We start from the raw sequence: 52017 nt of genomic DNA, 5'->3' as shown, positions 1-52017 counted from the left end.
ACAAAAGAAAAACAGAAACGACGAAAACGACCATAGGAACGAAAATGAGTTCATTACCCAGGATGAACCCCTGGCTACCGAGCCATCATCGGACACAGCTGAAACAGCAACAGCCGAAGAACAGCTAACTGCCGAATTAAAAGAGGCAAACGATAAATACATCCGGCTATATGCCGAATTTGATAATTATAAGCGCCGCGTTGCCAAGGAACGCCTCGAACTGATGCAGACCGCCGGCAAGGATATCATGGCCAGCTTGCTGCCGTTAATAGACGACTTTGATCGGGCATTGAAAGCAATGGAAACCGCCACTGAAGTGGATACGATCAAAGAAGGGATCAGCCTGGTGAGCCATAAACTGAAGAACACGCTGGCGCAGAAAGGCCTGAAAGCGATGGAGTCCATCGGAAAACCTTTTGATCCGGAATTGCAGGAAGCCATTACGAGCGTTCCAGTGCCGGACGAGGACCAGAAAGGCAAAGTCATTGATGAAATTGAAAAAGGGTATTACCTACATGATAAAGTGTTGCGTCATGCCAAAGTGGTGGTAGGAAACTAATAAACAAGCAAGCATGGCAAAACGAGACTATTACGATGTATTGGGTGTTTCGCGCAACGCTGACCAAGCCGAAATAAAGTCAGCTTACCGGAAACTGGCCATCAAGTACCACCCGGACAAAAACCCCAATAACCACGAAGCCGAGGATAAATTCAAAGAGGCTGCCGAGGCCTACGAAGTACTCAGCAATCCTGAAAAAAGGCAGCGATACAATCAATTCGGTCACGCCGGTGCTTCCGGCGGCTACGGGGGTGGCAGCATGAACATGGAAGATATTTTCAGTCAGTTTGGCGATATCTTCGGTGGTGGTGGCAGTCCGTTTGAAAGTTTCTTCGGCGGCGGGGGCAGCTCGCGGGGCGGGCGTCGCATCGTCAAGGGGTCAAACCTGCGCATCAAGGTAAAACTTACCCTGCAGGAAATAGCCAATGGGGCCGAGAAGAAAATCAAGGTCAATAAACAGGTGGTCTGTACAACCTGCGATGGCAGTGGTGCCAAGGACAAATCGTCATTCCATACCTGCCGGACGTGCGGAGGCACGGGGGCAGTAAGACGGGTGACCAGCACAATCCTGGGACAGATGCAAACCACCAGCACCTGCCCGACCTGTAACGGTGAAGGGGTTGAAATCACTGCCAAATGTACAACCTGTCATGGAGATGGTTTGGTCCGGGGCGAAGAAACCATTACCATCAATATTCCTGCCGGGGTTAGCGAGGGCATGCAATTGTCTATGGGCGGCAAGGGAAATGCAGCTCCGCGCGGAGGTGTTCCGGGTGACCTGATCATCCTGATTGAGGAAATCCCCCATGAAACATTAAAACGGGACGGCATTAATGTGATTTATGACCTGTATGTCAATTTTGTGGATGCTACATTGGGAACCAGTGTGGAAGTTCCCACGATCGACGGCAAAGCCAAGATCAAGATTGATCCAGGTACACAGGGGGGTAAAATCCTACGCCTGAAGGGCAAGGGGGTACCTGAAGTAAATTCGTATCATAAAGGTGACCAGCTGGTCTATGTTAACGTATGGACGCCTAAAACCGTCTCTTCAGACGAGAAGCAATTGCTTGAAAACCTCAGGAACTCACCCAACTTTAAGCCCCAGCCGGGTAAAAGCGAAAAAACCTTTTTCGAACGGATAAAAGAATACTTCGAATAATGATCGGGTGCCACATCCGGTATCCGCATACAGAAAGCCAGGTCTTTACGCCTGGCTTTTTTCGTTGTCATGACATTTTTGACATTAATTGTCAAAAAGTCAATACCCTTTAATCTAACCATTACACAATTTGTCAGGTTTATTGCCCTCACATCAAATTAAATCAGCAAACGCTAAATTATTTGTAATCAGCGTATTTTGACAGGCATTACGCAACAAATCCATAAAGCGACAAACCCATGACAAACTAAATGGCACCACGTACGGGTTTGGCATTTGTATTGTTCAGCTGATATCAACAGTCAAAAAGTAAAAATAAAAATGACTGGATGTTTTAACTAAATTTAATACACACATGAAAAAACTATTTTTAACCTTTTCAGCAGCTATCGTTGTAGCTTTTGCAGCACAGGCACAAACCGAAAAAGGAAAAGTGATCCTGGGCGGAAGTGTTTCTTATGACTACTCTAAAGTGAAAGACGCAGACACGGAATCACAAGCATTCGGCATCCAGCCTACTGTTGGATTCTTCGTAAGCGACAACTTCGCTATCGGTACCGGAATCGGATACGGATACGAAGAAAACACCGCTACCGCTGGTGCGACTTTTGAGGCCAACAAATTAAGCACGTTCAATGTGGCACCCTTCGCACGTTTGTACAAAGGTGACGGCGATTTCAAGTTCTTCGGACAGCTTTCTGTACCAATGGCTTGGGGAACTGCCAAATCAGAGGATACCGATCTGGGCACCACAGCACGTTATGGTGTTGAACTGGCTCCTGGTTTCGCTTATTTCCCAACCAGCAAAATCGGCATCGAACTGTCCGTAAGAGGCCTGTACTACCAGAATTCCTCAATTAAACCAGAGGGATCTGATGACAAGGTTTCCAGCAACTCTTTCGGTCTTAACGCCAACTCATTGGCTCCAAGACTCGGTGTACAATTCTACTTTTAATTATAGCCATTAGGCTGCACACACCAAGCGGGTGTCCCGATATACCGGGGCACCCGTCTTTTTTTATCTTACCCCCCTAAGGCACACCATTGTGCTTCGGCCGGCACCGCGGTCCAGCGGACTCCTTAAATCCCGGACACCCGGTCAACCCCATAGCAAACATCCACAACAAATACGCCTTTACATTCACCGGGGTCGCCCCCGCTTCTTCTGCACGAGGCCTCACAGGGACTAAGCCTCTTAGCGCAACAATTTCCAACGACAACAATATCCAGGTAAATTGAACCGGAATGCCGGCTTCGAATTTGCATCAGCGTACCGCGCCCGAATTGCGCTTATGCAGCGCCGTTAGACATGGAGCAAGCACCTTATCACCCGAAATAAAATCGACAGAAATCAGGAATATGGATAAAAAGAAAGGTTTCCAAACGGGGAGAATGGAAACCTTTACTAACCAATTATAAACCTAAATTATGATACCGCAAAGGTAAGGTTTATTTTCAGTTTATCAAATATTTTTTCATTAATTTTAACCCACAAGCAACACGCACAAAATCAGACATTTATAAACAAATACAACCTAAATTGCCAAGCTATTACCGATCCACCTCACCCAGTACAATGTCAATTGAACCCAGTATCGCAATCAAATCCGCAATCAGCACACCCTTTGCCAGTTCGGGTAGCACCGACAGGTTATTGAAACTCGGTCCACGGGCTTTCACCCGCTTGGGAATATCTGTTTTCTCCTGCGTAACAAAATAAAAACCGAGTTCCCCTTTCGGGTTTTCGGCACGCACATAATAGTCCTGCGGTTTCAGGTTAACTTTCTTGGGCACCAACGCCCGGGGGTCAAACTCCGGAGTCCGTTTCAGCGGACCCGAAAGCCGCTCAAGGCATTGCTCAATGATCTTCACGGACTCGCGGATTTCGTCCACGCGTACCTTGTAACGATCCCAGCAATCCCCGGTAGTCCCCGCCTCTCCTTTCCCGACGGGTATTTCAAATTCAATTTCGGGATATACCGAATATCCATCAACCCGCCGCAGGTCCCATTTGATCCCCGAAGCGCGCAGCATCGGACCGGAACAGCCATAATTAATTGCAACATCGGATGGCAATACGCCAATGTTGGCTGTCCGTGAAATAAAGATCTGGTTTGTCGTGAGCAACTCGTCCAGCTCAATAAGCTTAGGTTTAAAATAAGCAATAAATTCGGCACACCGCTCCTCAAACCCAACAGGCAGGTCGTAAAATAAACCGCCCACCCAGATGTAATTGTAAAGCATCCGTGATCCGGATGCCCATTCCAGCATATTCATGATGTGCTCCCGGTCGCGGAAACACCACATAAATGGCGTGAACGCGCCGATGTCAATACCATATGTTCCGATAGCAATCAGGTGGGAAGCAATCCGGTTAAGCTCACAGACCAGCACACGAATGTATTCTATCCGCTTTGGAATCTGCCCGTCAATCCCAAGCATCCGTTCTACCCCCATTACAAACGCATGGCTGTTGTTCATGGAAGCCAGGTAGTCCATGCGATCGGTAAAGGGAATCGTTTTGCCATAATTCATCGATTCCGCATGCTTTTCAAAACAACGGTGCAGGTACCCCAGATGCGGGATTACTTCTTTCACGATCTCACCGTCGGTGATCAGCTGCAGGCGCAGGACCCCGTGTGTCGAAGGGTGCTGGGGGCCCATGTTAATCACCATCTCCTCACTGCCGATAGCGGCAAGGCGCGCCTCATAAGCCCGCAGTGCCTCCTGATAGGGTTTTTCTGCGCTGGTTTCAATTGTATTTTCTGCCATTGCTGTATTTATTTAATGGCAATGCCATGATAGGTTTCGGCTTCTTGGTAGTCTTTCCGTAAGGGGTAGCCTTCCCAATCGTCGGGCAGTAGAATGCGTCGCAGATCGGGGTGGTTTTCAAAGAAAATACCCATCAGGTCGAATGCCTCCCGTTCATGCCAATCGGCAGTCCGCCACACCGAACTGACGCTCGGCAGTGCTGGCAGGCGATCCGGATGCCGGTCGTTGGCGATGCGTACCTTAAGTGTAAGCTGTTGTTTGTATGGAATTGATGCCAGGTGATACACCACTGTGAACGTACCGGCAGTTATCCCATCGTCCACGGCACTGATACACGAAAGGAAGTCGAAATACGTCGCCTCATGATCACGTAAGAACCGACAGACCTCCGGTAGCTGCTCCGGCGCAATATAAAATGCCGGTTGCAGGCCTTCCTGCGCTTCCGCCACGATAGCGGATTCACCAAACCGGCTGATCAGCAATGTACGTATCTTTTCGAAAGACTCCATGTTGCTCAGGGAGCCAGCCTCGCTATTCTCCATACCTCATTTTCTTTTTTAAAAACCAACCGGTCGTGCAGCCGGTTATTCCGGCCCTGCCAGAATTCAATTTGTTCCGGAAGCAGCAGGTAACCTCCCCAATGTTCGGGCCGCGGTATGTCGTCCGTATCCCGGTAATTTTCCTCCAGTACATGCAGTTGATCATCCAGTTCCTCCCGATTTGCAATTTCCCGGCTTTGCGGCGAAACCAGGGCTCCCAACCTGCTGCCTTTGGGTCTCGACCGGAAATAAGCATCAGCAGCCTCAGCAGGTAATTTTTCCACTTTTCCTTCCACCCGCACCTGCCGCTGTAATTCCGGCCAGAAAAACAGCAATGCCGCATAAGGCGTTGCAGCCAGTTCCGTACCTTTTCGACTTGTATAATTCGTGTAAAAACCGAGCCCATGCCGGTCGACGTGCTTTAGCAGCACAATCCGTGAAGAAGGTTTGCCGGAAGCCGAAACAGTGGATAAGGTCATGGCATTAGGTTCCATAACTCCTTTATCAACGGCTTCGTTAAACCACTGCTGGAACTGGACCAGGGGGTCTTCGGCCAGGTCATCTTCGTTCAGCTGCCCCATTTCGTATGCCATCCGCATCCCTGCGATATCTTTTTGTTCCAAGTTCATCGCCTATCTGATTAGGACACAAACATACAAAAAAGCAGCCGCAATCGACGTGTTTCCCGGGCAGAAGACGCGGAAGTTAACCGGAATTTGTCGGATCGCCGGGAATTATTTCTTGTAATATGCCATTGCTTCAGGGATCAGCTTCCGGATGTCGTTGATCCGTCTCGCATCACTGGGGTGGGTGCTGAGAAACTCGGGAGGTGCTCCCCCACCCTGCGACTGCTTAGCCTGTGCCATCCGTTCCCAGAATCCGATTGCTTCATTCGGATCATATCCTGCAATGGCCATGAACACCAGGCCCAGCCGATCGGCTTCGCTTTCCTGATTGCGTGAATAACTCAGCAGTGCGAGCTGTCCGCCCAATCCATAAGCGGTATTGATAATAGCGCGTGTGGTGTTCGACTTGTCTGATGTGGCAATCCCTACTGCCGCTCCTCCGGCCTGCGCCACGATGGACTGCGACATCCGTTCTGCCGAATGCTTGGCAATGGCGTGTGCAATCTCATGTCCCATTACAGTAGCCAGCCCGGCATCGTTCTTCGTTACCGGTAAGATACCGGAATAAACGGCCACCTTGCCTCCCGGCATGCACCAAGCATTGATCTGGTCTTCCTGAACCAGTGTAAACTCCCAATTGAAATCATATTGGTCGGCATAGCCGCTTTCCGTGAGAAATTTATTCACTGCCGCGGAAATATTCCTGCCGACGCGTTGCACGGATTGCGCAGCAGTACTGCTTTTAACTACTTTGGTGGACGGATCCGCCAGAAATTCTTTATACACCAGCGCCGCTTGCTGCTGGATCTCGCCATCGTCGACCAGGCTCAGCTGCCGACGTCCCGTAAGCGGAACCGTTGCACAGCCGATCGCCAGAGCGATAATCAATAAAACGGCTGTTGTTTTAGTAAATAACTTCATGGTATTCAATTTATTACTTGCTTAAGTATAATCAACAAATCAGGTAATGGTTTTGTTCTGTTAACCAAAGCAATTTATATGCCGGTTTCATCCGGATAACTTCGCTTTTTTCGGAATACGACCTTCGACTCTTTCCCCTTGAGCAGCCGCTCGATATTTTTCTGGTGTGTGATTAAGATGAGGGTACAGATACAGATACCATAAAGCAGCACAGACTTAACCGAAGTATGGAATAGAAACACGATACTGAATGGAAATGCAAAACCCGCACAAATGGAACTCAGAGACACATAGCGGGTCAACAGCAATACAATTAAAAAGACTGATACACAAACAAGTGCTGCTTCGAAGTGCACGGCCAGTACCATACCGAACAGCGTGGCTACGCCCTTGCCTCCGCGAAAACCGGCGAACACAGGAAACAAGTGTCCCACGACGGCGATGACACCCAGGGCCAGCTGATAATTCACAAATTGCGCGGCGGTAAGCGGACCGGTAACCGATGGCCCGATGAAATAGGCAAGGTTGGTAGCCGTCCACCCTTTCAGAATATCGATAATCATGACCGCAACCCCCGCCCGGGTACCCAATACACGAAAGGTATTGGTTGCGCCCGCATTACCGCTTCCATATTCACGGACATCCACCTTATAAAAAGCCTGCCCCAGCCAAACCGCTGTCGGAATGGATCCAAATAAGTAAGCCAATATGACTGCGCCGATTAGGTAAATCGATATCATGAATTGCAAATTAATCAAAAAGAAGCAAAAAACAAGGTCTTGGTCTATCAGTCAATAATTTTCGCCTTTAAGCTCATATCCAAGCTTTTCACCGAGTGCGTAAGGGCGCCGATGGACAGGTAATCCACGCCTGCTTCTGCGTATTGGCGGACCTGTGCTGTGGTAATCCCTCCTGAAGCTTCCGTAATGTACCGGCCGTTTACCCGGGTCACGGCTTCCCTGACCAGTTCGGGCGTGAAATTGTCAAACATAATCCGTTCCACGTGACCGGTGTCCAGCACTTCCTGCAGTTCATTCAGGTTGCGGACCTCTATCTCAATTTCGATATTCCGTCCCTGGGTTTCACGGTAATGGTTTGCCTTTTCAATGGCCTGCCGGATACCACCCGCGTAGTCCACATGATTATCCTTGATCAGGATCATGTCATAGAGACCGAACCGATGGTTCGTCCCGCCACCTAACAAAACAGCTTTTTTCTCCAGAAAACGAAGCAAAGGTGTAGTTTTTCGAGTATCCAGCACTTTTGTACGGGTACCCGACAGGATTTCCATGATCCGATGGGTTGCGGTAGCAATTCCGCTCATCCGTTGCATTATATTAAGCAATAAACGCTCCGCCAGCAGCAGGCTATGGATCCGGCCGTGCGCCAGCAGTACAATATCACCGGTCTTTACGGCTTCACCATCCGATTTCAGCAGCCGTACCGCCACGTCGCGATCAACTACTTCAAATACAGTCTGTGCCTCCTCCAGACCGGCCAGTATACCTGCCTCTTTGATTATCAGCTGCGCTTCTCCCTGCTTTTCGGAGGGTATGGTAGCAAGCGACGTGTGATCACCATCTCCCATGTCTTCCCTCAGCGCCTCGGCAATAAAATTGATTAATCTAATTTTTTCTTCCTGAATCATTCGTCAATTGATAAAAAAGCAATGCCATCCCAAATCTATGGCAAAGCAGCAAGGGTTGACCGAGCGGACAATCCTGCAAATCACCGCTAAGATGGATATTTAAAATAAAATAAGAAAAAAAAATAAATTTTGGATTCAGGGTCAATAAATCGATTCGACGCGGAATTCGGTAATCCTGAAGCTGTTATCGCTATTGGTTAATTTATAGGACACCCGGAACGTATCAGAGGCGGTTTCCAGGTTTAAGACCACATACCGGAAGTTTGGATTCGAATCCAGCCGATGGGCAATGGATACACCGGTGGGTAAATTTCTATTGAAGAATTCACGGAGGATAATTTCAGCCTGTACACGGGAATAAACCCCGTCGTCATTGAGCAGCGTCATGCTCACGGTCGACGAGAAAAACTTGGAAAGTTCCTTGGTATCGGCTTCCTTGATGCAAGATGTAATATCGTCGATTACGTCGACGGCTGCGACGCTGGTAATCATCATCAAACACATCATACCCGCAATGCCCAACCGCCTAATCAGTCTAAAACCTTTCTCTTTCACAGTCGTTGTAATTGTTTATTCAAATGTAGGTGCACTTAATGAAACCATAATCGGTCGCGCCGATGTAGCCTATTTTGTACGCAGTAGTACGGCAATTGCCGGTCTATCCGCTTTAATTTGGGTATAGCGAAAAACATGCCATATTTACGGATGTGTGGTACGCGAAACCGCAGGACGTTCAGACGCATCGCCGGATCACACATTAATCGATGAAATACCCCATTAAACCTACCGAAAAAGCGTATATTTGTACCAAGGAACGATAAAATTGTTACACGTATGCTGTATTGGCGCCGATAAACGTGAACAAGTAATCAATAATTATTCGAATGAAAAAAGTAGCACTCATAATCCTGGATGGTTTAGGTTACGGTAAACAGGACCGCTCAAATGCCGTACTGGCGGCCAACACCCCCTACCTGGATCAATTGCTTGCGAATTCACCTAACAGCCGGCTGGCCGCGTCGGGTGAAGCCGTAGGTCTTCCGGAAGGCCAAATGGGAAATTCCGAGGTTGGGCATATGAACCTCGGCGCGGGGCGCGTCGTCTACCAGGAACTGGGCCGTATCCACAAAGCGGTGAATGACGGTGAGTTTCAAAAAAATGAAACGCTGCAACGGGCGTTCCGATATGCGAAGTCCAATCACGCGCGGGTCCATTTCATTGGCCTGTTATCGGACGGTGGCGTGCACGCGCACACCAAGCACCTGCGCGGATTATGCGATGCAGCAAAGCAGGCGGGATTACCTGCTGACCGTGTTTTTGTACACGCATTCCTGGATGGGCGGGATACCGATCCAAATTCCGGCATCGAATATGTACGCGCGCTGGAACAGTACCTACCCTCCAGCACGGGACAACTGGCATCGGCCATCGGGCGGTATTACGCCATGGATCGTGATAATCGATGGGAACGGGTAAAGCAGGCCTATGACCTGCTGGTTCACGGGACGGGCAGCCCTACCCGGGACATCAGTGCTGCCATCCAGCAGTCATACGATGCGGGCGTAACCGACGAATTTGTTAAACCCATTGTCAAAACCGACGCGCAGGGAACGCCGCTGGCCACCATTCAGGAAGGGGATGTTGTCATCTGCTTTAACTTCCGGACGGATCGCGGACGGGAAATCACGATCGCGCTCACGCAAAAGGCATTCCCCGAATACCAGATGGAGCCGCTGAAACTGCATTACGTTACACTGACTGCGTATGACGATACGTTTAAACACGTAGATGTGGTATTCCATAAAGATAACCTCACCAATACCCTGGGCGAAGTACTCGAAACCCATGACAAAACGCAGACCCGAATTGCGGAAACGGAAAAATACCCCCACGTGACTTTCTTTTTTTCCGGAGGTCGGGAAAAGGAATTTGACGGCGAATCCCGCCTCCTTATCCCTTCGCCGAAAGTAGCCACGTACGACCTGCAACCGGAAATGAGTGCGCAGGGTGTGGCCGACGCGATTTGTAACGAGATCAACACACGGGAACCTGATTTTATCTGCCTGAACTTTGCCAATCCGGATATGGTGGGCCATACAGGTGTATTCGATGCCGTGGTCAAGGCGGTGGAAACAGTCGACCGCTGTACACAGCAGGTGGTTGAGTGCGGACTCCGTGCCGGATATACGTTTATTATTATTGCGGATCATGGCAATGCGGAATTTATGGTCAATGACGATGGTTCGGTCAATACTGCACACACCACAAACCTGGTTCCGTGTATTCTGGTAAACAGTGATTTTAAAACGATTGCCGACGGCAAATTAGGTGACGTTGCTCCCACGATCTTAACGATTATGGGCGTTCCTATCCCCGCGGAAATGACGGGAAATAGCTTAGTTTAATGAATCGGGCAAAAAAAATAACAGCCATACCCGCGTATGGCATGGGAATACTGCTGTTTGCGGTAACGTCGTGTTCTTCACCTGGCAGCCAACCGGCGGCCACTGCACCGGTTACTGCTTATTTCAGCCTGGAGCAATACTTCAAAGCAGAGGCCGAACGTCTGCAACAGGCTTCACCGGAAATCAAAAAAACGGTAGTGAAAAGCGGCACGGAAGAGACACGCAACGTGCGGATCGACGGGTGGGAAAATGAATTGCGTCTGTTTTCCGAATCAGACATCAACAAACCTGCATGGCAGCAAAGTTACCGGGTCGACAGTGCGGGCAGCACCGTTACTTACCACAGCCTTGATCCCGGATTACGCACACAGGAGATCATCGTGGAGAAACAACCGGACGGACAGGTTAGGCACATCCGGATCCGTAACCACGTGGAAAACATGTTATACCGGTCCGAAGAGCAACTGGATTATTATCCCGACTCGCTTTACCGGATCGACAAAAATCAGCACGTAGCCATAATCGGCGACAATACCTACCGCATTACCGGCACATTTCCAACGCGCAAATAAAAAAGAGGTTGCAGATAAGCCGGGATTCTCTATCCCTGTGTGCCGTTAAAACGCCACACCGCTTAGCGGCAACCTCTACCAGCAATAAAATCAGCGCTGAACCCGGTCCTATTTCAGGTTATCCCGGTATACCTTCGCTTTCTTTATTTCTGTCTGAATATCTTTTTTACCTGGCGTCAGTGCCAGTACCTGCTCAAAATCAACGATTGATTTATCATATGCGTCAACGGCCACGGCCTTGTCGTAATTTGCCGTTCCCGTAGTGCCGCGTAATATCCCCAGATCGCGGTAGGCAATCGCGCGGTTCTGATACAGTTTTACGTCTTCAGCGTTCAGCTCAATCGCCTTGGTATAATCGGCTATTGCCGCATTCAGCATTTTTTCCCGGTTGCTGCTGCTTACCCGTGTTTCCGTCTGAACAGCCAAAATATTATTCGCCTTTCCACGGTAATAGTAAGCCGCTACGTTATCGGGGGTTAATTCAATGACTTTACTGAATGAATCCTTCGCCTTATTATAATCGCCGCTGTGATATTGCGAGTAGCCCAGCATGTACCATACGTTTTCATCGTCCCCTTCCTGTGGCAGTGCTTTCTGGAGGTAGCCAGCAGCTGATTTAAAATCGCCATCCAGCAGCGCTTTCTGCCCTAACCGGACATTGGGATTGCTCGGTGCGGTTTCCGTTGTCTGTCCATGCGCCATCACAACTCCCAGGCATAACAGTCCGGCTATCAGGCCCCGGTTCATTTTTTTACACGTTGATTTCAATTTGTCTCGTTTCATATTTTTCAATTACAATAAAACCCTTGCGCTGCTGCATTGACACAGCAACTGCCAGTATTCGTAGCAATATCCATGCTACAAAATCCAGCAGTGTTACAAACATACTTAAAAACATAATCACAAACAATGCCGTCATTCACTGAAAATAATTTGGCATACACTTCCTAGCCGGCCACCTGTCCTGTTGTACTGACTTTTTTTCAGCTTTTCAATACGCTGGCGGCAAAATGAATGGCGGAATTGTTAAAATATGAAAAAAACCACGGGTTGGCATAAGGCTTGCAGACACATCAATTAACATTAGTCAGGCAACTAAACAAACAGTGGCTGCCAATATGGCGCCGTTACAAGCTAAAGAACAACATAGATGAGTAATAAATACGATTCATTCTTTGACCAAGGAATCCCCATCATAAACGAAGACACCGAATTTTTCCCATTGCTGAGCCAGCAGGATGAAGACGAGATGACCAATGCCGAACTGCCGGAAACGCTGGCTATTCTTCCGCTGCGCAATACCGTGCTGTTCCCCGGTGTGGTTATCCCGATTACCGTGGGTCGCGACAAATCCATCAAACTGGTAAAAGACGCGTATAAGGGCGACCGGGTCATCGGTGTAGTGTCTCAGCAGGACATGTCTATTGAAGACCCCACATTTGAGCAGCTTAACAAAGTGGGTACCGTGGCGATGATCATTAAGATTCTGCAAATGCCCGATGGCAACACCACGGTTATTATACAGGGTAAGCAGCGCTTCCAGCTTAACGAACTCGTGCAGAGCGAGCCTTATTTTAAAGCATCCATTGAACGGTTTCAGGAGAAAAAACATAAAACCAACCGCGAATTCAATGCGCTGATTTCCTCCATTAAGGAAATGGCACTGCAGATTATACAACTATCACCGCATATACCGAGCGAGGCGGGCATTGCCATCAAAAACATTGAGAGTCCGGGGTTCTTAATCAACTTCATCTCGTCGAACCTCAATGCTGATCTGCCGTTCAAACAGCAGTTGCTTGAAATCGCCAACCTGGAAAAACGCGCATCCCGCGTATTGGAGCAGCTTAATCTTGAGCTTCAGATGCTGGAGCTTAAAACACAGATACAAAACAAGGTAAAAGGTGATCTTGATAAACAGCAACGGGATTACTTCCTTAACCAGCAGCTGAAAACCATTCAGGAAGAGCTGGGTGGGATAACGCCGGATCTCGAGATCGAGGACCTTCGGAAACAGGCAAAGGATAAAAAATGGTCCAAGGAAGTGGACCAGCATTTCCACAAAGAATTAGACAAGCTGGCCCGCATCAATCCGGCCGCTGCGGACTATTCTGTACAGTTAAACTACCTGGAATTGCTGCTTGAGTTGCCATGGAATCATTTCACCAAAGACAATTTCGATCTCCAGCGGGCAAAGAAAATACTGGATAGGGATCACTATGGACTTGATAAAGTAAAGAGCCGGATCATCGAATACCTTGCTGTACTCAAACTCAGGAACAACATGAAGGCACCTATACTGTGCCTGGTAGGTCCTCCGGGTGTGGGTAAAACGTCATTGGGTAAATCGATAGCCAAGGCGCTTGGTCGTAAATATACCCGGATGGCGCTCGGCGGCATCCGCGACGAAGCCGAAATCAGGGGACACCGGAAAACCTATATCGGCGCCATGCCGGGGCGCATTATTCAATCGCTGAAAAAGGCCGGAGCAGCTAACCCCGTATTTGTGCTCGATGAAATCGACAAGGTGGGGAGCGACTTCCGGGGCGACCCCTCTTCTGCCCTGCTGGAAGTGCTCGATCCGGAGCAGAATAACGCCTTTTATGACCATTATGTGGAACTGGATTACGATCTGTCCAACGTGATGTTCATCGCAACAGCCAACTCGCTGAGCAGCATACAGCCGGCCCTGCTCGACCGTATGGAAATCATAGAAGTAAACGGGTATACCATCGAAGAAAAAATAGAAATTGCCAAGCGGCATCTCATTCCCAAACAACGTGAATTGCATGGTATCGGGGCTAAGGACCTCGCCATGCGGGGTAAGGTGATCGAGAAAATCATCGACGAATATACCCGTGAGTCGGGGGTGCGTGGATTGGAGAAAAAAATCGGGTCGATAGTGCGGGGTGTGGCAACCGGCATCGTTATGGAGCAGCCCGTTAAATCACCTATTACCGAAAAAGAGGTCGAAAATATCCTGGGTGCGCCGATTTTTGACAAGGAATTTTATGAGCACAGTGAAACGGCCGGCGTAGTCACCGGCCTGGCATGGACACAGGTGGGAGGTGATATCCTTTATATTGAATCGAGCCTAAGCCGCGGTAAAGGTAAACTGACGCTAACTGGTAATCTCGGCGATGTGATGAAGGAATCGGCCAATATTGCACTGGCTTACCTAAAGTCGCATGCCGACGAATTCGGAATCGACTACCAAGTATTCGATCACTGGGATATACACATCCATGTGCCTGCAGGCGCCACACCGAAGGACGGTCCGTCAGCCGGAATTACGATGCTTACCGCACTGGCTTCCAGTTTTACCCAACGTAAGGTCAAGGACAAACTGGCCATGACCGGGGAAATTACCCTACGCGGCAAGGTGCTTCCCGTGGGCGGAATAAAAGAAAAGATACTGGCCGCCAAGCGGGCAAATATCCGGGAAATTATCCTATCCAAAGCGAACCGGAAGGACATCCTGCAAATTAAGGAACATTACCTGAAAGACCTGACGTTCCATTACGTCAGCGAAATGCGGGAAGTCATTGACCTGGCGCTCCTGAATGCACGCGTGAAAAATGCGAAGAGCCTGGATGTCAACGTTTAATTATTAAGCAAAGAACAGTCACTGCAAGCAGCACCGGCAACATGCCGGTGCTATTTTGTTTATCCGATTAATTTTCTATTTTAGCTACATGCTTACAGAATCGCTGATTATTTTAGCGCTGATATTACTAAACGGGGTTTTTTCCGCTTCTGAAATCGCCATTATATCAAGCCGGAAAGCCCGTTTACAAACCTTATCCGACCGCAAGAATGCCGCTGCCAAGCAGGTATTAAGATTAAAGGAGTCGCCCAACCAGTTTCTCTCCACCGTTCAGATCGGCATCACGCTGATCGGCATACTCACCGGTATTTTCGGCGGAAGCACCATTGCGCAACGCATTGACGTCTATCTCAGTGACGTCCGTTGGCTCGACGGTTACAGCAGTCAGCTTTCGGTATTTATTGTCGTGCTCATCATTACTTTTCTTACCCTGGTCCTCGGCGAACTCGTACCAAAACGCATCGGGCTGGCCATGCCGGAAAAATACGCCATGCTGGTCGCCATACCCATGAACCTGCTAAGCCGGGTCGTCGCGCCATTCGTATGGCTGCTCAGCGCCACCACGGAAGCCATCGTACGGCTGCTGAACGTCAAAACATCTAAAAATGCCGTAACCGAAGAAGAGATTAAAGCATTGGTTGATGAAGGTGCCGACAGCGGGGCAATTGAGCATATTGAACACGAGATTGTAGACCGGGTGTTTAGTCTGGGCGACAAAAAGGCGGTCAATTTAATGACGCACCGCAGCAATATCGTGTGGCTCGATGTCAACGACGATTATGAAACCCATAAAGAAACCATACTGGAAAGCGGGCATTCTGTCTATCCGGTGTGTGAAAACGGACTTGACAATATTATCGGTATCGTACACATTAAGTCGCTGCTGAACAAATACCTCATTGCGGCCCCCATCCAGTTGAAGGAACTCACACAGCCGCTAAACTATGTGCATGAAAACAGTTCTGCATACAGCATCCTCAATAAATTCCGGGCATCCAAAATCCACCAAGCGGTTGTACTGGATGAATACGGGTCTTTGCAGGGCATCGTCACGCTCAACGATATCCTGAGCAGCCTGGTTGGCAATATTTCCGAAAGCGAAAGCGTGGAAAGGCCGGACATTGTAACCCGCGAAGACGGCAGTTTCCTGATCGACGGCCAATATCAGCTCAATGAGCTATTTGAAACATTGGATATTACCGTTTCAGACGATGAAGAAGAAGAGGGCCTCGGCAGCATTAACACGATTGCCGGACTGATCCTCCTCAAACTCGGACATGTACCCAGCGCCGGCGAAAAATTCCAGTGGAAAGATCATGAGTTTGAAGTGGTTGACATGGATGGCAACCGGATCGATAAGGTCCTGGTGACGTTCCTGAGGCTTAATCAATAAGGCCGGCGGCCAACAGTTCCTGTTCCATTTCCCGCTGTAATGCCTGGGCCTCCAGCCGGGCTTTTTCGGCGAAGTCAGTTCCGTTCGATGCGTAAATGATGGAGCGCGTCGCATTGACAAGCAATCCGCAGTCTTTATTCATGCCATATGCACATACGTCGCGCAAGCTTCCCCCCTGTGCACCAACACCGGGTACCAGCAGAAAATGATCGGGCGCATATTTCCGTACGGCCGAAAATGCTTCGCCGCGTGTCGCGCCTACTACATACATGGTATCTTCCGGACTGCCCCAGGTATTCACGCGCTCAATAACCTGCTCGAAAAGCGCCTTCCCCCTTGCATCGGTTATGGTCTGAAAATCGAGTCCGCCTGCATTGGAAGTGAGCGCCAGCACAATTGCCCATTTTCCGTCGAAACCCAGGAAAGGCTGCACCGAATCACTTCCCATATACGGCGAAACCGTCAGCGCGTCGAAACCCAGTCCCGACACCTGCTCGTCAAAAAAAGCCGTGGCGTACATCCGGGCCGTATTGCCGATATCGCCGCGCTTGGCATCGGCGATACGCAGGCATTCCGTGGGAAGCGCTGCCCAGGTCCGCTGCAGGCTCGTCCAGCCGGCTACGCCCCTGCACTCGTAAAATGCAATATTGGGTTTATAGGCCACACAAAGATCGGCTGTAGCTTCAATTAGCTGCCGGTTAAATTCAAAAACCGGATCTTCGTAAGCAAGCAGGTGTTCAGGAATTTTCGTGATGTCGGTATCAAGTCCAACACAAAGAAAAGAACGCTTGTTTTTTATCTGGCTGATCAGCTCGGATCGGGTCATCTGTTTGGAATATGATAAATGATGATGCAGTGTTATCGCTACTGCAAACCTAAGACAAAAATCGCTGTTAAAAAATAAAAAATAGTATCTTTACCCCTAACCATGAAAGTTTTCATCACACGCCAGGTTCCTTCCGTTATTAAGCAAGCATTCATCGATCAGGGATACCAGACAGCCGAATGGACAGAAAGACGCAACCTGACGCCTGAAGAATTAATCCGGTATGCCAAAGAAAGCGACGGGCTGTTCAGTGTGGGAAGCAACCGCATCGACCGCAGCTTCCTGCAGGAATGCCGCCACCTGAAAGTCATCGCGTTGTGCAGTGTGGGCTATGACCGGGTAGATGTACCCGCGGCCACAGAACTGGGGATTCCCATTGGCAATACACCGGGTGTGCTCAGCAAAACCACGGCGGATACCGCTTTCCTGCTCATGCAGAATGTGGCCCGGAAAGCGTTGCACATGCACAAGGAAATCCTTCGCGGCAACTGGGATTTTTTCGACCCCATGGCTAATCTTGGCGTGGAGCTTACGGGTAAGACCCTGGGGATTTATGGCTTGGGCCGGATCGGCTTTGAGCTGGCCAAAAGTTGCCGGCTGGCCTTTGACATGCCGGTCATTTACCATAACCGTGGCCGGAATGAGCAGGCCGAAAAGGAACTGGGTGCCCGTCGGGTGTCATTTGACGAGCTGCTCCGGCAAAGTGATATACTGAGTGTACACGCCAACCTGAGCGATGAGACGCGGGAGGTTTTTAACCGGGATACGTTTTCAAAAATGAAAAGTTCTGCCATTTTCATCAATACCGCCCGTGGGCAGCTCCACCGGGAAAACGACCTGCGGGAGGCCATTGAAACCGGAACGATCTGGGGAGCGGGGCTCGATGTCACCAATCCCGAACCCTCCGCCAGTGACAACCCACTGCTTAACATGCCCACCGTGGCAGTGCTGCCCCATATCGGCTCGGCCACCGTAGAAACACGGATGAAAATGATGCAGCTTACGGTAGCCAATATCGTTGCCGGGCTCCGCGGTGAAAAACTGCCACACTGCGTAAACCCCGAAGTTTATCTCCGTTAAGCGCAAACCCGGCTCCTGCCGGTATGCCCAACGGCTACAGTTCACCCTCAATACCGAGACCAAATAATGCAAAATCGTACTTCACCGGGTCAGCGGCATCCAGCAACCGAAGGTTACCCGTCAGTTCCAATGCCATTTTCCAGTCTGCCTGTTTGCGGGTAATTAAACCCAGTTTGCGGGCTACGCGCTCAACATGCACGTCACACGGACAGATCAGCTGCCCGGGCGACAGCCGTTTCCACAGGCCAAAATCCACTCCCCTGCCATCCGCCCGCACCATCCACCGCAAAAACATATTAAGCCGTTTGCAGGCCGAGTTCCGGCGGGGCGAGCTGATGTGTTTCTTTGTCCGTTCGGGATAGTCGTCTAGACTGAAAAAATAAGTTTGGAAATGATTTAGTGCCGTTTCCACATCGAAACCAGATTGGAGTTCGTGCAGGTAGCACGCGGCCGATGCCAGCTCGATGTCTACCGGGGGTACCGGACTTTCTTCCAGGTATTCTGTTCGGAATTCCCCATGTACAGCCGGCGGAATAAATGCGTTTTCCAGCGACAGATAATGGGAATAGTGGTGATGGAAAAACCGGATAAAATAGAGCAGGTCGGTATCATTGAATGTCCGGTGGCGGAATCCAAGCAATTGCTTCAGGTCATTATCCGTATGGTTGCGAACAAATTCATAAGGCGTTCCATCCATGCGCTGGATCAGCTCCGTACACTTGTTGATAATGGTTTTCCGCTGCCCCCAGGCAAGTACGGCAGCAAAAAAACCCATAATTTCAATATCCTGTTTTACTGTAAACCGATGGGGAATACAGACCGGGTCATCGGCAATGAAATCCGGGGAGTTATAGATGTCAACCCGGCTGTCTAGAAATTCCTTTAACTGCAACGGTAGTCCTCCCGTTAATTACGCCAGAGCCTGCTCCAGATCGGCCAGTAAATCCGCAATGTCTTCCACCCCCACGCTAATCCGGATCAGGCTGTCAACTACGCCTACACGCTCCCGTGCTTCTTTTGGTATGGAGCCATGCGTCATGGTGGCCGGATGGTTAATCAGTGACTCCACCCCACCCAGCGATTCCGCCAGCGTAAACACCTTGAACGAACCCGCGATCCGGAAGGTTTCCGCTAAGGAGGCGTCCTTCAGCACCACAGACACCATCCCCCCGAAATCACGCATTTGCTTCTTCGCCACGGCATGGCCGGGGTGATCTTCAAAACCGGGCCAGTAGACCTGTTCTATCCGGGGATGTTTCCGGAGAAACTCGGCAACTTGCCGTCCGTTTTCGCAATGTGCCTTCATCCGCAGGTGCAGGGTCTTGATCCCGCGTAATACCAGAAACGCATCCTGGGGGCCGGGCGTACCTCCGCAGGCGTTGTAATAAAAGAACAGGTTGTCATACAGTGTTTTGTCATTCATGACCAGCGCGCCCATTACCACATCGGAGTGGCCACCAATGTATTTCGTTACCGAGTGCATGACGACATCCGCCCCCAGATCCAGCGGATTCTGGAGGTAGGGCGATGCAAAGGTATTGTCTACCGCGAAAAGCACACCTGCAGTTTTGGCGATCCGGCCGATGGCTTCGATATCGGCCAGTTTCAAAGTCGGGTTTGTGGGTGTTTCCACCCAGATGAGCCGGGTATTCGTGTTTATTTTTTCCTGTACCGCTGCCGGTTCCGATGTATTGACGAAATGGAATTTAATACCGTAATGCGCAAATACCTTCGTGAATATCCGGTATGACCCGCCATAAAGGTCGTCACCGGTGATGACCTCATCGCCCGGGCGCAACAGCTTCAGCACCGTTTCCGTCGCGGCCATACCACTGGCGAACGCCAGCGCATGTTTCCCGTTTTCCAGTGCCGCAAGGCAGTCCTCCAGTGCCTTCCGCGTGGGGTTGGTCCCACGCGAATATTCATAGCCCTTGTGATCGCCGGGCGCCGCTTGCTGGTAAGTGGATGTCTGGTAAATCGGCGTCATGACCGCGCCTGTAGTAGGGTCTGATTTTTGACCGGCATGGATGGCTTTTGTTGCAAATTTATATTCCATAGTGTAATTGGATATCTTTATGTCAGCATGTTTTGGTAAAGGTATCAAACTTTTACCGAACTTGCAGTAGTGCCCTACGGGATTCATCCACAATCCGAGCACCCTCCAAGGGCGGTAAGTCCGGGGTATATACGGAAAAAGGTGGACTCAACGTGGACTCAGGGTGGAGTCACCGTGGACGGATCCCGCACATGCACCTCATCAGCGGCGGCGCAGGAACACGTCATATCGGTTCGATGGGTTAAAAATACAGTGGAGAGGGATGAATAAACCGATAATCCAGGTCGTTAATCAACCGCTCAGGTGACACCACTTTTGCCGTCTGATCAGTATCCGTGTATCCGGCAGGCAGGCCATAGCCGTATTTTTCAGCCGATGCCGCGATCACATCTTTCTTCAGTGGATGTTCCGGACTAACGACATTATACGTCTTCCCCTGGGCTTTCTGCGCTATCATGGCCCTGATGATACAGTAAATATCCTCCACATGGACAAAATTGGCTGTCTGGTAGCCAATTTCACAGATTTTACCGACAAAATGCTTGGCCATAACACGTTCGAGACCAAACAGTCCGCCCAGCCGGAGCAGGTTAACCTGTCTATGCCGGCTGCGCAGCATGGATTCTCCCAATAACAACTTCGGTTCAAGATCAGCTTCCGGAAATGTGTCTTCCGTAATGGTAGCGCTCACCTTGGGATAAATGCCTACAGAGCCGAAAAAAAACAATTGCCTGAACTGCAAGGCGGTTAAAAACCCAAGCAGGCTGGTGAACCGCGACCGGACACCCTCCTGCGAATCTTTGTATGTGATGGGCACGCTGATAATCGCCACGTCAAAAGGCGTATCGCGTAGTTCGGCTGTGGGAACCGCCGGCGCGGTGTCATCAAAATTCACCATTACGGGCGTAACGCCCATTTCGGTCAATTTCACAACCTTTTCCGTGGAAGTGGTTGTCCCCCATACCCGATGTCCTTCACGAAGCATTTCACCCGCGGTATAAGTACCTACCCATCCGCAGCCGATAATCAATACATTCATCATCTATAAGCTAAGAAACAGCAGTGGATGACCATGACGTGAATTTGTTAATAGGCTCTGGCAAACAGCACCCGCTGGGTCGAAGGCTTACCAGTAACTATACAGACGCCGTCTTCCCGCTGGCCAGCCAGCGGAATGCATCGGATGGTCGCCTTGGTCTCCTCTTTGATCCGTTTTTCGGTTTCAACGGTACCATCCCAATGCGCGGAGATGAATCCACCCTTTTCTTCAAGTACCTGTTTAAATTCGTCGTATGTATTCACTTCAACCGTATTGGCATTACGGAACGAAAGGGCTTTAGCAAATATATGCTGCTGGATATCTTCCAGCAGGCCGGCAACACGTGCTGCCAGTCCTTCCTGCGCTACAGTTTCCTTAGTCTGGGTATCCCGTCTGGCGATTTCCACGGTACCGTTTTGCATGTCGCGTGCGCCGACAGCGATGCGCACCGGCACACCTTTCAGCTCCCATTCCGCAAACTTGAAGCCCGGCCGTTGGGTGTCGCGGTCGTCAAACCTAACCGAAATTCCCTGCGCCTTCAATTCCGAAATAAGGGAATCCGCGAAACCGGTGATTCCGGACTTTTCCTCGTCCGTCTTGTAAATGGGCACAATAACTACCTGAATCGGCGCCAGTTTCGGTGGCAGCACCAGTCCCGCATCATCGGAATGGGCCATAATCAATGCGCCCATCAATCGGGTGGATACCCCCCAGGAGGTAGCCCAGACATAGTCGAGCTTACCGTCCTTTGCCGTAAACTTAACGTCGAATGCCTTGGCAAAATTCTGGCCCAGGAAGTGCGAAGTACCCGCCTGTAGCGCTTTTCCGTCCTGCATCAGTGCTTCGATACACAGGGTGTCGAGTGCACCGGCGAATCGTTCGTTTTCCGTTTTCCGGCCCTTCACTACCGGGAGTGCCATCCAGTTTTCCGCAAAATCGGCATATACCCCCAGCATCCGGTTCGTTTCCTCGACAGCCTCTTCCCGCGTGGCATGGGCTGTGTGCCCTTCCTGCCACAGAAATTCCGCCGTGCGCAGGAACAATCGCGTGCGCATCTCCCAACGGACCACGTTGGCCCATTGGTTCACCAGGATGGGCAGGTCACGGTAAGATTCTATCCATCCGCGGTATGTATTCCAGATGATGGTTTCAGAAGTGGGCCGTACAATCAGCTCCTCTTCCAGCTTGGCTTCTTCATCGACAACGATCTGTCCTGTTCCGTCATTTTTCAGCCGGTAGTGCGTAACCACGGCACATTCCGTTGCAAAACCCTCCACGTGGGAAGCCTCTTTGGAGAAGAATGACTTGGGGATAAATAAAGGAAAATAGGCATTGCTATGACCGGTATCCTTAAACATCTGATCCAGTGCAGCCTGCATTTTCTCCCAAATAGCGTAGCCATAAGGCTTGATCACCATGCATCCCCTTACCGCAGAGTGTTCTGCAAGATCGGCCTTAACCACAAGCTCGTTGTACCACTGGGAATAATCGATATCGCGGCTGGTAATTCCTTTACTCATAGCTAATTTTCAATAATTTTGTTGTAACATTGCGCCTTTAATTACGGGGCGTGCATGACCGTTATATGGTACAAAAACAGGGTTTAGGCTACCTGTTTTCAAACCGTTGCAAAGGTAGGCGGTTTTGGCAAATAACAGCAATAAAAAAAATATTTACCCGTTTAAACCAATGCCGCTGGATTTTGTCTATACTACCAAGAGCCCTGGCTTTTATAACTAACGAAAGGATAACAAGGAAATGGAAACCAACAGATTAATAGTCGGCACCACGGCCTTAGCAAGCATACTGTTTTTGGCTTCTTGCGGCGCGCAGCGTCAGACAGCTTTCCGAGACGATGTATACAACAATAATGCACGGGCGGTTGAGCGGGATTATCAAAGTCCTGATTATTACTACGACGAAGCACCGGAAGATGAAACCTATGCTGACGACGGGTATTATGCGGATGAATATTCGGATGATGCCTATTCAAACGAATATTACAACGACGAATACAGCGACAGCGAATACGCCAACCGGATCAACCGTTTTCACTATTACTCCCCGGGCATGTCCTATTACGATCCCTGGTTTGATCCCTGGTACGGGTTTAACTCCTGGTATTCGCCCGGCTTTTCACTTGGCTTCGGCTGGGGCGGATGGGGACTTGGCTGGGGCAGCAGCTGGTACAATCCGTATTACGGCGGCTACTGGGGTTGGGGATCACCTTATTACGGCCGGGGCTATTGGGGGCCGTACTCCTATAGCCGCTGGGGTTGGGGTGGTTACGGTTACGGCTGGGGAGGTGGCTATGGTTATCCCGGTTACGTGATTGTCGACAACCGGACACGTGCGCCCCGTTCAGCCTCACGTGACCGCATCAATACCCGCACTGCCCGTTCCACCGTGCGCAACTCCGATGGAACCATTGCACGCGGCGCAAACGGACGGATCATGACACGCGCTTCGGCTTCCGGACGCCGGCCATCGACCGGTCAGGTAAGCAGGGGTACCACCCGTACACGCGAATCCGTACGGCCTACCGGCACCCGGAATGTACGGGACCGGGAAGGAATCCGGACCGGTGCTCCACGGACACCTACACCGGGCGTCCGGCCATCGGGAACCCGTCGGCCTGCCGGCCAGGATGTCCGGCCATCAGGCACACGCCGGCCCGCAAGTCAGGGTGTACGACCGTCATCTACCAGGCGTCCATCAAGTTCAGCGCGTCCGGCACGCCCGGCTTCACGGCCTAGCAGTGTACGCCCAAGTTCGGGCGGCAGGTCCAGCGGCAGCTCGGTATCCCCTCCCTCCCGTTCATCGGGCAGCATGGGCGGCGGTGGTGGCCGTAGCAGCGGCGGAGGAGGCGGCCGCAGTGGCGGTGGCCGAAGATAAAATTAGTTTTACAGAACCAACTGACTTGCGGCGGCGATTTGCCAAGCATATAATTTAGTTGGTTTTTTTATAACCATTGATTTCCATCTATGAATATCAGCAAAAGCATCGCTTTTTTGTCACTCTTATTAGCCGGTACTGCTACCGGTGTGCAGGCCCAGTATATCGATGAAATACGCCGTTACGCACAGCCCGAGCAGGGGGCCACAGCACGCTTTAAAGGACTTGGTAATGCGCAGACTGCGTTGGGAGGTGATTTGAGCTCGGTTTCAGGGAACCCTGCCGGACTGGGTTTCTTTGGACAATCGGACCTCAGCATCACCCTGGACTATGCCAATGACGTTAATAAAGCCAGTTATTTCGGCACCAACAGTCAAAATAGCATCGGCCGCGTCGGTATCAGTCAGTTTGCAGCGGTATTTAACCTGCCTACGCGACGTGCAATCGGCAGTAACCTGACATCGGGGTGGGTCAATTTCAACATTGGCGTGGGTTATCACAAAACCAATAACTTCAACTCGACACTGGGTTATACGGGCATCAACAGCGAAAGCAGCATCGCAGATTTCATGACTTATGAAAGCGGTAATGTATTCGGCGATTTCGGATGGGAATCCGGGATGATCGATGAGGATGCCGAGGGCTATCTGATCCCAATGACAACGTTGGACAACCGGCAGACGGCTTTTAACCGGGAGGAAGGATTCCAATCGGAAACCAACGTATCTTTCGGCGCCAATTACAGCAACCGGTTCTATATTGGCGGGAGCCTGGGCTTTTCCCGTGTAAACCATCGGGTAAACTCCCTATTCATGGAAGATGGCAGCATCGAAAACGCCGGGTACATTTATCCGCAGAACCCGTCTTCGCGGTTTGTGAATACCGGACATGCGGATTACGATATCTATAACCCACTGCTCGAATCGGACTACGCCTATGATAATGAATATTGGTCGGACACCCGCGGTAACGGGTTCAATGCCAAGCTGGGTATTATCTACAAACCCGTCAGCCAGCTCCAGATCGGTATCACGGCTACTACGCCTACCTGGTACACCCTCACAAATGAATATACTGATTATTTCGGGATTACCAATTACCTGACAGGTGGCACGGAGGACGGACTGGAATATCCCGAGGAAACAACATATTTTGATTACAACCTGCGTACCCCCTACCGGCTGAATGGCGGTATTGCGGTGCTGTTCGGGACGGGCTTGATCAGTGCTGACGTAGAATATGTGGATTATGCGAGCATGCAGTTCACCTCCTCAGATACCGGGACGGACAATAACATGAACAATGAAATCAAGAACACCTATAAAAGCGCGGTTAATTTCCGGGTTGGCGGCGAATATATGATTGCCCCTGATCTTATGATCCGTGCAGGATACGGATATGCCGGCGGGCCTTTCAAAGACTTCGACTCCAACATACAGACTGTTTCCGCCGGCCTCGGTTACCGGATAAACAACCTGTATTTTGACCTGGCATACCAGAATATGTCACAGAAATACAGCTTGAAACCTTATGTGCTGGACGACGCAAACGGACATTACAGTCCGGTTGTCGATGTGGATAATTTCCGCAACAGCGTATTCCTGACCGCAGGCTTCAAATTCTGACAGCAGCAGACGCTTTAACAACCTATCAAAAAGGGACAGTCCGTGCCGGACTGTCCCTTTTTATTTTGAATCAATTGGATGGGTCTGCTATTATGACCGGTTGACAAATGCACGCAGCATCCAGTTCTGTTTTTCGTTAAACTGCATAAAGGCATTCACCATGTCGTTCGTTCCTTCGTCTTCCGCAGCGGAAGTAATTTCGAGAAGGTCACGCTGCATAGCAATAAGTGTCTCGAGGTCGTCAATAACGGCTTTAACCATGTCCACGTCTTTCATGCCAATGGTATCGATTTCTTTGATATCCGATTGGCTAGTGTAATCCTTAAACGTACTGAGTGGTGGTTTACCAAGGGTCAGGATACGTTCTGCAAGTTCATCTATGGTAGTCAGGGCATTCGTATACAATTCCTCAAATTTGGCATGCAGGGTAAAAAAATGATTGCCCCGCACATTCCAATGGCAGCCCCGAAGCTTTTGGTAATGAATGTGGTAGTTGGCCAGCAAATCATTCAAGTGGTCTACTACGGGCTTTAATTTCTTTTCTTCTAAACTGATTACTTTCGGGTTCATGATCTTTGGATTTAATGTTTACAGATTAACAGCTAAAAATACCAAAAGTTTGGCTTGGCATCAGGTTTCACGTCTTTTTCTGACAAAGAGATTATAGTTTGCCTGGCGCTCCACATAAATTTCTTCGCCGATATCGATGAACCCGTCCAGCGCCACGGCATCGTACCACTTGCCTTCAATTTCGACTTTCCCCGAAGGCCGCAGTACCGTTTTGGCAATACCGCTTTTATTGACCAGCTCGAGATCCATCTTCGACGACGTGTACCCTTCCACGGCCCGCTGTTCATCCTGCAGGACCAGGCGCCTGAATGCCCGGGTATTCAGCATGCTTTTACCAAACACCACGAGGAGCACGATCGCCATGACCATGGAAACAATAACAAGCAGAAATGCATTGAACAGCATGCCGGGTGCCACAACGGTGAAATTGAAATAATCGTTAAATACCAGACTGAATGCGAGGCCACAGACCAGAAAGACAATGCCCAGTATACCAGCCACGCCAAAACCGGGAATCACGAACACTTCCAGCAGGACGAGAACAATGCCGGCCACAAACAACGCGATCTCCCAATTGTCTGCCAGCCCCTGAATGTAAAGGGGTGCAAAAAACAACACTGCGGCTATTATGGCGATCACCAGCGCAAAGCCGATACCCGGTGTCTGCATTTCAAAATAAATCCCCCCGATGATCAGGAGAATCAGTATACCACTTACGGCCGGATTAATCAGGAAGCCGATGAGCTGGTCGATCACCGTTATCCGGTGGACGGTTACCTGCGACAGATCCACGCCTTCGGCAGCGAGTACGTCAGCAACTGAACTGACTTCGGCTTCGATTAATCCGATTTTCAATGCCTCGGCGGAGGTGAGTGTCAGGATTTTACCCGCCGGCTTGATGCCGGGTAGCGCCACTTCGCCATCCACGAATGCCTCGGCTATTTTCGGGTCCCGGCCCCTCGCTTCAGCAGTCGCGCGCATGAGTCCGCGCATATACGACTGGTATTTCTCCGGCATAATTTCGCCGGACTGGTTTACTACGCTTGCTGCGCCGATGCTGGACCCGTTACTCATGTAAATCCGATTGGCGGCCAGCGAAATAAGTGCCCCTGCCGACGCAGCATTGTGGTTTATAAACACGACCGTTTCCAACGGAGAATCCAGTATGCGACTCCGAATCGAATCAGCGAAATTCACCATCCCGCCGTAAGTATTCAGCTCTATTAAAATCAACTCGGCGCCTGACTCCGCTGCTACCGAATAGGCATTTTTTACCGTCCGCCACGCATTGGGGCCGATATCGTCCTTTAAATCAAATCGATAGGCCCGTTGTGCGTGCACAGATACCGCCAATATTAACAGCAACCAGCTTAATAATGCTATTTTTTTGTACATTTTACACAGATCGTTATATTTTTGAAGCGGATATGGCACCGCTGGAATATAGCGGCACCATCGCATTCATGGATAAATATAAGTTAAAAACCGCGTTCCAGAAAAGTTTTTTGGGACTGATATGGCGCATGGAGGTTGACACTCGCTCCGGATTGATGGCCGTGGAGACGCGCGACGCCGCTTCGGGCAAGCCTCATTTTTCGGTATTCCGTTATTCTTCGGGGAATACCTGTTTGGCGGAATTTCCGTATGGCGATCGCAACTGGACCCTGGCGGGGATCATAAACGGCCTGCTTTTGCTAAGGGCTTACGGCGCGCAAAGTCCGGACAGTGCGGGTATTGCCTGTATTAATGCAACCGATGGAGAAATCATGTGGGAACAGTTCAACTATACGCTGCTCGCAATACAGGGTGACACATTGCTTGCGCGCCACCGAAATTTCTCTGCAGGATATGAAGAACACCTTCAGGTAACGGATGGAACACCGTTACGGCAGCAACCGACGCAACAACAGGACCAGCCTTCCGGCGAACCCCTGCGTATTCCACACCCCTATACGGGTAAATATCCAGATTTTTTGGCCCATTATGCCATCCATGGCGATCTCCATTACTGCAAGGCCGGATCTTACGAGGTCTGGGCATTCCATGAAACGGCCGGACCGGGCTACCGGATCAGGCTGGCAGTGTCCCATACCTCCGGACTTATCGATGAGCGCATTGTCATTACGGGGTTAACGAAAATGATCCCCGAACTATTCTTTATGATCGGCAGTCAAATATTCCTGATTGGTGATAATAAACAGGAAATTGTTTCGTATTTACTATAATTGTACAGCATTTACCATGAACAGCATATATAGCAGCAACCTTCGTCCTTTTTATCTTCTGATGTTTTTTGTTTTTGGCTGTTGCCTTTTTTCGGCAAACGCCGCACCAATTGATTCCATTGGTGTGGAGTTCATAAATGGCCAGAAAGTCATTATCCATAAACTGACCCCGAAAGAAACGTATTATGGCCTGGGCAGGCACTATCAGGTTCCGGTGAAACAGCTAATTGCTGCGAACAACAACAAAGCGTTGAAAGTCGGCGACACCCTGCGCATCCCCGTGGGCGATACGCCACCGGCGGTGGCATCAGGAAACCGCACGCAACGCAATACCGCAACCGGCGAGCGGCCTGCCGTCCCTAACCTTGCACCGCAGGATTACACCACCTACAAAGTGAGTCGGGGAGAAACACTGGCCATTATTTCCAAGCGGTTTATGATCTCCGTGGGAACCATCAAAAGGGCTAACGGGCTTACTGACGAAACAGAACTACTGGAAGAGGGCACCCTCATTAAAGTGCCAAACAAAGAGCTGCCAGCGGTGGAGCCATCAACGGCGTTATCCGATATCATCAGCGACGATTCATCCGGCGTGGCATCCGCTCCGGAGCTCCCTGCAAACCGCTATGGCATCCGGGAAATGACCGAGAAAGGGATCGGTGTATGGATCGACGACCTGAACCAGGTAGGTGGCAATATGCTGGCTTTACATAAAACGGCTCCTGTGGGCACGGTAGTCAAAATTACCAACCCAATGACCAACCGGACGACCTTTGCCAAAGTTGTCGGCAAATTCAACGACAGCGCGGAAACAAAAGACGCAATCATCGTGATATCAAAATCGGCCGCCAACCTCATTGGCGTATTGGACCGCCGTTTCCAGGTGGAAATTGCATACGGCACACCAAACGTTTCCGAAGATTAACGGCGCATTCAATCGGCATCCGCATGAGTAAGCCTCCTTATGTAATCGGGATTGCAGGAAGCAGCGGATCGGGGAAGACTTTTTTCCTGAATTGTTTTCTTGACCACTTTGCCCCGCATGAGGTTACCCTGATCTCACAGGACGATTACTATATTCCGGCTAATACCAAAACACAGGAAGAGAACAAATTGTATAATTTTGATCTGCCGACAGCCATCGACCGGAACGCCTTTCATCACGATATCCGTTTGCTTTTTGAAGGCCAGGTGGTGTATAAGGAAGCCTACACATTTAACAACCCGGCAATCAAACCCAGCATGCTTGAGATCCGGCCGGCCCCTATCCTGATCGTCGAGGGGTTATTTATCTTTTATTATGAAGAAATCAACAAACTGCTGAATCACCGTATATTCCTGCATGCCGAAGATGAGATTGCGCTCCGGCGCCGGTTAAGACGGGATCTGGTGGAGCGGGGATATTCAGCCGACGACGTCCGTTATAAATGGATTAACCACGTGCTGCCCGCCTACCGGCAATATTTATTGCCTTTCCGCGATCAGTGCGACCGGATTATCATCAACAACACCGACGACCCGGCTCCCATTGTGGCCATCACCAATGAAATATCAGTTGAACTGCGGGAAAAGGTGCTTTCCGCCCGGAAGTGAAAGGCGGTTTTTCGCTACAGGGCCATCTCCGGCTCTTCACCGGTAGCAATGAATTTTCCGGCGGTTGCGTTCCGGATTTCGTCCACGCTCACACCGGGCGCCCGTTCCAGCAGCCGGAAGCCCCCGGCTTCGGTATCCACTTCAAATACCGCCATTTCAGTCACGATCCGGTTAATGCAGCGCACCCCGGTCAGCGGCAGGGTACACGCAGGCAGCAGTTTGCTTTCCCCGGCTTTATTAACCTGCTGCATGGCTACGATAATCCGCTTAGCCGACGCCACCAAGTCCATGGCTCCTCCCATACCTTTCACCATTTTGCCGGGAATCTTCCAGTTGGCGATGTCACCGTATTCGGAGACCTCCATGGCGCCGAGAATGGTCAGGTCCACCTTCTGCGAACGGATCATTCCGAAACTCATCGCCGAATCGAATACTGCTGCTCCGGGCTGCATGGTAATGGTTTGTTTTCCTGCATTGATCAGGTCGGGGTCCTCCTCGCCTTCCATGGGAAATCCGCCCATGCCCAGGAGGCCATTTTCCGACTGGAGCACTACGTGAATATTATCGGGTATATAGTTCGCCACCAGTGTGGGGATACCAATACCCAGGTTGACATAATAGCCATCACTGATTTCGCGGGCAATGCGTTTCGCTATTCCATTTTTATCGAGCATTATCAGGCTTTTTGACGGACAGTTCGTTGTTCAATCCGCTTTTCATAATCAACCCCCTGGAAAATCCGATGAACGTAAATACCGGGCGTATGGATCTGATCGGGATCAAGTGTCCCTGCTTCCACCAGCTCCTCTACCTCGGCCACGGTAATTTTACCGGCCATGGCCATCACCGGATTGAAATTGCGGGCTGTCATCCGATAGATAAGATTACCGGCTGTATCGCCTTTCCAGGCCTTAACCAATGCAAAATCGGCATCAAAGGCCATTTCCATGAGGTAATCCCGCCCGTGGAAACGGCGGACCTCCTTTCCTTCGGCAACCTCGGTACCCACGCCTGCGGGGGTAAAAACGGCCGGCATCCCATATCCCGCCGCCAGGCAGCGAGTGGCCAATGTACCCTGAGGCACCAGCTCTACTTCCAGTTCCCCGCTCAGGAGCTGCCGCTCAAATTCCGCATTCTCACCAACGTAAGAAGCAATCATTTTAGCTACCTGTCGATTCCGTAATAACATTCCGATACCAAAATCATCGACCCCGGCATTGTTTGAAATGCAGGTGAGGTTAGTTACCCCCTTCCGAGCCAGTTCCCGGATGCAGTTTTCGGGAATTCCGCATAAACCGAACCCGCCCAGCAGTAAGGTCATGCCGTCAGTAATATCGTGGAGGGCATCCGCCGCGTGATGTACCGTTTTATTGATCATCTGACGTCAATTGGTATCGTAGTACACAAGTTAGGAAAAAAAACGGCAGTATGCAAGTTGTACCGTGCTGAACCGGCCTGGAAATGTGGCGCATACAGTAATATGGAATTTTTCTAAATAAATTCGTTTTACTATCTTTGCAAACCATGAATGGAGTGTGTGATTTTGAATTAACGGACCGGCAGGCGACTTCGGCTTACTTCACCGATCCGGCCAGCCATAAAGGACTGAACCCCTGTCATCCGTTCTGCGGCTGCGATTTCAAGAAATGCTGTAAGAAGTATAAAAAGGGAAAACGCTGCAAGAAGTGTCCGAAACGCTGACAGCCGGCAGCCTGCTGGATTATTGAAAGAGCAGGCAAACGCGGCGGGCTAATTCGTCCATTGGCCAGTTTTTGGATATGTCAGGTCTACAGCGACGGGATATTCAACCCATTCGCTAAAAAATCGGGTACCGTATACCACGCTCTTTGCTTTAGGAAATCTGCATTCCAGCACCTGCAGGATTTCCATCCGACCGTCACCACACAGTAACATCTCATCCAGCACCCACCAACTCGTAAACGTTCGTTCGGTGCGGGGCGTCCGACAGGTCCGATTCGGCTGCTGAGAACAACCCCATAAGGATTTGTTTATCAGCAGATTTCATTGTTCATTCCTCAATATAATTTAAATCCTTATTAAAGCTTTCCTTTAGCTGGCTTAATGCAAAAATAGCTACTCCGGTCAGCAGGAAAACCATGACATAGGCGGCCGTAATGATGCCCAGGTGGTTCGCAAAAAACTCAAACAGTATGGTGGACGGAATCAATGCGCCGCGCACAAAATTCGGTGCGGTAGTAGCCACCGTAGCCCGTAGGTTGGTACCAAACTGTTCGGAAGCGATAGTAACAAACGTAGCCCAATAGCCGATGGCAATCCCCATGAAAAACGAGATCCAGTGGAAACGCTGCGGCGTCAGTCCCTCGCTGCTTAGGTACCAGACGGTTGATGCAATAATCAATAGCTGAAAAAGAAAAACGGCCAGTTTACGCGACTTGGTAAGCTGTGCGAGCAGCCCGGCGATGATATCGCCCAGGGAGATTCCCAAATAAGAAAACAGGATGCCTTTGCCGGCGCTCAGCGTAACGGGGGCGCCCAGTGCTTTGCCGAATTCAGGTGCCTGGGTAACCAGGATGCCAACAACAAACCAGATGGGCAATCCAATGAGTAAACAATAGATATACCGTTTAAACCGGTCGCCATCCGTAAAAAGCATACTCAGTTTTCCCTTGGCAACCTGCTGCGCATGCTCGACTCCCTTAAACAAGCCCGATTCAAATGTGCCCAATCGCAATACAAGCAACAGCAGCCCCATTCCCCCTCCCACGAGGTACGCATTGCGCCAATCAAACACTTCCGAAACATAATAAGCTACCGCAGCCCCTAGCACACCAACCGCCGCGATAATCATGGTTCCGTAACCGCGTTTGTCTTTACTCATACTTTCGCTTACCAGCGTGATACCCGCACCGAGTTCACCTGCCAGGCCGACCCCGGCGACAAAGCGGATCACGGCATACGTATGTATGTCGTTCACAAATCCATTGGCGATATTGGCCAGCGAATACATCAAAATAGAGCCGAAAAGCACTTTTACACGTCCAAACTTGTCGCCCAGCACACCCCATAAAATCCCGCCCAGCAACAATCCCCCCATCTGCATATTGAGCACGTATTCGCCGTCCATACGCATATCTGACTCCGGAATCCCGATATCACGGAAACTCTGTACGCGCACGATGGAAAAAATCACCAGGTCATAGATATCGACAAAATAGCCAAGGGCAGCAACTAATACCAATAGCAGGGTATTTTTTGTATGCGCACGCGCTTTCAGGTTTTCGTTGGTCATTTCAATAATACATAAACACCGCTAAAATAAAATTTTACGCGAAAAAAATCAGCATCGGCCAACACTTAAAAAAATGACCGGTACACCGACGGACAGGCACGGCGTTAAAACGTTTCCCCTTTTCAGATTTTCTGACTAAATTAGGCGGTAATCAATAAAACTGCATCATTATGATCGCGGGGAATGAAAATGATGGCCAGCTATAAAACAGACCACGGCACGTGACGATAAAAACATTAATACTGCAAGGCGAGGGCGAACAGCTTGATTTTAAAAACAAGATCAGCAGTTGTGAAAAAATTGCCAAGACACTGGTCGCTTTTGCCAACAATAAAGGAGGCAAACTATTGGTTGGCGTTGCCGATGACGGGATGGTCAAGGGAGTGAAAAATGAAGAGGAAGAAAAATACATGCTCCAGCGGGCGGGAAATCTGTATTGCCGGCCGGCCATTGAACCGAGTTTTGAGGAGGTGTACGTTGATGATAAGCTGGTGCTCGTGGTGGATATCGACGAGAGCGATACCAAGCCTCACTATGCACTTGACGAAAATAAAAATTGGTGGGTGTATATCCGGGTAGCTGACAAAAGCCTGTTGGCGGGCAAAGTAACCGTTGATGTGCTCCACCGGAAAAACGGCACAAAAGGTACTTTAATCCGATATACGGATAAGGAAAAGAAATTATTGGCCTACCTACAGGCGCACCCGAAGTCGCCTCTCCCGGAACTGTCAGCCAGTCTACGGCTTTCCAAACGGGAAATCCGGCAAATGCTCGTCAACCTGATTCTGGCTGACGTGATTACGGTCCACCACGATGATCATCAGGAATATTACGCTGAAAAATCAATATAAATGCGCCTATTTTGCCTATATTTGAAGCGTAAACAAGATTAACGCTCATGAAAAAAATTCCCACCGCCGGCTTTGCGCTCCTACTTTTTGCCGCATGTAATGGCGGAAGCAACGACGACGCCGAAATTAAACAATTACGCGACCAGGCGATTGCGGTACATGACGAGATCATGCCTCAGATCAGCACGTTCGACCGTAATACAGTCAGAATCGATTCCCTGCTGGATCATTTACCCCAGCTGAAGCAAACACATGCGAACCTGGATACCGCACAGGCCCGTACCGAGTTAACGGCCCTGAAAGGCAAACTGGAAAATGCCACCGATTCCATGATGGAATGGATGACAGATTTTGATACCGATCCACAAAATAAAACAGCTACGGAAATCAAAACCTATTATGAACAGGAGATTGATAAAGTCACTCAATTGAAGCAGGTCTTCGAAGAAGTAGCCAAGGAAAGTGCGGATCAATTGGCACCTTTCCAGTAAGTGGACTGTTTTTTTACAATATAACATGCAAAAAACTCATTTTATTGCGGGGTTATTCGGTCTTGCCATGGCCTTTAGCTCCGGATGCAGCGGCTCCGGCACGGAGAAGCTCCCCATATTAGGCTCACGTGAGCCGGTAGAAAAAGAAGTGGACGGAAAAATCGTGACCGACACCATATACCATCAGATTCCCGATTTTCAGCTGCTGAACCAGGACAGTGTACGCATCAGCAGCCAGCTGTTTGACAACAGCGTGTACATCGCCGACTTCTTCTTTACAAGCTGCCCGAGCATTTGCCCGATCATGCAGCGCAACCTGCTTGAAGTTTACAACGAGTATAAGGGCGACCCACGGGTGAAGTTCCTTTCGCACAGCCTCGACTTCAAGCACGATTCGCCGGCTGTATTGAAGGCTTATGCCCAGAAACTGGGTGTAACCAACGACCAGTGGCAGTTTGTTACGGGCACAAAGGCGGAGATCTATGGCCTGGCCGACAGCTATATGGTATACGCGAAAGAAGACAGCAATGTACCGGGAGGATTTGATCATTCGGGATATTTCCTGTTGGTAGACAAGGATAAACACATCCGGGGTGCCTATGACGGCACGGACAAAGCGCAGGTGGAATTGTTGCGGAGCGACCTGGAAATCTTGCTGAAAGCGAACGAATAATGCGAAGAAACGGCTACGTATACCTGGCTTTTGCCGCTTTATCCCTATACCTGCTACTGCAGTCGTGCCAGGGTGAAGAAGCGATACGGAAAGCACAGTACACGGCGAATGGCCAGAAATTGTATACCTCCCATTGTCAAAATTGCCACGGCGCTAAAGGCGAGGGACTCGGTGCCCTGTATCCGCCGCTTACCGACAGCAGTTACCTGCATGAACACCGGGACCAGCTGGCGTGCTTCATCAAGCACGGACTTTCGGGTCCCATCGAGGTTGGCGGAAAAGCGTTTAATGGGGAAATGCCGGCGATGCCGCAGCTCACCCCCATCGAAATTGCCTATATTCTTACCTATATCGGCAATACCTTTGGCAATACCGAAGGCTTTTATTCGCAGGAGGAAGTTCAGCAGGCACTGAAAATGTGTGAAAACACCGCACGTTAAGAACAGAAACATTTTGTTAAGTTTGCAGCCAACCTTAATGTAGAAAATAATGATGAAGTTACTCGAAGGAAAAACCGCATTGGTTACCGGCGCCTCCAAGGGAATTGGCCGTACAATCGCCCAAAAATTTGCCGAACAGGGTGCCAACGTGGCATTTACCTACCTGTCATCTGTGGAAAAGGGGCAGGCACTTGAGCAGGAGTTGCAGGCTTACGGCACCAAAATAAAAGGCTTCCGTTCAGATGCGTCCAAATTTGATGAAGCGGAGAAATTAATCGATTCCATTGTTTCTGAATTCGGCACGCTGGACATCGTGGTGAATAATGCAGGCATCACAAAAGACGGGCTCCTGCTCCGCATGACGGAAGCACAATGGGACGATGTGATTAATATTAACCTGAAGTCGGTATTTAATGTTACCAAAGCCGCTTCCAGGGTGATGATGAAAAACCGTAGCGGCGTATTCATCAACATGAGTTCGGTTGTGGGCGTACAGGGCAATGCCGGACAGGCCAATTACGCGGCATCAAAAGCAGGGATTATCGGCTTTTCCAAATCCGCGGCAAAAGAGCTCGGTTCACGGAATATCCGCACCAATGTAATCGCACCCGGCTTTATCCGCACAGAAATGACAGACGTCCTTGATCCCAAGGTGGTCGAAGGCTGGGAACAGGGCATCCCGCTCAAGCGGGCCGGCGAAACGGAAGACGTGGCAAATGCATGCCTGTTCCTCGCATCCGATCTTGCTTCCTACATCAACGGGCAGGTGCTTTCGGTATGCGGCGGAATGTTGTAAGTTAACCCATCCGTTCAGCTGGCTATGGATTTAGCAGATCGTATTTTCGCCATTAAATCCATTTCCGATTTCAACCGGGCTTGCCTGGAAGTATTTGCACTCCAGGCAAGCCGGTGTGCCGTTTACGCCGACTATCTATCACTCCTGGGTGTGGCACCAGAAGTCGTTCAATCCGTTGCTGCTATTCCTTTCCTGCCCATTGAATTTTTTAAGCATCATCGTGTATACTCAGCTGACCGGGATGCCGAGGTTGTATTCAGCAGCTCGGGGACGACGGGGAGCGTGCAAAGCAAACATTATGTGGCGGATGCCGCAATTTACCGGCAGAGTTTCCGTACGGCATTTGAACAATTTTACGGGCAGCCGCACGACCGCGCCGTACTGGCATTGCTTCCTTCCTATTCAGAAAGGGAAGGATCGTCGTTGATCTACATGGTCGACGACCTAATCCGGCAAAGCGACCACCCGCAAAGCGGTTATTTTCTGTATGATCATGGCGCGCTGCGTGACGCCCTGCTTGAACTGAAAGCCAGGGATGTCCCTACCCTATTGATTGGCGTCACTTATGCGCTGCTCGACTTTGTCGAAACCCATGGGGTCGATTTCCCTGGCCTTACCGTCATGGAAACCGGCGGCATGAAAGGCAGGCGGCGAGAAATGATCCGCGAAGAGGTGCACGAACGATTACGTAAGGGGTTTAACGTGGAACAAATCCATTCCGAATACGGAATGACCGAATTACTGTCGCAGGCTTACGCGGCCCGGGATGGCCGTTTTCTCCCTCCGCCCTGGATGAAAATCCTGATACGGGACACCAACGACCCGTTCAGCGGACTGGGCATTGGTAAAACCGGTGCCGTCAATGTGATTGATTTAGCCAATATACATTCCTGTGCATTCATCGCCACCCAGGATCTGGGAAAAATGCATGACGACGGAACCTTCGAAGTATTGGGTCGTTTCGATCAAAGTGATATCCGGGGATGCAACCTGTTGATCCAGTAGCTCCTATTGCAGGCTGGGATCGCTGAATGTATCGCCCTGGTTAACATCGCCGGTATCATACCCCTTCTTAAACCAGTAAGCGCGTTGCTCGGATGTACCGTGGGTAAATGCCTCGGGAACCACTCGTCCCTGCGCTTGCATCTGCAGGCGGTCATCGCCCACGGCGGCAGCGGCGTCCATGCCGTCGCGAATATCGTCATATTCCAGGCGGACTTCCGACTGCTTATTAGCGTGATGCGCCCAGACGCCCGCATAAAAATCGGCCTGCAGTTCCAGCATGACCTGAACCCGGTTATATTCCGTTTCGCTGAGCTGTTGCCTGGCAGCCTGTACACGGTCCATCGCACCGGTCAGCTTTTGGATATGGTGACCAACCTCGTGCGCCAGCACATAGGCCATGGCAAACTCGCCGGTTGCACCAAACCGATTCCGTAGCTCATCGTTAAAATCCAGATCGATGTATACCTTCTCGTCTGCCGGACAATAAAATGGGCCATAGGCTGATGCACCCATGCCACACCCACCGGTTTGTGTACCATCGCGATAGAGCACCAATGTAGCGGGCCGGAAATCTTCTCCGGCTGTTGCGTAGATCGTGCCCCACACGTCTTCGGTGCTGGCCAGCACCACCCGCACGAATTCGGTTAGTTCAGCCTCCTCGGCACTGATTTCAACAGGTCCACTCGTTTGTGTATCCGTTGTCTGCAACTGTTGGAGCAGCTGCTGGGGATCCCCGCCCAGGAAAAGGCCGATGAGCAGGACCACGATCCCGCCAACACCCCCAAGCGCGAGCTTTCCACCGGACGACATTCCTCTGCGGTCCTCAAAATTGGAGCTTTGTCTACTGCCTTTCCAACGCATAATCAATTGGTTTAATAAAAAAAAGCCTCACAGCATTGCAAGGCTCCCCGTTAGTCTATTATTTCCGGTTAAAAAGAAAATTCATCTTTTGAATCCCCGTCTTCTTCTGCAGTCAATGCGCCGTTATCATAACCCGGCTCGTAGCGTTTCTCTACGACCTCCTGATTGGCTTTAATATATTCTACCACATCATTCAGCCCTTCCGCAAATTTTTCAAAATCCTCTTTATATAAGAATATTTTGTGCTTAATGAATACGCCGTCTTCAAACCGTTTCTTGCTTTCTGTGATGGTAACATAGTAGTCATTAGACCGGGTTGCCTTCACATCAAAAAAATAAGTCCGCTTTCCTGCCCTTACTTTTTTTGAAAAAACCTCTTCACGCTCTTTGTTGTCAAAATCTCCCATTGTTAAGCTTATTTAATTGTTTTGTTCTCAGAATCGGGATAAATATAAAGGAAATCCTTTGATTAATACAACTATTTGCAAAAAATAAAAATATTTTTAGACACGGATAAACACATGCTTTTAGGGCCGCTAATCGTGCACTAAACACGCCGTTAGCCGAGAAAAAAAGCCGTTTCACCGAGCTTCGTCAATGGATCGCCTAATAATCATTGTACATCGGAAGAAATTGGGTTACCTTTGAAATGTATGCCCCCGAAGGCGAATAACTAAACAAACAAATGAATAAACAACAGCATCCCAGGCACAGCGGCACGAGTTCCGGCAGAATGTGGGCGGGAATCATTATCGTGGCCATCGGCGCGGTACTCCTCGCGGGTAAACTTGACATGGACTGGCTTGTGCCTGATTGGTTGATCAGCTGGCCCATGGTACTTGTCGTCATCGGCCTGGTTATCTGTGGAAAATCGAATTTCAAAAACCCTGCGGGGTTCATGATGCTCGGAATCGGCGTTTTCTTTCTCATCCAACGAATCACCCATTTTAATATGGGTCCGTTTCTCTGGCCGTTAGTCATTATCGGGATTGGTCTTTGGCTGCTGCTGGATAAGCGCCGCGGGCATCACCCATTCCGCGACCGGCCGGGCCGGGGTCGCACGCGGCCGGATGATTACAGGTGGGATAAACGGGTGCCCGACGACGCCGACGGCAACCAGCCCCCTCCCGGAAATGAAGGAACTGCCGGCGCTTTTGCCGGTCCGGAGGCCGAGGGCACCTTTGATCAGCCGGAGGACAGAAAAAATAAAACCAATTTTACTACCGATGATTACGTGAAATCCACCGCTGTATTCAGCGAGGTGAAGAAAATTGTGATATCCAAAAACTTCACCGGCGGCGAGCTAGTCAATATTTTCGGCGGCACGGACATCAACCTGATACAGGCCGATATCCAGTCGCCGGTGATCATTGATATTTTCCAGCTGTTTGCCGGTACCAAGATCATTGTGCCGGCACATTGGAAGATCCAATCTGAAGTCGTGTCCGTCTTCGGCGAGGTAGATGACCGACGGTTTATCCAGGGCATTCCCCAGGACGAACAGCGGACGGTTTACATCAGGGGAACATCTATATTCGGAGGTGTTACCATCAAAAGCATATAACCGCATCCATGAACCGGAAAGAACGTAGTCAGTGAATACCACACCATACACTTCTTCCAAACAACGATTGGTCAACATCAGCTGTTTTATCATCTGGGTTGCTTATGCATTAATCCAGACCGGTTTACTGTGGTGGTTCGACTCCGATTTTGAATTTGCCCTGCACGATAGCCTGATCAGCGCCACGTGGATCACGCTGTGCTGTTATATTATTGCCAACGCCTTGAATTATTACCTTCCAAGGAAAGAAAAATTCGGGTATATTGTTGTTTGGGGACTGGTACTGGCGGCAATCAGTATCTCGGCTACCCGGTGGACGTTGTTGTACATCGTTCCGGACCAGGCTTATCTTGCCAGGCTGGACACTTCTCTCCCACTGCGGTTCTTCATCAATTCGCTGCTGATCGCCTGGATGGCCATGATTAATATCCTGTGGAACATTCAGCAGGAATACAAGGAAAATGAACAGCGTAAAGCCGATGCCGAACGGCTTGCCCGTGAAGCCGAACTTTACAACCTGCGGCAACAGCTGCAGCCGCACTTCCTGTTCAACAGCCTTAATTCCATTATCGCGCTCATTGGGCGAAAGCCGGAAGAGGCCCGGAATATGACATTTCAGCTTTCCGACTTCCTTCGGGGTACCCTGCGTAAAGACGACCAGCAATTTATTCCCTTTAAAGACGAATTGGACCACCTGCAACTATACCTTGAGATTGAAAAGGTCCGGTTTGGCCATCGACTGACGACACAGCTAACCTATTCCGAAGAATGTCACGCGATGGAACTGCCTGCGATGATTATACAGCCCCTGGTTGAGAACGCCATCAAATTCGGGCTTTATGACACCACGGGGAACGTGATGATCAGTGTTGACGGAGCATGTGAGGATCAGTTGTTGGTTATCCGGGTAAAAAACCCATACGACAGCAAGAACAACAATCCGCGGAAAGGTACCGGTTTCGGATTGCGGGGAGTCCAGCGGCGCTTATTTTTATTATTTGGGCGTACAGACCTGTTGGAAACCAATGCCACAAAACATATCTTTACCAGCATCATACGTATACCCCAGAAATACCCACATGATCAAGGCGATACTGGTAGATGACGAGCCGCTGGCGCGCAGCATACTGAGTGAATACCTGGAAGGTTATCCACAAGTGGAGATCGTGGCCGAGTGCAACGACGGATTTGAAGGCGCCAAGGCGATTATGCAGCATCAGCCCGATGTTGTCTTTCTGGATATCCAGATGCCGAAAATCAATGGCTTCGAGCTGCTGGAGATCATTGACGTAAAGCCATTCATCATCTTTACAACGGCATTTGATGAATACGCCATCCGGGCTTTTGAACAGCACGCGGTTGACTACCTGCTTAAGCCGATCACAAAAAAGAGATTCGATGAGGCAATGGCCAAGCTGCTCGACCGTAAGCCATTGCAGGGTGTGGGCGACGCTACCCAACAACTATTAGACGACGTATCGCATTCGCCGAGGCTGGAACGCGTGGTTGTAAAAACCGGCCATGCCATCAAAATCATTCCCGTGGAAAGCATCATCTACCTGGAAGCGGATGACGATTATGTACGGATACATACCAGTGATGGTACGTACCTGAAGAATAAAACAATGGCTTCCTTCGAAAGGCAATTAAACCCGATGCAGTTTGTCCGCGTACACCGCTCCTTCCTGATCCGGGTCGCGCATATTACCCGCCTCGAATCATACGAAAAGGAAGGGTACCTTGCCATTCTTGATACGGGACAGAAAATCAATGTCAGCAAAACCGGCTATGCACGCCTCAAACAATTATTAGGAATGTAATCCGGATTCCTGTAATTTTGCTGTATGTTTAAAACCGTAAATCGCATTTGCTGCTTCCTGCTGCTGCTCTTACCCATTGCCACCATTACCCTTGCACAAGAGGAGGAAGCTCGACAACAAATCAACCAGGCTGTATTCAATAAAGTGGAATATCATTTCAACCTACAGGAAACCGATTCCATTTATGCGTTGGCCAGCGCCAAGTTCAAACAGTCATTATCGGCCGAAGCCTTCCGAACGGTGATGGAACAGCAGCTTTATCCGTTGGGTCGAATACAATCGGCCGAGATGATCGGTTATGAGAAAAACGCAGGCACTTATAAACTGAACTTTATCAGTGCCCCTCAGCAATTGGTGCTGGGATTGGACAGCGCAAATAACATCGAGACATTTTTGTTCCAACCCTATAAACAGCCGCTTCCGGCACAGACGGGTCCGGTCGTTCCGGCCAGTACCGCAGCATCCGGCCTCGATCGCTTTGTTGACTCCGTTGCCCTTGGCTATTCCCGGAAAGGGAACACACATGCGCTGGCCATTGGCATTATCAGCAACGGGAAGACCCACAGTTATTTTTATGGAGAGACCGAAGCGGAGAACAAACGGTTACCCGATGAAAACACGTTGTTTGAAATCGGTTCTATTACGAAAACGTTTACTGCCACATTACTGGCTTATTTTGCACAGCAGGAACTTCTTAATTTAGACGACCCCATTACCAAGTACCTGCCCGATTCGCTGGCAGTTAATCCCAGCCTTCAGCAAATCACACTGAAGCAGCTGGCCAATCATACATCGGGCTTGCCGCGGCTACCCGCCAATCTGGAACGCATGGCCGCAGCACATCCCGGCAACCCATACGAAGGTTATACACGTGCGCATTTATATGCTTTCCTTAAAACCTACGAAGCTGACATAGCACCCGATTCCATATACGCATACAGCAACCTCGGGTACGGCATACTTGGCGATATCCTGTCGACAGTAAGCGGAAAATCATTTGCAGAACTGGTCCGGGAAATAATTGGAACACCGCTGGAGCTGAACAACACAACCGCACAACCCGATACCGCCCAACAGTATCTTGCAAAAGGCTACAACGAAAAGGGAACTGAAACGCCGCATTGGACATTCAACGAACCCATGACCGCAGTAAGGTCCCTGAAGTCCACCGTTTCCGACCTATTACGTTATACCAGGGCCCATTTCAAGCTACCCGAAACAGCCCTGGAAAACGCACTGGCCTTAACGCGTGAATTTACCTTTTTTACGCCACCTGATACCGATATTGGCCTGGCCTGGCAGATGAACCTTATCGGCGGAAGCCTGACGTACCGCCACTCAGGTGAAACAGGCGGAAGCAGCAGTTTTGTTGCCTTCTCTCCCGATCGGAGAGTGGCTATTGTGGTGCTGTCCAACACAGCGGAACCGGTAAGCCCTACTGCGGCGGCCATCCTGGACTATATCCTGAATATGCCTTAACGCAGAAAGCCGTTTAATTCAATGGCGGGCATTTAAAATGCTTATTGTGGTTAGCTGTCCCGGCGGAGGATTTCCAACGGCGGCCGGTTAATCACACCCCGGCTATTCAGCAGCCCAATCACGACAGTCGATGCCGTGACACACACTAACAGGAGCGCCATTGTCACGATATCGGGCGCAAAGGGTACTTCAAAGCTGAAAAAGGCCAACGCCCAGCCGCCAGTAAGCGCCAGAAAAATACCGACAAGCGAAGCAATCAGGCCCAGGAAAAGATACTCCAGCGCGGTAATGGCCAGCAGTTGCCGCTGGGAGGCTCCCATCGTACGCAGCAGTACATTTTCCCGCATCCGTTGATACTTACTGATCATGACCGAAGCAATCAGTACGACGAAACCGGTCAGGATACTGAACCCGCCCATAAAGCGGATGACGAAACCGATCTTCTCCAGAATTTCATCCAGTATGGACAGAATAAGTCCCAGGTCGATAATGGATACGTTGGGAAACTGCTGCACCACAGCCTGCTGTATCCTTGCGGAGGTTGCTTCGTCGGGTACACGGGTCATCAGCACATGGAACTGCGGGGCATGATCGATAACACCAACGGGGAAAATCAGCCTGAAATTGGTCTGGACCCGGTTCCAATCGACCTCCCGGAAGCTGCCTACCACAGCCGGAACACGCACTCCCTGTACATTGAACAGCAGGCTGTCCCCTATTTTAACGTGAATACGTTCCGCATAGTCCGTTTCCAGCGATACGATGGCAGGACCTCCCTTGTCCACGCGGCCCACCCATTTACCGGCGGTAATCTTTTCTGAATCACTTAATTGCTCGCGGTAAGTCACCCTAAGCTCGCCACCTAACGCCCTACGGGATACCTCCAGGGTGCTGTCCCGTCGCGCGTCGTCCGCGGTTATTCCGTTGATGGCTTCAAGCTGGACCGTGATAATGGGCACCTCGTCCAATACCGGCAATTGCTGTTCTCGCACCAACCGGGCAACGTCGGCGCGCTGCGACGACTGGATATCAAACAACACCATGTTCGGCTGATTTTCACTTGACGACAGCGTAACCCGGGCAATCAGCATGTGCTGCACCAAAAACAGCAGGGCAATAAAAGCCGTACCCAATCCGATAGCTACTACGAGAATCGCGGTCTGATTGTTCGGGCGAAAGAGGTTCGAGAGCCCCTGGCGCCAGAGGTAACTCCATGAAGCCGGGAAAAACCGCCTAACCAATGAAATCAGTAGATTCGCAGCAGCATACAGGAGCAGGAATGCGGCAACTACACCCGCGGTAAAGCTGAGGGTTTCCACCAGTCCGTCCAATTGTAGAAAGGCGTAACCAAATATAAAAAATACGATCAGGCCATAAACCATCCAGCTCCATTTGTCCCTGGTGATATGGGGCACATCAAGCGACACACGGAGTGTATTCAGCGGCGTAAAGTTCCGGATACGGATTAACGGCAGTAACGCAAACAGGACCGATATCCAAATACCCAGGCCAACGCCCTGGACGATGGACCACCAGGAGATCTCGCTGCTTATTGATACCGGTAAAAAATCGCGGAATACAATAGGCAGTAACTGCTGGATGAGTGTCCCCAGCAGCGCCCCGATCAGGGATCCCAGAAAGCCGATCCCGAGCACCTGGATCAGGTAAATCAAAAATGCCTGCAAGGCAGTTGCCCCCAAACACCGCAGTATAGCAATACTATGGAGTTTCTCCTTAATATAGATATGAATGGCACTCGACACGCCAATACAACCCAGCAACAATGCTACAAAACCCACCAGCGACAGAAAATTATTCATATCGGCAAATGACCGGCCGGTTTCCCGCTTCTGTGAGGCAATGGTTTCGGAATCTATGCGCTGAATCTCCAGTATGGAATCCAGTTCACTGACGAGCGCATCTGCATCCACGCGGCCGTCAAACTGAAAATAATAATCGTAATTGATCCGGCTTCCTTTTTGATTCAGTCCTGTTGCCGGCAGGTCAGCCAGCGGAATAAAGACCGCCGGGGCCACTGAAGTGGAAATACCATTTTGCCCCGGGGCACGTTGCAGTATCCCGGCAATGGCAAAAGATACACTGCCCACCTTTATCGAGTCGCCTACCTGTGCATCAAACTGCAACATCAATGTTTTATCCACCAATGCCTGTCGGCCCTGACGAAATGCGGTTCCAGCCGCCTGCGGTACGGTTTCCAGCTCACCATAATAGGGGAAATCGCCTCCCAGTGCACGCACCTGTACGAGTCTTGTCCCCCCGTTCCGCTGAAACATCACCATCGAAGCAAACTGCTGTTCTTCGGAAACCGACCGGCTCAGCTGCCGGATTGAGTCGACAATTGCCTCGCCCTCGTCGGTCAGGATGCGATTGGTATGTAGCACCAGGTCGGCACCAATCAATGTGGCCGCCTGGTTATCGATATCTTTTTCCAGGTTATCGCCAAATGAATAAATGGCAACTAGGGCTGCAATGCCGATGATAATCGAGGATACAAATAAAAAAAGGCGGGATCGGTTTCTACGGCTATCGCGCCAGGCCATCTTAACCAGCCACGCTAAACCTGTATGATATGGACTTGGCTGCATATTACGAGTTACCGGTTTGTGTCGGTGTGTCAGAAAGGATAGCGCCACCCTTCATGCGGATAACCCGCTGGGTTCGCGCGGCCAACTCGGGGTCGTGGGTTACAAGCACCAGTGTGGTACCCGTGTCTTCGTTCAATGCAAACAACAAGCGTTCGATGTGTTCGCTGGTATCCGCATCCAGGTTTCCGGTAGGTTCATCGGCAAAAAGAATCTTCGGCGAATTGGAAAACGCTCTTGCAATGGAAATCCGTTGCTGTTCGCCTCCGGATAATTGCAGAGGATAATGATGTCCACGATCGGCCAGTCCCACTTTATCTAGTAATGAAAGGGCCTTCGCCTTACCATTCCGCTCGCCACGCAGTTCGAGCGGGACCATGATATTTTCAAGCGCAGTCAGCGTTGGCAGCAGTTGAAAATTCTGAAACACAAACCCTACGTGGCGGTTACGTACGCCTGCCCGTTCATCCTCCGTCAATTTGTCCAGTACAATACCGTTCAAGACAATACTTCCGGTTGTCACCCTATCGAGCCCAGCACACAATCCCAGCAGGGTGGTTTTACCACTGCCGGAAGGACCAATAATGGCAGCGGTGGATGCTTCCTCGATTTCAAAATTAATATCATGTAAAACCGTCAACGATTGTCCCCCGCTCCGGTATGCCTTGCTAACCTGGTTAACACTTAAACTGATTGCCACGTATTTATTTTTAAATTCAACATTGCGTAAAAATACACGATTTGATAATAGCTGACGAAAGCCCAGCTAAAATAATACAATTCCAGCACGCTTGGACGCGTGAGCTTATATGTTTCAATTCACAAAGTCGGAATGTTTATCGCTGTATTTAATTCATTCATTCAACAAAAACAGTTATTCACTCCCGAAAACCCATCAAAAAATCAACAAAAACACAAAATGAGCATCAATAATTATAAATATTTATGTTTTCATTAAATAATTTGATGAAATATGAATTTTTTTTTCGATAATTGATCGAAATTTTAAAAATATCAGTAAAACAATAAAAAAATAAAAATAAAAAAATGTCAGGACTAAGATTTAAGGCAGTCGAAGCTGCCATTTCCCGCTTAGACAGCATCAAAACAAGAGAAAAAATCAAACCTTCTCAGGATTTCGGAAGAAACGTATTCACTACGTCTAAGATGAAGGATTACCTTCCGAAAAATGCGTATGAGGAATTGATTGAGACGGTTGATGCCGGTCGTTCCATCAGCCATGACCTGGCAGAGCACATTTCACAGGCAATGAAAAGCTGGGCGATTGGGCACGGCGCAACACACTACACACATTGGTTTCAGCCGCTGACCGGGGCAACAGCAGAAAAACACGACGCATTTTTTGAACCGTTACCCGATGGATCGGCCATTGAGAAATTCACGGCCAGCGCGCTGGTCCAGCAGGAGCCCGATGCATCCAGTTTCCCAAGCGGCGGGATCCGCAACACCTTTGAAGCACGCGGCTATACCGGGTGGGACCCCTCCTCTCCCGCATTTATTTTTGAGACCGGCGGCAGCAAAACGCTTTGCATTCCGACCATTTTTGTATCGTACACCGGTGAAGCACTGGATTATAAAGCTCCCCTGCTGAAAACGATGAACGCCCTGGATAAAGCAGCCGTGGACGTAGCCGGTTTTTTCGACAAATCAGTAACCAAAGTATTTGCATCCCTGGGCATCGAGCAGGAGTATTTTCTGGTTGACCTTTCACTCTTCAACGCACGGCCCGACCTGCAATTTACCGGACGCACTTTATTTGGACACATGTCAGCAAAAGGCCAGCAGCTGGAAGACCACTATTTCGGTGCGATACCGGAGCGTGTACTGGCATTTATGGTTGACCTGGAACAGGAGGCGCTTAAATTAGGTATTCCATTAAAAACACGCCATAATGAGGTAGCCCCCTCGCAATTCGAATGTGCGCCGATGTTCGAGGAAATTAACCTGGCCATCGACCACAACCAACTCCTGCTAAACCTCATGGACCAAGTGGCACTCCGTCATAAGTTCAAAGTATTAATCCACGAGAAGCCCTATGCAGACATCAATGGTTCGGGCAAGCACAATAACTGGTCGCTGATTACCAACACCGGGATCAACCTGTTGTCCCCTGGCAAGACCCCGAAGAATAACCTGATGTTCCTGACGTTTTTTGTTAACGTCATCAAAGCCGTACACGAGTACGCCGATTTGTTACGGGCATCCATCGCCAGCGCAAGCAACGACCATCGCCTCGGTGCAAATGAGGCTCCGCCGGCAATCATTTCCATTTTCCTGGGCAGCCAGCTCAATGCCGTACTGGACGAAGTGGAAACCGCACGGGTAGCCAAAAAGGTCAAGTCAGAAAACATGCTTTGGCATGGCATTCCGAAAATTCCGGAGCTGCAACTGGACAATACCGACCGCAACCGTACTTCGCCGTTTGCGTTTACGGGAAATAAATTCGAGTTCCGCGCCGTAGGTTCGTCTGCCAACAGCGCCGAGCCAATGACCGTACTGAATGCCATTGTCGCTAATCAGCTGATCGAATTCAAATCAGAGGTTGACAAGCAGATCAAAAAGGGCACCAAGAAAGACCTGGCGCTGCTGAATGTTGTACGCAAATACATCAAGGAGTCCAAGGCCATTCGCTTTGAGGGCAACGGATATAGCCAGGCATGGGAAGATGAAGCGCAAAAACGCGGACTTTCCAACATTAAGACTACACCGAAAGCGCTGGATGTATATGTCAGTGAAAAAACAGAGAAATTATTCGAAAAACTGAACATCTTCAACAAACGCGAAGGTGAAGCACGCCACGAAATCCTATTGGAGAATTACTTCAAAAAAATCCAGATAGAGGCCCGTGTTATCGGTGAAATCGTGAACAGCCTGATTGCGCCGGCAGCATTTGATTACCAGAACGATTTAATTGTGAATGTTAAGGGACTGAAGGAACTGGGTTTTAAAGATGGTGCATATGGCTCGCAATTAAACCTTATCGAACGCATCTCGAGCCACATCAACACCATTCTTCTAGATGCGGAAGCGATGCGCCAGGAACGTAAAAAAGCCAACGTGTTGGAAGATATGCGCGACAGGGCCATTGCCTATGACGAAAAGGTAAAGCCTTATTTTGACAAAATCCGCTACCACCTGAACAAGCTCGAACAGATCGTGGATGACCGCAAATGGCCGCTGCCTAAGCTGCGCGAGTTGTTGTTCGTCAGGTAATTTAGTTTTGTAACTAACCATCCGATAAACTTAAATGAGCGAACCGCCTCCAAATGGAGGCGGTTTTTTTGCTGGTTGCTCGTCGGAACTATGTCGCGTTTTTAAACAAAACCGGCAAGCCATTAACCATCCTCTTCCATATCGCTCAACTCCAGCTCCAGCGCCTTGTTGCTCAACTGGATTTCAAGCAGGGAAATCATCAATGAAATGGTAAAGAACAGGAGGCTCAGCGCAAAGGTAAGTTCCGAAAGGTAGTCCTGCTCCCGATAAATGCAATACATACACGCAATGCAGGAAACAAAGCTGAGCACACCCATGGCCTGCATGTTCTTGATCAGTTTTAATCGGTACCGAAGATTCTTGATCTGCCCGTGCAATACGCCGCTTTTCTGATGATCAAGATACTTCGCATGTAAACTCCGCACCAGCGCCGCCAATGCCAGAAACCGGTTTGTATAAGCCAGCATGATCAGGCTGATCGCTGGAAAAAGCAATGCGGCGGTATTAAATGAAATCTTCATAGGTGATCATGTTAGCGATAATGACAATTTAGCTGCCACAAAAAAATCAAAAAAACCTTGCACAACCAAATCGGGCGGCTTATCTTTGTTCCATTGTGTGGTTACACACAAAAATCAATTCCTTTTCCGGGATCTTGATTTATAAAGAAGTGGCGAGAGACTGGCTCCGTGACCCACTGGCAACCATTCACATCGTTGAAAAAGGTGCCAATTCCTGTCCCGATCAATATCGCTTGGGAGCATATAAATTAACAGACAATGAATATCCGCTTAATTAACAGTAAATCAGCCACCCAAAAACTGGCGCATCAAGCAAACACACCGGTCTGTAGTATCATTCCGAACCGGCGAATGTGTGGCAGTACGGCGCACATTGGCTGTCCGTGCTGTTAATCCAACAATACATGCAACCAATAACCGGCCTATCCCCGTTGGGTGATATGCGCTATACTTTTTATATTAAATTATCTACTTTTAAATAAACAATAAAAACATACAACATGGCAAATGAAAATCTAAAATTTGAAACATTACAGGTACACGCCGGACAGGAAGCAGATCCCACCACAGGCTCCAGGGCCGTACCGATTTACCAGACGACTTCGTTCGTATTCAATAACGCTGAGCATGGCGCCAACCTATTTGCACTCAAGGAATTTGGCAACATCTACACACGGATTATGAACCCGACGACCGACGTATTCGAAAAACGCGTCGCTGCATTGGAAGGCGGAGTAGCCGGATTGGCGGTCGCCTCCGGTCAATCGGCACAGTTTATTGCCCTCACCAATATTCTGGAAAGCGGTGAAAATTTCGTTACCACATCGAGTTTATATGGAGGTACTTATAACCAGTTCAAAGTATCATTTAAACGACTGGGCATTGAAGCAAGGTTTGCAAAAGATGACAGTCCGGAAAACATTGAGGCGGCCATTGACGATAAAACCAAAGCCATTTACGCGGAAACCATCGGCAACCCCAGCTATAGCATTCCGGATTTTGAGCGTATTGCAGCTATTGCGAAAAAATATGATTTACCATTGATCGTCGACAATACATTCGGTGCTGCAGGCTATCTTTTCAAACCACTGGAACACGGTGCCCACGTGGTGGTCCAGGCGGCCACAAAGTGGATTGGCGGTCATGGAACCAGCATTGGCGGTATCATCGTGGACGGTGGAAACTATAATTGGGGGAACGGCAAATACAAGCAATTCAGCGAACCTTCTGAGGGTTACCATGGATTGGTGTTCAGCGACGTATTCGGTGTGGACAGTCCGCTCGGGAATATTCAGTTCATCATCCGCGCGCGTGTAGAAGGACTTCGTGATTTCGGTCCGGCTCTATCCCCATTCAACGCATTTCTGCTGTTACAGGGACTTGAAACACTGTCATTACGCGTACAACGTCACGTAGACAACACCCTGGAAATTGCTACCTGGCTGGACAGCCACCCGGATGTTGAAAAAGTGAACTATCCCGGCCTGAAAAACAACCCGAACCATGCTAATGCACAGAAATACCTGAAAAATGGTTTCGGCAGCGTGCTCTCTTTTGCCATCAAGGGTGGGGCAGACAAGGCCAATGCACTGATAGACAACCTGAAACTGATCAGCCACTTGGCCAACGTAGGCGACACCAAAACGCTTATTATTCACCCTGCTGCCACGACGCACCAACAGCTTAGTGCCCAGGAACAGCAGGAGGCAGGTGTTTATCCGGGTGAATTGCGGCTGGCTGTTGGCATTGAACATGTCGATGACATCAAGGCAGACCTGCAACAGGCGTTTGACAAAATTAAATAAAGGGCACATAGTGCCCTCCCCTTTTACCGTGCAATGAGCATAGCAAACACGTTCAGGTACCCTAACGCATTCAGGCTGGAGAGCGGAAAACACCTCCAGAGCCTGGAGATCGCTTACCACACCTATGGACAGTTAAATGCCGCAAAAGACAATGTGGTATGGGTCTGCCATGCATTAACGGGCAACTCGGACGTGTTCGATTGGTGGCCGGGCTTATTCGGCACGCAGGACCTGTTTAATCCGCGTGAGCATTTCATCATCTGCGCCAATGTTATCGGATCGCCATACGGTACCACCAATCCGCTCAGCACCGATCCGGTCACGGGTCAGCCTTTTTATTTATCTTTCCCGCAATTTACGGTCCGCGACCTGGCCGCCGCACATCAGCTACTGGCCGATCACCTGGGTATCGAAAAGATTGCGCTGGCTATCGGCGGGTCCCTGGGCGGCCAGCAGGCGCTGGAGTGGGCAATTACCGATCCGGAGCGGA

The 52017-nt window shown here is 49.9% G+C and carries 49 protein-coding genes and 1 riboswitch; of the genes, 26 read left to right on the top strand and 23 right to left on the bottom strand.

The annotated features are described in order from the left end of the window. The 3 genes from ABWO75_RS04810 to ABWO75_RS04800 form a co-directional block, all read left to right on the top strand. Positions 1–559: nucleotide exchange factor GrpE (locus ABWO75_RS04810; protein ID WP_502922391.1), on the top strand; the 559-nt coding region annotated here is incomplete at its 5' end. A gap of 13 nt (positions 560–572) precedes the next feature. Continuing rightward, complete coding sequence (gene dnaJ, locus ABWO75_RS04805; RefSeq protein WP_257656711.1) at positions 573–1721, top strand: molecular chaperone DnaJ; 1149 nt, start codon at positions 573–575, stop codon at positions 1719–1721. A 355-nt stretch (positions 1722–2076) separates the two neighbouring features. After that, a complete protein-coding gene (locus ABWO75_RS04800; RefSeq protein WP_353183113.1) occupies positions 2077–2676 on the top strand; it encodes an outer membrane beta-barrel protein in 600 nt (199 codons plus the stop codon). Between the two features lie 596 nt (positions 2677–3272). Here ABWO75_RS04800 and ABWO75_RS04795 read toward each other — a convergent pair. The 7 genes from ABWO75_RS04795 to ABWO75_RS04765 form a co-directional block, all read right to left on the bottom strand. Beyond that, on the bottom strand, positions 3273–4397 hold the full coding sequence (locus tag ABWO75_RS04795) for an NADH-quinone oxidoreductase subunit D (protein ID WP_353183117.1): 1125 nt from the start codon (positions 4395–4397) through the stop codon (positions 3273–3275). A 104-nt stretch (positions 4398–4501) separates the two neighbouring features. Further along, a complete protein-coding gene (locus ABWO75_RS04790) occupies positions 4502–5035 on the bottom strand; it encodes an NADH-quinone oxidoreductase subunit C (RefSeq protein ID WP_353183111.1) in 534 nt (177 codons plus the stop codon). Then, positions 5008–5661, bottom strand: a complete 654-nt coding sequence (gene pdxH / locus ABWO75_RS04785; RefSeq protein ID WP_353183109.1) for a pyridoxamine 5'-phosphate oxidase — start codon at positions 5659–5661, stop codon at positions 5008–5010. Before pdxH ends, ABWO75_RS04790 begins: the two co-directional genes overlap by 28 nt. 105 nt (positions 5662–5766) lie before the next feature. Further along, entirely contained in the window at positions 5767–6579 is an 813-nt protein-coding gene (locus ABWO75_RS04780; protein ID WP_353183107.1) for a M48 family metallopeptidase, read from the bottom strand. 74 nt (positions 6580–6653) lie between these two features. Further along, on the bottom strand, positions 6654–7319 hold the full coding sequence (gene plsY, locus ABWO75_RS04775; protein ID WP_353183105.1) for a glycerol-3-phosphate 1-O-acyltransferase PlsY: 666 nt from the start codon (positions 7317–7319) through the stop codon (positions 6654–6656). Positions 7320–7366: 47 nt separating this feature from the next. Further along, entirely contained in the window at positions 7367–8227 is an 861-nt protein-coding gene (nadC, locus tag ABWO75_RS04770) for a carboxylating nicotinate-nucleotide diphosphorylase (protein WP_353183103.1), read from the bottom strand. A gap of 141 nt (positions 8228–8368) precedes the next feature. Next, the gene (locus ABWO75_RS04765; RefSeq protein WP_353183101.1) at positions 8369–8722 is read right to left on the bottom strand and encodes a DUF4783 domain-containing protein; all 354 of its coding nucleotides are present in this window, start codon (positions 8720–8722) and stop codon (positions 8369–8371) included. Between the two features lie 389 nt (positions 8723–9111). On the opposite strand from ABWO75_RS04765, the gene gpmI reads away from it, so the two are divergent. Next, on the top strand, positions 9112–10632 hold the full coding sequence (gene gpmI / locus ABWO75_RS04760) for a 2,3-bisphosphoglycerate-independent phosphoglycerate mutase (protein ID WP_353183099.1): 1521 nt from the start codon (positions 9112–9114) through the stop codon (positions 10630–10632). Further along, complete coding sequence (locus tag ABWO75_RS04755; protein ID WP_353183097.1) at positions 10632–11204, top strand: hypothetical protein; 573 nt, start codon at positions 10632–10634, stop codon at positions 11202–11204. The genes gpmI and ABWO75_RS04755 overlap by 1 nt, the downstream gene beginning before the upstream one ends. Positions 11205–11312: 108 nt before the next feature. On the opposite strand, the gene ABWO75_RS04750 is transcribed toward ABWO75_RS04755, so the two are convergent. After that, entirely contained in the window at positions 11313–11951 is a 639-nt protein-coding gene (locus ABWO75_RS04750; RefSeq protein ID WP_257656721.1) for a tetratricopeptide repeat protein, read from the bottom strand. 403 nt (positions 11952–12354) lie between these two features. Between ABWO75_RS04750 and lon the strand changes: the two genes are divergently transcribed. Both lon and ABWO75_RS04740 read left to right on the top strand, forming a co-directional pair. Beyond that, positions 12355–14811: an endopeptidase La gene (gene lon, locus ABWO75_RS04745; RefSeq protein WP_353183095.1), complete on the top strand. Its 2457-nt coding sequence runs from the start codon at positions 12355–12357 to the stop codon at positions 14809–14811. Between the two features lie 88 nt (positions 14812–14899). Further along, positions 14900–16204 (top strand): hemolysin family protein, encoded by a 1305-nt coding sequence (locus ABWO75_RS04740; protein ID WP_353183093.1) that lies wholly within the window; start codon positions 14900–14902, stop codon positions 16202–16204. Here the strand turns inward: ABWO75_RS04740 and pyrF are convergent. Beyond that, on the bottom strand, positions 16194–17030 hold the full coding sequence (gene pyrF / locus ABWO75_RS04735) for an orotidine-5'-phosphate decarboxylase (protein WP_353183091.1): 837 nt from the start codon (positions 17028–17030) through the stop codon (positions 16194–16196). The two genes, ABWO75_RS04740 and pyrF, sit on opposite strands and share 11 nt — an antisense overlap. Positions 17031–17132: 102 nt before the next feature. Between pyrF and ABWO75_RS04730 the strand changes: the two genes are divergently transcribed. After that, positions 17133–18110: a 2-hydroxyacid dehydrogenase gene (locus ABWO75_RS04730; RefSeq protein ID WP_353183089.1), complete on the top strand. Its 978-nt coding sequence runs from the start codon at positions 17133–17135 to the stop codon at positions 18108–18110. Between the two features lie 34 nt (positions 18111–18144). Here the strand turns inward: ABWO75_RS04730 and ABWO75_RS04725 are convergent, their stop codons facing one another. From ABWO75_RS04725 to proS, 4 genes are all read right to left on the bottom strand, one after another. Beyond that, positions 18145–19002: a TIGR02757 family protein gene (locus tag ABWO75_RS04725; protein WP_353183087.1), complete on the bottom strand. Its 858-nt coding sequence runs from the start codon at positions 19000–19002 to the stop codon at positions 18145–18147. An 18-nt stretch (positions 19003–19020) separates the two neighbouring features. Continuing rightward, on the bottom strand, positions 19021–20166 hold the full coding sequence (locus ABWO75_RS04720; protein WP_353183085.1) for a cystathionine gamma-synthase: 1146 nt from the start codon (positions 20164–20166) through the stop codon (positions 19021–19023). Positions 20167–20407: 241 nt separating this feature from the next. After that, positions 20408–21208 (bottom strand): NAD-dependent epimerase/dehydratase family protein, encoded by an 801-nt coding sequence (locus ABWO75_RS04715; RefSeq protein ID WP_353183083.1) that lies wholly within the window; start codon positions 21206–21208, stop codon positions 20408–20410. 44 nt (positions 21209–21252) lie between these two features. Then, positions 21253–22725, bottom strand: a complete 1473-nt coding sequence (gene proS, locus ABWO75_RS04710) for a proline--tRNA ligase (protein ID WP_353183081.1) — start codon at positions 22723–22725, stop codon at positions 21253–21255. A gap of 238 nt (positions 22726–22963) precedes the next feature. On the opposite strand from proS, the gene ABWO75_RS04705 reads away from it, so the two are divergent. Together ABWO75_RS04705 and ABWO75_RS04700 are read left to right on the top strand one after the other, a co-directional pair. Next, the gene (locus ABWO75_RS04705) at positions 22964–24100 is read left to right on the top strand and encodes a hypothetical protein (RefSeq protein WP_353183079.1); all 1137 of its coding nucleotides are present in this window, start codon (positions 22964–22966) and stop codon (positions 24098–24100) included. Positions 24101–24189: 89 nt separating this feature from the next. After that, positions 24190–25725 carry an OmpP1/FadL family transporter gene (locus ABWO75_RS04700; RefSeq protein ID WP_353183077.1) on the top strand — a complete coding sequence of 512 codons (1536 nt, stop codon included), beginning with the start codon at positions 24190–24192 and terminating at the stop codon, positions 25723–25725. A gap of 90 nt (positions 25726–25815) precedes the next feature. On the opposite strand, the gene ABWO75_RS04695 is transcribed toward ABWO75_RS04700, so the two are convergent. Next, the gene (locus ABWO75_RS04695; RefSeq protein ID WP_353183075.1) at positions 25816–26295 is read right to left on the bottom strand and encodes a Dps family protein; all 480 of its coding nucleotides are present in this window, start codon (positions 26293–26295) and stop codon (positions 25816–25818) included. A gap of 60 nt (positions 26296–26355) precedes the next feature. Further along, positions 26356–27690 (bottom strand): NfeD family protein, encoded by a 1335-nt coding sequence (locus ABWO75_RS04690; RefSeq protein WP_353183073.1) that lies wholly within the window; start codon positions 27688–27690, stop codon positions 26356–26358. Between the two features lie 32 nt (positions 27691–27722). Here ABWO75_RS04690 and ABWO75_RS04685 point away from each other — a divergent pair, with 32 nt between their 5' ends. Genes ABWO75_RS04685 through ABWO75_RS04675 form a run of 3 tightly spaced genes read left to right on the top strand, consistent with a single transcriptional unit; the run spans position 27723 to position 30113 of the window. Beyond that, positions 27723–28520: a DUF4905 domain-containing protein gene (locus ABWO75_RS04685; RefSeq protein ID WP_353183071.1), complete on the top strand. Its 798-nt coding sequence runs from the start codon at positions 27723–27725 to the stop codon at positions 28518–28520. Between the two features lie 16 nt (positions 28521–28536). After that, entirely contained in the window at positions 28537–29445 is a 909-nt protein-coding gene (locus ABWO75_RS04680) for a DPBB and LysM peptidoglycan-binding domain-containing protein (RefSeq protein ID WP_353183069.1), read from the top strand. 23 nt (positions 29446–29468) lie between these two features. Then, positions 29469–30113: a uridine kinase family protein gene (locus ABWO75_RS04675; protein ID WP_353183067.1), complete on the top strand. Its 645-nt coding sequence runs from the start codon at positions 29469–29471 to the stop codon at positions 30111–30113. A gap of 14 nt (positions 30114–30127) precedes the next feature. Here the strand turns inward: ABWO75_RS04675 and ABWO75_RS04670 are convergent, their stop codons facing one another. From ABWO75_RS04670 to ABWO75_RS04660, 3 genes are all read right to left on the bottom strand, one after another. After that, positions 30128–30787, bottom strand: a complete 660-nt coding sequence (locus ABWO75_RS04670; RefSeq protein ID WP_353183065.1) for a 3-oxoacid CoA-transferase subunit B — start codon at positions 30785–30787, stop codon at positions 30128–30130. A 2-nt stretch (positions 30788–30789) separates the two neighbouring features. Next, positions 30790–31491: a CoA transferase subunit A gene (locus tag ABWO75_RS04665; protein WP_353183063.1), complete on the bottom strand. Its 702-nt coding sequence runs from the start codon at positions 31489–31491 to the stop codon at positions 30790–30792. 651 nt (positions 31492–32142) lie between these two features. Next, positions 32143–33384 (bottom strand): MFS transporter, encoded by a 1242-nt coding sequence (locus ABWO75_RS04660; RefSeq protein WP_353183061.1) that lies wholly within the window; start codon positions 33382–33384, stop codon positions 32143–32145. A gap of 221 nt (positions 33385–33605) precedes the next feature. Between ABWO75_RS04660 and ABWO75_RS04655 the strand changes: the two genes are divergently transcribed. Genes ABWO75_RS04655 through ABWO75_RS04630 form a run of 6 tightly spaced genes read left to right on the top strand, consistent with a single transcriptional unit; the run spans position 33606 to position 37640 of the window. Continuing rightward, positions 33606–34235, top strand: coding sequence for an AlbA family DNA-binding domain-containing protein (locus ABWO75_RS04655; RefSeq protein WP_353183059.1), 630 nt, complete (start codon positions 33606–33608; stop codon positions 34233–34235). Positions 34236–34282: 47 nt separating this feature from the next. After that, positions 34283–34726, top strand: coding sequence for a transposase (locus ABWO75_RS04650; RefSeq protein WP_353183057.1), 444 nt, complete (start codon positions 34283–34285; stop codon positions 34724–34726). A 25-nt stretch (positions 34727–34751) separates the two neighbouring features. Continuing rightward, positions 34752–35399: an SCO family protein gene (locus ABWO75_RS04645; RefSeq protein WP_353183055.1), complete on the top strand. Its 648-nt coding sequence runs from the start codon at positions 34752–34754 to the stop codon at positions 35397–35399. Then, positions 35399–35839: a c-type cytochrome gene (locus tag ABWO75_RS04640; RefSeq protein WP_353183053.1), complete on the top strand. Its 441-nt coding sequence runs from the start codon at positions 35399–35401 to the stop codon at positions 35837–35839. Before ABWO75_RS04645 ends, ABWO75_RS04640 begins: the two co-directional genes overlap by 1 nt. Before the next feature lie 52 nt (positions 35840–35891). Beyond that, the gene (gene fabG / locus ABWO75_RS04635; RefSeq protein WP_353183115.1) at positions 35892–36635 is read left to right on the top strand and encodes a 3-oxoacyl-[acyl-carrier-protein] reductase; all 744 of its coding nucleotides are present in this window, start codon (positions 35892–35894) and stop codon (positions 36633–36635) included. A 24-nt stretch (positions 36636–36659) separates the two neighbouring features. Next, on the top strand, positions 36660–37640 hold the full coding sequence (locus ABWO75_RS04630; RefSeq protein WP_353183051.1) for a long-chain-fatty-acid--protein ligase: 981 nt from the start codon (positions 36660–36662) through the stop codon (positions 37638–37640). A gap of 3 nt (positions 37641–37643) precedes the next feature. On the opposite strand, the gene ypfJ is transcribed toward ABWO75_RS04630, so the two are convergent. Beyond that, on the bottom strand, positions 37644–38501 hold the full coding sequence (gene ypfJ, locus ABWO75_RS04625; protein ID WP_353183048.1) for a KPN_02809 family neutral zinc metallopeptidase: 858 nt from the start codon (positions 38499–38501) through the stop codon (positions 37644–37646). 68 nt (positions 38502–38569) lie between these two features. Beyond that, positions 38570–38908, bottom strand: a complete 339-nt coding sequence (locus tag ABWO75_RS04620; RefSeq protein WP_257656747.1) for a DUF3276 family protein — start codon at positions 38906–38908, stop codon at positions 38570–38572. A 278-nt stretch (positions 38909–39186) separates the two neighbouring features. Here ABWO75_RS04620 and ABWO75_RS04615 point away from each other — a divergent pair, with 278 nt between their 5' ends. The 4 genes from ABWO75_RS04615 to ABWO75_RS04600 are packed head-to-tail and all read left to right on the top strand — an operon-like array spanning position 39187 to position 43364. Beyond that, positions 39187–40065, top strand: a complete 879-nt coding sequence (locus ABWO75_RS04615) for a LiaF transmembrane domain-containing protein (RefSeq protein ID WP_353183046.1) — start codon at positions 39187–39189, stop codon at positions 40063–40065. 31 nt (positions 40066–40096) lie between these two features. Beyond that, the gene (locus ABWO75_RS04610) at positions 40097–41170 is read left to right on the top strand and encodes a sensor histidine kinase (RefSeq protein ID WP_353183044.1); all 1074 of its coding nucleotides are present in this window, start codon (positions 40097–40099) and stop codon (positions 41168–41170) included. Continuing rightward, positions 41145–41885 (top strand): LytR/AlgR family response regulator transcription factor, encoded by a 741-nt coding sequence (locus tag ABWO75_RS04605; RefSeq protein ID WP_353183041.1) that lies wholly within the window; start codon positions 41145–41147, stop codon positions 41883–41885. Before ABWO75_RS04610 ends, ABWO75_RS04605 begins: the two co-directional genes overlap by 26 nt. A 24-nt stretch (positions 41886–41909) precedes the next feature. Further along, a complete protein-coding gene (locus ABWO75_RS04600; RefSeq protein ID WP_353183039.1) occupies positions 41910–43364 on the top strand; it encodes a serine hydrolase domain-containing protein in 1455 nt (484 codons plus the stop codon). A gap of 50 nt (positions 43365–43414) precedes the next feature. On the opposite strand, the gene ABWO75_RS04595 is transcribed toward ABWO75_RS04600, so the two are convergent. Together ABWO75_RS04595 and ABWO75_RS04590 are read right to left on the bottom strand one after the other, a co-directional pair. Then, complete coding sequence (locus ABWO75_RS04595) at positions 43415–45970, bottom strand: ABC transporter permease (RefSeq protein WP_353183037.1); 2556 nt, start codon at positions 45968–45970, stop codon at positions 43415–43417. A gap of 1 nt (position 45971) precedes the next feature. Then, positions 45972–46667: an ABC transporter ATP-binding protein gene (locus ABWO75_RS04590; protein WP_257656753.1), complete on the bottom strand. Its 696-nt coding sequence runs from the start codon at positions 46665–46667 to the stop codon at positions 45972–45974. Between the two features lie 347 nt (positions 46668–47014). Between ABWO75_RS04590 and ABWO75_RS04585 the strand changes: the two genes are divergently transcribed. Then, positions 47015–49201: a glutamine synthetase III family protein gene (locus ABWO75_RS04585; protein ID WP_353183034.1), complete on the top strand. Its 2187-nt coding sequence runs from the start codon at positions 47015–47017 to the stop codon at positions 49199–49201. A 122-nt stretch (positions 49202–49323) separates the two neighbouring features. Here ABWO75_RS04585 and ABWO75_RS04580 read toward each other — a convergent pair whose 3' ends face one another. Then, a complete protein-coding gene (locus ABWO75_RS04580) occupies positions 49324–49722 on the bottom strand; it encodes a DUF2721 domain-containing protein (RefSeq protein ID WP_353183032.1) in 399 nt (132 codons plus the stop codon). A 136-nt stretch (positions 49723–49858) separates the two neighbouring features. After that, positions 49859–49972: riboswitch (SAM riboswitch) on the top strand. 250 nt (positions 49973–50222) lie between these two features. Here ABWO75_RS04580 and ABWO75_RS04575 point away from each other — a divergent pair. Both ABWO75_RS04575 and ABWO75_RS04570 read left to right on the top strand, forming a co-directional pair. Next, positions 50223–51527, top strand: coding sequence for an O-acetylhomoserine aminocarboxypropyltransferase/cysteine synthase family protein (locus ABWO75_RS04575; RefSeq protein ID WP_353183030.1), 1305 nt, complete (start codon positions 50223–50225; stop codon positions 51525–51527). A gap of 33 nt (positions 51528–51560) precedes the next feature. After that, on the top strand, positions 51561–52017 hold a 457-nt coding region (locus ABWO75_RS04570; protein ID WP_353183028.1), incomplete at its 3' end, for an alpha/beta fold hydrolase.

Origin of the sequence: Parapedobacter lycopersici (assembly GCF_040395035.1) — a bacterium.
GTDB lineage: Bacteria > Bacteroidota > Bacteroidia > Sphingobacteriales > Sphingobacteriaceae > Parapedobacter > Parapedobacter lycopersici_A.
Note: the sequence above shows the minus strand (reverse complement) of the source record. Positions and strands in the feature narration are given on the sequence as shown.

What these genes read in the sequence shown, in the direction of transcription:
- ABWO75_RS04660 (WP_353183061.1), bottom strand. Translation starts at nt 33,384, where the DNA reads ATGACCAACGAAAACCTGAAAGCGCGTGCGCATACAAAAAATACCCTG.
- ABWO75_RS04615 (WP_353183046.1), top strand. Translation starts at nt 39,187, where the DNA reads ATGAATAAACAACAGCATCCCAGGCACAGCGGCACGAGTTCCGGCAGA.
- ABWO75_RS04740 (WP_353183093.1), top strand. Translation starts at nt 14,900, where the DNA reads ATGCTTACAGAATCGCTGATTATTTTAGCGCTGATATTACTAAACGGG.
- plsY (WP_353183105.1), bottom strand. Translation starts at nt 7,319, where the DNA reads ATGATATCGATTTACCTAATCGGCGCAGTCATATTGGCTTACTTATTT.
- ABWO75_RS04715 (WP_353183083.1), bottom strand. Translation starts at nt 21,208, where the DNA reads ATGATGAATGTATTGATTATCGGCTGCGGATGGGTAGGTACTTATACC.
- ABWO75_RS04650 (WP_353183057.1), top strand. Translation starts at nt 34,283, where the DNA reads ATGAAAAAAATTCCCACCGCCGGCTTTGCGCTCCTACTTTTTGCCGCA.
- ABWO75_RS04800 (WP_353183113.1), top strand. Translation starts at nt 2,077, where the DNA reads ATGAAAAAACTATTTTTAACCTTTTCAGCAGCTATCGTTGTAGCTTTT.
- ABWO75_RS04685 (WP_353183071.1), top strand. Translation starts at nt 27,723, where the DNA reads ATGGCACCGCTGGAATATAGCGGCACCATCGCATTCATGGATAAATAT.
- ABWO75_RS04595 (WP_353183037.1), bottom strand. Translation starts at nt 45,970, where the DNA reads ATGCAGCCAAGTCCATATCATACAGGTTTAGCGTGGCTGGTTAAGATG.
- ABWO75_RS04585 (WP_353183034.1), top strand. Translation starts at nt 47,015, where the DNA reads ATGTCAGGACTAAGATTTAAGGCAGTCGAAGCTGCCATTTCCCGCTTA.
- ABWO75_RS04730 (WP_353183089.1), top strand. Translation starts at nt 17,133, where the DNA reads ATGAAAGTTTTCATCACACGCCAGGTTCCTTCCGTTATTAAGCAAGCA.
- ABWO75_RS04695 (WP_353183075.1), bottom strand. Translation starts at nt 26,295, where the DNA reads ATGAACCCGAAAGTAATCAGTTTAGAAGAAAAGAAATTAAAGCCCGTA.
- ABWO75_RS04755 (WP_353183097.1), top strand. Translation starts at nt 10,632, where the DNA reads ATGAATCGGGCAAAAAAAATAACAGCCATACCCGCGTATGGCATGGGA.
- fabG (WP_353183115.1), top strand. Translation starts at nt 35,892, where the DNA reads ATGAAGTTACTCGAAGGAAAAACCGCATTGGTTACCGGCGCCTCCAAG.
- proS (WP_353183081.1), bottom strand. Translation starts at nt 22,725, where the DNA reads ATGAGTAAAGGAATTACCAGCCGCGATATCGATTATTCCCAGTGGTAC.
- ABWO75_RS04665 (WP_353183063.1), bottom strand. Translation starts at nt 31,491, where the DNA reads ATGATCAATAAAACGGTACATCACGCGGCGGATGCCCTCCACGATATT.
- lon (WP_353183095.1), top strand. Translation starts at nt 12,355, where the DNA reads ATGAGTAATAAATACGATTCATTCTTTGACCAAGGAATCCCCATCATA.
- ABWO75_RS04690 (WP_353183073.1), bottom strand. Translation starts at nt 27,690, where the DNA reads ATGTACAAAAAAATAGCATTATTAAGCTGGTTGCTGTTAATATTGGCG.
- ABWO75_RS04640 (WP_353183053.1), top strand. Translation starts at nt 35,399, where the DNA reads ATGCGAAGAAACGGCTACGTATACCTGGCTTTTGCCGCTTTATCCCTA.
- ABWO75_RS04670 (WP_353183065.1), bottom strand. Translation starts at nt 30,787, where the DNA reads ATGCTCGATAAAAATGGAATAGCGAAACGCATTGCCCGCGAAATCAGT.
- pdxH (WP_353183109.1), bottom strand. Translation starts at nt 5,661, where the DNA reads ATGAACTTGGAACAAAAAGATATCGCAGGGATGCGGATGGCATACGAA.
- gpmI (WP_353183099.1), top strand. Translation starts at nt 9,112, where the DNA reads ATGAAAAAAGTAGCACTCATAATCCTGGATGGTTTAGGTTACGGTAAA.
- nadC (WP_353183103.1), bottom strand. Translation starts at nt 8,227, where the DNA reads ATGATTCAGGAAGAAAAAATTAGATTAATCAATTTTATTGCCGAGGCG.
- ABWO75_RS04630 (WP_353183051.1), top strand. Translation starts at nt 36,660, where the DNA reads ATGGATTTAGCAGATCGTATTTTCGCCATTAAATCCATTTCCGATTTC.
- ABWO75_RS04600 (WP_353183039.1), top strand. Translation starts at nt 41,910, where the DNA reads ATGTTTAAAACCGTAAATCGCATTTGCTGCTTCCTGCTGCTGCTCTTA.
- ABWO75_RS04580 (WP_353183032.1), bottom strand. Translation starts at nt 49,722, where the DNA reads ATGAAGATTTCATTTAATACCGCCGCATTGCTTTTTCCAGCGATCAGC.
- ABWO75_RS04720 (WP_353183085.1), bottom strand. Translation starts at nt 20,166, where the DNA reads ATGGAATATAAATTTGCAACAAAAGCCATCCATGCCGGTCAAAAATCA.
- ABWO75_RS04620 (WP_257656747.1), bottom strand. Translation starts at nt 38,908, where the DNA reads ATGGGAGATTTTGACAACAAAGAGCGTGAAGAGGTTTTTTCAAAAAAA.
- ypfJ (WP_353183048.1), bottom strand. Translation starts at nt 38,501, where the DNA reads ATGCGTTGGAAAGGCAGTAGACAAAGCTCCAATTTTGAGGACCGCAGA.
- ABWO75_RS04795 (WP_353183117.1), bottom strand. Translation starts at nt 4,397, where the DNA reads ATGGTGATTAACATGGGCCCCCAGCACCCTTCGACACACGGGGTCCTG.
- ABWO75_RS04790 (WP_353183111.1), bottom strand. Translation starts at nt 5,035, where the DNA reads ATGGAGAATAGCGAGGCTGGCTCCCTGAGCAACATGGAGTCTTTCGAA.
- ABWO75_RS04645 (WP_353183055.1), top strand. Translation starts at nt 34,752, where the DNA reads ATGCAAAAAACTCATTTTATTGCGGGGTTATTCGGTCTTGCCATGGCC.
- ABWO75_RS04780 (WP_353183107.1), bottom strand. Translation starts at nt 6,579, where the DNA reads ATGAAGTTATTTACTAAAACAACAGCCGTTTTATTGATTATCGCTCTG.
- ABWO75_RS04680 (WP_353183069.1), top strand. Translation starts at nt 28,537, where the DNA reads ATGAACAGCATATATAGCAGCAACCTTCGTCCTTTTTATCTTCTGATG.
- ABWO75_RS04605 (WP_353183041.1), top strand. Translation starts at nt 41,145, where the DNA reads ATGATCAAGGCGATACTGGTAGATGACGAGCCGCTGGCGCGCAGCATA.
- ABWO75_RS04700 (WP_353183077.1), top strand. Translation starts at nt 24,190, where the DNA reads ATGAATATCAGCAAAAGCATCGCTTTTTTGTCACTCTTATTAGCCGGT.
- ABWO75_RS04765 (WP_353183101.1), bottom strand. Translation starts at nt 8,722, where the DNA reads ATGATGATTACCAGCGTCGCAGCCGTCGACGTAATCGACGATATTACA.
- ABWO75_RS04750 (WP_257656721.1), bottom strand. Translation starts at nt 11,951, where the DNA reads ATGAACCGGGGCCTGATAGCCGGACTGTTATGCCTGGGAGTTGTGATG.
- ABWO75_RS04675 (WP_353183067.1), top strand. Translation starts at nt 29,469, where the DNA reads ATGAGTAAGCCTCCTTATGTAATCGGGATTGCAGGAAGCAGCGGATCG.
- ABWO75_RS04575 (WP_353183030.1), top strand. Translation starts at nt 50,223, where the DNA reads ATGGCAAATGAAAATCTAAAATTTGAAACATTACAGGTACACGCCGGA.
- ABWO75_RS04705 (WP_353183079.1), top strand. Translation starts at nt 22,964, where the DNA reads ATGGAAACCAACAGATTAATAGTCGGCACCACGGCCTTAGCAAGCATA.
- dnaJ (WP_257656711.1), top strand. Translation starts at nt 573, where the DNA reads ATGGCAAAACGAGACTATTACGATGTATTGGGTGTTTCGCGCAACGCT.
- pyrF (WP_353183091.1), bottom strand. Translation starts at nt 17,030, where the DNA reads ATGACCCGATCCGAGCTGATCAGCCAGATAAAAAACAAGCGTTCTTTT.